This is a genomic window from Microcoleus sp. Pol7_A1 (genome assembly GCF_036701085.1).
Taxonomy (GTDB): domain Bacteria; phylum Cyanobacteriota; class Cyanobacteriia; order Cyanobacteriales; family Microcoleaceae; genus Microcoleus; species Microcoleus asticus.
The window spans coordinates 1-52,883 of sequence record NZ_JAUBQD010000054.1 but is presented as its reverse complement, the minus strand read 5'-3'; the positions used below and the strand labels follow the sequence as shown (position 1 = coordinate 52,883).

The 52,883-nt window shown below is 46.7% G+C and carries 43 protein-coding genes and 1 pseudogene; 26 read left to right on the top strand and 18 right to left on the bottom strand.

Annotation, left to right across the window (positions count from 1 at the left end):
- The first annotated feature begins 773 nt into the window (after nucleotides 1-773).
- Entirely contained in the window at nucleotides 774-1,925 is a 1,152-nt protein-coding gene (gene gcvT / locus QUA20_RS24470) for a glycine cleavage system aminomethyltransferase GcvT (protein WP_333191880.1), read from the top strand.
- Between the two features lie 102 nt (nucleotides 1,926-2,027).
- On the opposite strand, the gene QUA20_RS24465 is transcribed toward gcvT, so the two are convergent.
- Entirely contained in the window at nucleotides 2,028-2,870 is an 843-nt protein-coding gene (locus QUA20_RS24465; RefSeq protein WP_333191878.1) for an alpha/beta hydrolase, read from the bottom strand.
- A gap of 59 nt (nucleotides 2,871-2,929) precedes the next feature.
- Between QUA20_RS24465 and gcvH the strand changes: the two genes are divergently transcribed.
- On the top strand, nucleotides 2,930-3,319 hold the full coding sequence (gcvH, locus tag QUA20_RS24460; RefSeq protein ID WP_333191876.1) for a glycine cleavage system protein GcvH: 390 nt from the start codon (nucleotides 2,930-2,932) through the stop codon (nucleotides 3,317-3,319).
- Nucleotides 3,320-3,630: 311 nt separating this feature from the next.
- Entirely contained in the window at nucleotides 3,631-6,582 is a 2,952-nt protein-coding gene (gcvP, locus tag QUA20_RS24455; protein ID WP_333191874.1) for an aminomethyl-transferring glycine dehydrogenase, read from the top strand.
- Between the two features lie 538 nt (nucleotides 6,583-7,120).
- On the opposite strand, the gene QUA20_RS24450 is transcribed toward gcvP, so the two are convergent.
- Together QUA20_RS24450 and QUA20_RS24445 are read right to left on the bottom strand one after the other, a co-directional pair.
- The gene (locus QUA20_RS24450; protein WP_333191872.1) at nucleotides 7,121-10,195 is read right to left on the bottom strand and encodes an EAL domain-containing protein; all 3,075 of its coding nucleotides are present in this window, start codon (nucleotides 10,193-10,195) and stop codon (nucleotides 7,121-7,123) included.
- A 205-nt stretch (nucleotides 10,196-10,400) separates the two neighbouring features.
- Nucleotides 10,401-11,234 carry a prohibitin family protein gene (locus QUA20_RS24445; protein ID WP_333191870.1) on the bottom strand — a complete coding sequence of 278 codons (834 nt, stop codon included), beginning with the start codon at nucleotides 11,232-11,234 and terminating at the stop codon, nucleotides 10,401-10,403.
- Nucleotides 11,235-11,859: 625 nt separating this feature from the next.
- On the opposite strand from QUA20_RS24445, the gene nfi reads away from it, so the two are divergent.
- From nfi to QUA20_RS24390, 11 genes are all read left to right on the top strand, one after another.
- Complete coding sequence (gene nfi, locus QUA20_RS24440; protein WP_333191868.1) at nucleotides 11,860-12,513, top strand: deoxyribonuclease V; 654 nt, start codon at nucleotides 11,860-11,862, stop codon at nucleotides 12,511-12,513.
- Nucleotides 12,514-12,964: 451 nt separating this feature from the next.
- Nucleotides 12,965-13,192 carry a KGG domain-containing protein gene (locus tag QUA20_RS24435; protein WP_015175252.1) on the top strand — a complete coding sequence of 76 codons (228 nt, stop codon included), beginning with the start codon at nucleotides 12,965-12,967 and terminating at the stop codon, nucleotides 13,190-13,192.
- 476 nt (nucleotides 13,193-13,668) lie between these two features.
- The gene (locus tag QUA20_RS24430) at nucleotides 13,669-14,199 is read left to right on the top strand and encodes an FHA domain-containing protein (protein ID WP_333191865.1); all 531 of its coding nucleotides are present in this window, start codon (nucleotides 13,669-13,671) and stop codon (nucleotides 14,197-14,199) included.
- Nucleotides 14,200-14,303: 104 nt separating this feature from the next.
- Nucleotides 14,304-16,304: an FHA domain-containing protein gene (locus QUA20_RS24425; RefSeq protein WP_333191863.1), complete on the top strand. Its 2,001-nt coding sequence runs from the start codon at nucleotides 14,304-14,306 to the stop codon at nucleotides 16,302-16,304.
- A gap of 149 nt (nucleotides 16,305-16,453) precedes the next feature.
- Nucleotides 16,454-16,882: a hypothetical protein gene (locus QUA20_RS24420; protein ID WP_333191862.1), complete on the top strand. Its 429-nt coding sequence runs from the start codon at nucleotides 16,454-16,456 to the stop codon at nucleotides 16,880-16,882.
- A 187-nt stretch (nucleotides 16,883-17,069) separates the two neighbouring features.
- Nucleotides 17,070-18,209: a DNA cytosine methyltransferase gene (locus QUA20_RS24415; RefSeq protein ID WP_333191860.1), complete on the top strand. Its 1,140-nt coding sequence runs from the start codon at nucleotides 17,070-17,072 to the stop codon at nucleotides 18,207-18,209.
- A 196-nt stretch (nucleotides 18,210-18,405) separates the two neighbouring features.
- A complete protein-coding gene (miaB, locus tag QUA20_RS24410; RefSeq protein ID WP_333191858.1) occupies nucleotides 18,406-19,749 on the top strand; it encodes a tRNA (N6-isopentenyl adenosine(37)-C2)-methylthiotransferase MiaB in 1,344 nt (447 codons plus the stop codon).
- A 693-nt stretch (nucleotides 19,750-20,442) separates the two neighbouring features.
- Nucleotides 20,443-21,516, top strand: a complete 1,074-nt coding sequence (locus QUA20_RS24405) for a D-alanine--D-alanine ligase family protein (RefSeq protein ID WP_333191856.1) — start codon at nucleotides 20,443-20,445, stop codon at nucleotides 21,514-21,516.
- A 263-nt stretch (nucleotides 21,517-21,779) separates the two neighbouring features.
- Nucleotides 21,780-22,862 (top strand): AI-2E family transporter, encoded by a 1,083-nt coding sequence (locus QUA20_RS24400; protein WP_333191855.1) that lies wholly within the window; start codon nucleotides 21,780-21,782, stop codon nucleotides 22,860-22,862.
- Between the two features lie 577 nt (nucleotides 22,863-23,439).
- The gene (locus QUA20_RS24395) at nucleotides 23,440-24,675 is read left to right on the top strand and encodes an HhoA/HhoB/HtrA family serine endopeptidase (RefSeq protein ID WP_333191854.1); all 1,236 of its coding nucleotides are present in this window, start codon (nucleotides 23,440-23,442) and stop codon (nucleotides 24,673-24,675) included.
- Between the two features lie 250 nt (nucleotides 24,676-24,925).
- Nucleotides 24,926-25,798: an MBL fold metallo-hydrolase gene (locus QUA20_RS24390; RefSeq protein ID WP_333191853.1), complete on the top strand. Its 873-nt coding sequence runs from the start codon at nucleotides 24,926-24,928 to the stop codon at nucleotides 25,796-25,798.
- A gap of 107 nt (nucleotides 25,799-25,905) precedes the next feature.
- On the opposite strand, the gene QUA20_RS24385 is transcribed toward QUA20_RS24390, so the two are convergent.
- The 3 genes from QUA20_RS24385 to QUA20_RS24375 all read right to left on the bottom strand — a co-directional run bounded on the left by QUA20_RS24385 (nucleotide 25,906) and on the right by QUA20_RS24375 (nucleotide 30,159).
- Nucleotides 25,906-26,070, bottom strand: coding sequence for a hypothetical protein (locus QUA20_RS24385; RefSeq protein ID WP_333191852.1), 165 nt, complete (start codon nucleotides 26,068-26,070; stop codon nucleotides 25,906-25,908).
- Between the two features lie 337 nt (nucleotides 26,071-26,407).
- Complete coding sequence (locus QUA20_RS24380) at nucleotides 26,408-29,680, bottom strand: SNF2-related protein (protein ID WP_333191850.1); 3,273 nt, start codon at nucleotides 29,678-29,680, stop codon at nucleotides 26,408-26,410.
- A gap of 29 nt (nucleotides 29,681-29,709) precedes the next feature.
- Nucleotides 29,710-30,159 carry a hypothetical protein gene (locus QUA20_RS24375; RefSeq protein WP_333191848.1) on the bottom strand — a complete coding sequence of 150 codons (450 nt, stop codon included), beginning with the start codon at nucleotides 30,157-30,159 and terminating at the stop codon, nucleotides 29,710-29,712.
- Nucleotides 30,160-30,613: 454 nt separating this feature from the next.
- On the opposite strand from QUA20_RS24375, the gene QUA20_RS24370 reads away from it, so the two are divergent.
- A complete protein-coding gene (locus QUA20_RS24370) occupies nucleotides 30,614-31,111 on the top strand; it encodes a rhodanese-like domain-containing protein (protein WP_333191847.1) in 498 nt (165 codons plus the stop codon).
- Nucleotides 31,112-31,371: 260 nt separating this feature from the next.
- Here the strand turns inward: QUA20_RS24370 and QUA20_RS24365 are convergent, their stop codons facing one another.
- The 5 genes from QUA20_RS24365 to QUA20_RS24345 all read right to left on the bottom strand — a co-directional run bounded on the left by QUA20_RS24365 (nucleotide 31,372) and on the right by QUA20_RS24345 (nucleotide 35,740).
- Nucleotides 31,372-31,839, bottom strand: a complete 468-nt coding sequence (locus QUA20_RS24365; RefSeq protein WP_333161514.1) for an NUDIX domain-containing protein — start codon at nucleotides 31,837-31,839, stop codon at nucleotides 31,372-31,374.
- A 37-nt stretch (nucleotides 31,840-31,876) separates the two neighbouring features.
- The gene (locus QUA20_RS24360) at nucleotides 31,877-32,602 is read right to left on the bottom strand and encodes a peptidase (RefSeq protein WP_333191846.1); all 726 of its coding nucleotides are present in this window, start codon (nucleotides 32,600-32,602) and stop codon (nucleotides 31,877-31,879) included.
- 91 nt (nucleotides 32,603-32,693) lie between these two features.
- The gene (gene secG / locus QUA20_RS24355) at nucleotides 32,694-32,933 is read right to left on the bottom strand and encodes a preprotein translocase subunit SecG (protein WP_172187376.1); all 240 of its coding nucleotides are present in this window, start codon (nucleotides 32,931-32,933) and stop codon (nucleotides 32,694-32,696) included.
- 134 nt (nucleotides 32,934-33,067) lie between these two features.
- Complete coding sequence (gene gpmI, locus QUA20_RS24350) at nucleotides 33,068-34,666, bottom strand: 2,3-bisphosphoglycerate-independent phosphoglycerate mutase (RefSeq protein ID WP_333191844.1); 1,599 nt, start codon at nucleotides 34,664-34,666, stop codon at nucleotides 33,068-33,070.
- A 426-nt stretch (nucleotides 34,667-35,092) separates the two neighbouring features.
- The gene (locus QUA20_RS24345; RefSeq protein ID WP_333191843.1) at nucleotides 35,093-35,740 is read right to left on the bottom strand and encodes a retropepsin-like aspartic protease; all 648 of its coding nucleotides are present in this window, start codon (nucleotides 35,738-35,740) and stop codon (nucleotides 35,093-35,095) included.
- Nucleotides 35,741-35,971: 231 nt separating this feature from the next.
- On the opposite strand from QUA20_RS24345, the gene QUA20_RS24340 reads away from it, so the two are divergent.
- The 5 genes from QUA20_RS24340 (at nucleotide 35,972) to cax (ending at nucleotide 40,783) form a co-directional block, all read left to right on the top strand.
- Nucleotides 35,972-37,435, top strand: a complete 1,464-nt coding sequence (locus QUA20_RS24340; protein WP_333191842.1) for a hypothetical protein — start codon at nucleotides 35,972-35,974, stop codon at nucleotides 37,433-37,435.
- Between the two features lie 44 nt (nucleotides 37,436-37,479).
- The gene (locus QUA20_RS24335) at nucleotides 37,480-38,223 is read left to right on the top strand and encodes an MORN motif-containing protein (RefSeq protein WP_333191840.1); all 744 of its coding nucleotides are present in this window, start codon (nucleotides 37,480-37,482) and stop codon (nucleotides 38,221-38,223) included.
- Between the two features lie 48 nt (nucleotides 38,224-38,271).
- On the top strand, nucleotides 38,272-38,895 hold the full coding sequence (locus QUA20_RS24330; RefSeq protein ID WP_333191838.1) for a DUF6391 domain-containing protein: 624 nt from the start codon (nucleotides 38,272-38,274) through the stop codon (nucleotides 38,893-38,895).
- Between the two features lie 139 nt (nucleotides 38,896-39,034).
- The gene (locus tag QUA20_RS24325) at nucleotides 39,035-39,493 is read left to right on the top strand and encodes a hypothetical protein (RefSeq protein WP_333191835.1); all 459 of its coding nucleotides are present in this window, start codon (nucleotides 39,035-39,037) and stop codon (nucleotides 39,491-39,493) included.
- A 189-nt stretch (nucleotides 39,494-39,682) separates the two neighbouring features.
- Nucleotides 39,683-40,783 carry a calcium/proton exchanger gene (gene cax / locus QUA20_RS24320; RefSeq protein ID WP_172187366.1) on the top strand — a complete coding sequence of 367 codons (1,101 nt, stop codon included), beginning with the start codon at nucleotides 39,683-39,685 and terminating at the stop codon, nucleotides 40,781-40,783.
- A 136-nt stretch (nucleotides 40,784-40,919) separates the two neighbouring features.
- On the opposite strand, the gene QUA20_RS24315 is transcribed toward cax, so the two are convergent.
- Complete coding sequence (locus QUA20_RS24315; RefSeq protein WP_333191832.1) at nucleotides 40,920-41,564, bottom strand: hypothetical protein; 645 nt, start codon at nucleotides 41,562-41,564, stop codon at nucleotides 40,920-40,922.
- 205 nt (nucleotides 41,565-41,769) lie between these two features.
- Nucleotides 41,770-43,431: a phospholipase D-like domain-containing protein gene (locus tag QUA20_RS24310; RefSeq protein ID WP_333191831.1), complete on the bottom strand. Its 1,662-nt coding sequence runs from the start codon at nucleotides 43,429-43,431 to the stop codon at nucleotides 41,770-41,772.
- Nucleotides 43,432-43,622: 191 nt separating this feature from the next.
- Here QUA20_RS24310 and QUA20_RS24305 point away from each other — a divergent pair, with 191 nt between their 5' ends.
- The 3 genes from QUA20_RS24305 (at nucleotide 43,623) to QUA20_RS24295 (ending at nucleotide 46,248) form a co-directional block, all read left to right on the top strand.
- Nucleotides 43,623-44,024 (top strand): DUF7682 family zinc-binding protein, encoded by a 402-nt coding sequence (locus QUA20_RS24305; protein WP_172187360.1) that lies wholly within the window; start codon nucleotides 43,623-43,625, stop codon nucleotides 44,022-44,024.
- 81 nt (nucleotides 44,025-44,105) lie between these two features.
- Nucleotides 44,106-45,296: a cysteine desulfurase family protein gene (locus QUA20_RS24300; protein WP_333191829.1), complete on the top strand. Its 1,191-nt coding sequence runs from the start codon at nucleotides 44,106-44,108 to the stop codon at nucleotides 45,294-45,296.
- A 295-nt stretch (nucleotides 45,297-45,591) separates the two neighbouring features.
- Complete coding sequence (locus tag QUA20_RS24295; protein WP_333191828.1) at nucleotides 45,592-46,248, top strand: hypothetical protein; 657 nt, start codon at nucleotides 45,592-45,594, stop codon at nucleotides 46,246-46,248.
- Nucleotides 46,249-46,501: 253 nt separating this feature from the next.
- On the opposite strand, the gene thiL is transcribed toward QUA20_RS24295, so the two are convergent.
- From thiL to QUA20_RS24280, 3 genes are all read right to left on the bottom strand, one after another.
- A complete protein-coding gene (gene thiL, locus QUA20_RS24290; RefSeq protein ID WP_333191826.1) occupies nucleotides 46,502-47,596 on the bottom strand; it encodes a thiamine-phosphate kinase in 1,095 nt (364 codons plus the stop codon).
- A 32-nt stretch (nucleotides 47,597-47,628) separates the two neighbouring features.
- Nucleotides 47,629-47,943 carry a hypothetical protein gene (locus QUA20_RS24285; RefSeq protein WP_333191825.1) on the bottom strand — a complete coding sequence of 105 codons (315 nt, stop codon included), beginning with the start codon at nucleotides 47,941-47,943 and terminating at the stop codon, nucleotides 47,629-47,631.
- Nucleotides 47,944-48,184: 241 nt separating this feature from the next.
- Nucleotides 48,185-49,309: a peptidylprolyl isomerase gene (locus QUA20_RS24280; RefSeq protein WP_333191823.1), complete on the bottom strand. Its 1,125-nt coding sequence runs from the start codon at nucleotides 49,307-49,309 to the stop codon at nucleotides 48,185-48,187.
- A gap of 381 nt (nucleotides 49,310-49,690) precedes the next feature.
- Between QUA20_RS24280 and efp the strand changes: the two genes are divergently transcribed.
- The 3 genes from efp to QUA20_RS24265 all read left to right on the top strand — a co-directional run bounded on the left by efp (nucleotide 49,691) and on the right by QUA20_RS24265 (nucleotide 51,425).
- Nucleotides 49,691-50,248: an elongation factor P gene (gene efp / locus QUA20_RS24275; RefSeq protein WP_333191822.1), complete on the top strand. Its 558-nt coding sequence runs from the start codon at nucleotides 49,691-49,693 to the stop codon at nucleotides 50,246-50,248.
- A 200-nt stretch (nucleotides 50,249-50,448) separates the two neighbouring features.
- On the top strand, nucleotides 50,449-51,006 hold the full coding sequence (gene accB, locus QUA20_RS24270; RefSeq protein ID WP_333191820.1) for an acetyl-CoA carboxylase biotin carboxyl carrier protein: 558 nt from the start codon (nucleotides 50,449-50,451) through the stop codon (nucleotides 51,004-51,006).
- Nucleotides 51,007-51,032: 26 nt separating this feature from the next.
- On the top strand, nucleotides 51,033-51,425 hold the full coding sequence (locus QUA20_RS24265) for an ArsR/SmtB family transcription factor (RefSeq protein ID WP_246277063.1): 393 nt from the start codon (nucleotides 51,033-51,035) through the stop codon (nucleotides 51,423-51,425).
- Between the two features lie 115 nt (nucleotides 51,426-51,540).
- Here QUA20_RS24265 and QUA20_RS24260 read toward each other — a convergent pair whose 3' ends face one another.
- Nucleotides 51,541-52,326 carry a GerMN domain-containing protein gene (locus QUA20_RS24260; protein ID WP_333191818.1) on the bottom strand — a complete coding sequence of 262 codons (786 nt, stop codon included), beginning with the start codon at nucleotides 52,324-52,326 and terminating at the stop codon, nucleotides 51,541-51,543.
- 432 nt (nucleotides 52,327-52,758) lie between these two features.
- A pseudogene (locus tag QUA20_RS24255) lies at nucleotides 52,759-52,883 on the bottom strand (photosystem II q(b) protein); the annotation flags it as partial.

The window sequence follows — 52,883 nt, the reverse complement described above, 5'->3', positions numbered from 1 at the left end:
TAGCTAATTTAGGATAATTACATTTACGTCAAGGAGCTTAACTACACAGAGGCTTTGACTGTTTTCGGAGATGTCTAATATTCACAGATTGGAAAATGGTGGGAAATCGTTTGTAGTGCTTACCTGATGATCGGCCTTTATACTAGGTCTAATACAGCAGTTAACTCCCAGGCTTCATCACCCAGCACTTCATCCGCAAAAAACTTCTCACTTCTTCACCGCTTTGAGCAACATCAAGACGCTTGATGAAAAAAACAGTTGTCAGAACCATATAAACAACTTGAGATTAATGCTGCAACCTTTAATTAGCTTTAACTTGATACAACAGTGGCTAAAAGTTTTTCCGATTCCACAATTATCTACAGGCTTGGCTCGATTAAAGGCGTTAATGAATTTTTACCCAAATCCCTTCTCTCACTTGATGAATGAGAGTGAATTTTTATTTTCTTCTTCCGCTTAGTGACAGAAGAGGGATATCAGTTATTGAGAATGCTAAAAAGCTATACAAAATAAGTATTACAGGCAAAATATATGAATAATGGCATTGTAGGGGTCAGCGGTTCGAACCCGCTATTCTCCATAAAAAAGATTAAATAAACGGCACTGCCCTATCCTAATTTGTACGCAAACAGTACCACCGTGTGCTTAAATGCGATCGCGCTTTGTACCGAAACAGTAGCACCCCGTGTTTAAATTCGATCGCGCCGCACACCCTGAAAACCAATTTTCCCGTAAAATCAAAACAGTCTACCCGCAAAAACAAAGCGCTACCTGTGGCAAAGTCAACTGAACCCAACAATCCAGAGAGTCCGATCCAACTTGCCCGATCGCCTCTGTACGACCTATCATTACAACTCAAAGGCCGGATGGTGCCCTTTTCCGGGTGGGAGATGGCAGTACAGTACGCAGGCATCAGCAGCGAACATCAAGCAGTACGCCAGCAAGCAGGAATGTTCGACATTTCCCACATGGGAAAATTTGGTTTGACAGGAAAAAAAGTAATAGAAAAATTTCAACCCTTAGTACCCTCAGACTTGAGCCGGTTGCAACCCGGTCAAGCTCAATATACAGTCTTGCTAAATGCCAAAGGCTGCATCTTAGACGACATTATTTTCTACTGCCAAGAACCAGACGCTATTACTAAGGAAGAACGTGCAGTAATTATTGTCAACGCCGCCACTCGCATCCCAGACAAAGCATGGATAACCACGCACTTAGAATTGAGCGAACTCTGTTTTACAGACATATCCGAAGATAAAGTTTTAATTGCCATTCAAGGGCCGGAAGCTGTTAACTATCTCCAGCCTTTTGTGGAAGACAACCTCGCACCAATTAAGGCTTTCGGTCACTTAGAAACAAATCTGTTGGGACAGCCGAGTTTTATTGCCAGAACTGGTTACACCGGCGAAGATGGGTTTGAAATCATGGTGGATGCCGAAGTAGGAAAAGAACTGTGGCAAAAACTGTTAGCTGCTGGGGTTGTGCCCTGCGGTTTGGGTGCGAGAGATACTTTGCGTTTAGAAGCAGCAATGGCTCTTTACGGTCAAGATATAGACGACAATATCACGCCTTTAGAGGCTGGATTGAGTTGGGTAGTTCACCTCGACACCAAAGGCGATTTTATTGGTCGCGAGGTTTTGGAACAGCAGAAAGCGAGTGGAGTATCGAAGCGGTTGGTAGGGTTAGAAATGCAGGGGCGGCACATTGCACGCCACGGCTATCCGGTAATATTTGAAGGCGAAACAGTAGGAGAAGTTACTAGCGGTACATTATCGCCTACATTAAACCGGCCAGTAGCCCTCGCATTTGTTCCGGCAAAATTAGCTAAAATCGGTCAGCAATTAGAGGTCGAAATTCGCGGTAAAAACTATCCGGCTAGTGTGGTGAAAAAACCATTTTATCGCTCGCAAAACCGCCCCAGTTAACTTAAGTAGGTGAGCATTAATTCAGGGGCGTTGCTTAGAGGAAGGATTCACAAGAAAGTGTAAGTGTATGTGTTGTTGTGGCACGGGCTTCTAGCCCGTTGCTCATATTGGTCGAGAAGATTCATCTACTAGCTTAGCAAATTTTCGCAAAGTTGCAGCATAGCGATCGCCCGCCACGTCCATCAAATCATTATGACCCGCCCCATCAACCCAAAAATTTAATTTCGGCTGCTTCGCCGCTGCAAACAACTGCTCTCCATGCCAAAAATGAACCACCTCATCAGCCTTACCATGAATCACCAAAACAGGCGATCGAACTTTGTCAATCTTATCAATATTCACAAACTTATCAAAGGGTAAAATCGGAATCCGCGTCAACACCCGAAAAACCGAAACAAAGGAATTTTCAACCACCAAACCGCCGACTTTTTGCCGCGACGCCAAATCAATTGCCGGCCCACCGCCCACAGAACGCCCGTAAAGAATAATTTGGTTTGCAGGTACTCTCAACTGTTGGATTAAATAATTATAAGCAGCATCAATATCACGATAAGTATTATACTCAGAAGGATTTCCCTGACTCGTGCCGTAACCTTGATAATCATAGGCAAACACAGCAAACCCGCTATCTCGAATCTCTCTGAGTACCCATAAAATCCCGCCCAAGTCTTCCGCATTCCCGTGACTGTAAAGTATGGTATATTTAGCTTGCGGGTTAGGAAAATGAACAGCAGAAATTTTCACGCCATTAGCTGAGCTAACTTTGATAACTTCCATGCTATCACTCTGACTAGATGGGGGATGTTGGAAAATTAGCCGTTCTGAAAAAAAGAAAGCGTAAAAACACAGAAATGCGTAAATAAAAATTAGAGATTTCATAAGTCGTTTGAGAGAAAATTCTCCGAAAAGCAAGCGTTTAATATTTTTTCTGTTCCACTTAGTCATTACTAAAGGCTCATAGTTGAATAAGATTTAACTAATACTTTTTTATTGCGAGAAAAGACATGGCACTAACATACCCCGATGACTTGAAATACCTAGACACCCACGAATACATCCGACTCGAAGGCGAAATTGCCACCATCGGCATTAGTGCCTTTGCAGTTGACCAACTCGGCGATATCGTGTTTCTAGATTTGCCAGAAGTCGGTGCAGAGTTGGAAAAAGGCGAAGCTTTCGGTACAGTCGAGTCAGTGAAAGCCGTTGAAGACTTGAAAGCACCAGTTACCGGTACAGTCGTAGAACGCAATGATGAAATTATAGAGTCTCCCGAAAATTTGGCGGAAGACCCCTATGGCGCTGGCTGGCTGCTGAAAGTGCGCGTTGACAACACCAGCGACGCAGACGAGGCTTTCTCGGCCCCGGAGTATCGCAAAATGGTGGAAGGCGAGTAGTTATGAGTTTTGGGTTTTGAGTGGGAATTTGGGGCTAGGGCTCGTTGATTCCTCCACAATCCGCCAGGGGTTGAAACCCACGGGGCTTATAGCACAAGTCGTCTAAATACGACTGAAATACTAAGCAGTTGCGCGGCGATTTGCGATAAGTGCGGCTTAATCTAAGGTCGGCGACCGACCACTTTAGCTGTGAGACAGGGGTTGAAACCCCTGTCGGACTGTCGGACTTTGATAGACGCAGAAAATCTTCCTGGTTTTCTTAGCAAAATGTTACAAACAAAGAAGCAAAAGTCTATTCAGGAGAATCCGCCTTGGTACTTTACAGCCCTCAACTTGAACCCAGTCAGCAGCAAAACCTTTCCCCCATCGGTGGTTTTGCGGGCCGACACATTGGCCCGACACCCAGCGAAATCCAGCAAATGCTCAATGTTTTGGGCATTTCCAGCCTCGATGAGTTGATTGACAAAACGGTTCCTGCGGCGATTCGCATTTCTCAACCGCTACAACTTCCCGCAGCGCAAAGCGAGTACAGCGCTTTGGCAGAATTGAAAGAAATTGCTGCCAAAAATCAGGTATTTCGATCGTACATCGGCACAGGATATCACGACTGCATAACTCCCCCCGTCATTCAGCGGAATATCCTAGAAAATCCCGGCTGGTATACAGCTTACACTCCCTATCAAGCCGAAATTGCTCAAGGGCGATTGGAAGCTTTACTGAACTTCCAAACCATGATAATTGACCTCACAGGTTTGGAAATTGCCAACGCTTCTTTGCTGGATGAAGGGACTGCTGCGGCCGAAGCGATGGCAGTTAGTTACGGCGCGAGTAAAAATAAGGCAAAAGCGTTTTTTGTTTCCCAAGATTGCCACCCTCAAACTGTGGAAGTCGTGCAAACTCGCGCTAAGCCGCTGGGAATTGAGGTAATTGTCGGCGACCATCAAAGCTTTGAGTTCGATCGTACAATTTTCGGCGCTCTCCTGCAATACCCCGCCACAGACGGCGCAATTTATGACTATACGGATTTTATTCGATCGGCACACGAAGTCGGCGCATTAGTCACAGTGGCCGCCGACATTTTGAGCCTTTGCTTGCTCACACCCCCCGGCGAATTCGGCGCGGATATAGCCGTAGGAAGCACTCAGCGCTTCGGAGTGCCGATGGGATTCGGAGGGCCCCACGCAGCCTATTTCGCCACGCGAGAAGAGTTTAAACGGCAAGTTCCGGGGAGAATTGTCGGCGTTTCTAAAGATGCCAACGGCAAATCTGCTTTACGTTTGGCCTTGCAAACTCGCGAACAACACATCCGCCGCGAAAAAGCAACCAGCAATATTTGTACTGCTCAAGTTTTGCTGGCAGTGATGGCGAGTATGTATGCTGTTTATCACGGGCCGTCTGGACTGAAAGACATTGCTGAGAAAGTATGGACTTTAACTGCACTTTTGGCATCCGGTTTGAAAAGTTTCGGATACAAAATTGGTTCTCAACCTTTCTTCGATACTTTGCGAGTAGAATTGGGAGACAAACCGCTGTCAGAACTTCTAGAAGCTGTTAAAGTTCGCAAAATTAATCTCCGAGTTTTCGATGATTCGACAGTAGGAATCACGTTAGATGAAACTGTCACCGTTGAAGATGTGCAAGAGTTGTGGAAAATTTTTGCACAGGATAAGGATTATATCAGGGCAGACGGGCAGAATGCTCTTAACATTCCGCTGGATGCCGACGCATTGAATTCATATTTGACGTTACCAGATTTTTGCGATCGCACCAGCAGCTATCTCGCCCATCCAGTTTTCAACAGCTACCATTCAGAAACTGAACTTTTGCGCTATTTGCACCGTTTAGAAGCCAAAGATTTATCGCTAAATACATCGATGATTCCGTTGGGTTCTTGCACAATGAAATTGAATGCAACAGCAGAGATGATGCCGGTGACTTGGGCGGAATTTGGCAAGATACATCCTTTTGCACCCCGCGATCAAACTCGCGGCTATCAAATGATGTTCGTGCAGCTAGAACAGTGGCTGGCAGAAATCACCGGTTTTGCGGGAATTTCTTTGCAGCCAAACGCCGGTTCCCAAGGCGAATACGCGGGCTTGTTAGTTATTCGCCAATACCACGAACACCGAGGCGAATCTCACCGAAATATCTGTTTGATTCCCCAGTCAGCCCACGGTACGAACCCGGCTAGCGCGGTGATGGCGGGGATGAAAGTAGTTGCTGTCGAGTGCGATTCTCAGGGCAATATTGATGTTGCGGATTTACATAAAAAAGCCGAGAAACACAAAAATGAACTGGCGGCTTTGATGGTGACATATCCATCTACGCACGGCGTTTTTGAGGAAGAAATTAAAGAGATTTGCGATATTGTCCACAACTGCGGCGGACAAGTTTATATGGACGGCGCCAATATGAATGCTCAAGTTGGTTTGTGCCGCCCCGGTGATTTTGGTGCTGATGTTTGTCACTTGAATCTGCACAAAACTTTCTGTATTCCCCACGGCGGCGGCGGCCCTGGTATGGGCCCGATTGGGGTAATGTCTCATTTGGTAGAATTTTTGCCCAGTCATTCTATTCTTAACAGTCAACAGTCAACAGTTAACAGTCAACAGTCAACAGTTGGTGCTGTTTCCGCAGCGCCTTGGGGAAGTGCTAGCATTTTGACTATTTCTTGGATGTACATTCGGATGATGGGAGGAGGGGGTTTAACTGAGGCAACAAAAGTAGCAATTCTTAATGCTAATTACATGGCAAAACGCTTAGAATCTTATTATCCGGTTTTGTACAAAGGGAAAGCTGGTTTGGTGGCGCACGAGTGTATTCTAGATTTGCGATCGCTCAAAAAATCTGCGACTATTGAAGTCGAAGATATCGCTAAACGGTTGATGGATTACGGCTATCACGCGCCGACGGTTTCTTGGCCGGTTGCTGGTACGGTAATGGTGGAACCGACGGAAAGCGAATCTAAACAGGAATTAGATCGTTTTTGCGATGCGATGATTGCGATTCGAGGCGAAATTGCGGAAATTGAAAAAGGTAATGTTGACGCGCAAAATAATGTCTTGAAAAATGCGCCGCACACCGCAGAATCTCTGATGGTTGATGAGTGGAATCGTCCTTATACTCGCGCGCAAGCGGCTTATCCGGCATCTTGGACTCGCGAATATAAGTTTTGGCCGCCGGTGGGCCGCATAGATAATGCGTTTGGCGATCGCAATTTTGTTTGTTCTTGTTTGCCAATGGAGGCTTACAGTCAAGGTTAAATCGCTTTCTCCGGGTGCGCAAGGCGCACTTGACCCTAGATAAAGTGTAGGTGCGCAATGCGCACCTTACCCTACATAAACGCGCTGAAAAAGATTTAATAAAAAACTACAAAAGCCCCCAGTAAAATAAAAGATGAATGCAACAGGCGTTGCTGATTTACGGTATGAAAGGCTAAAGATGCAAGTCACAGAAACCAGTATCCACAAAGCTTCGGGATTTTCAACTGAATTTTTTTCATACCCAGATTAAGCAACACCTAATTTTTAAAGTGTAACTTTAACACTCCAGGCATCGATTAGCAAAAGATCGATCGCCCTTATTGACAATCAAGCAATTTAGTCACAAGCCCCCGGATTCATTCGTGGAGGGAGAAAAAAGCTCCGAATTCCGATCGCAAGCCGCCGGATTTATCAGTGGGGTCGCTTTCTTAAATCTAAAATCTAAAATCTAAAATCTAAAATCGTGTGATTCTCTAATAAGCGCACCGCGCAATAGTTTTAATATTTTTCAATATACAAATTAAATATTTGGTTCAGTTCACCATTTCGGCGATCGGCTCAACAAGGCTGTAGCTGCCTCGCTGTCGAGAGGTTTAGAGAAAAAGAACCCCTGACCGTACTCGCAGCCGATCGCCCGCATTTGAGCCAACTGGACGGCGGTTTCGACACCTTCTGCCACTACTTTCATCCCCAAACTGCTGGCCAGCATGACGATCGCCCGCACGATTTCCAAATTTTCGCCCTTTTCCCCGATGCGGCTGACAAAAGAGCGATCGACCTTCAAAATATTAATCGGGAACCTGTGCAAATAACTCAGAGACGAATAACCAGTCCCGAAATCATCAATGCACAGCTCAATCCCCAACTCTCTCAACTGCGAAAGCATCCCCGCCGCCACTTCCCCATCTTCCATCAGCACACTCTCAGTAATCTCCAACTTCAAACAGCGAGCATCCACACCCGTTTCCAGCAAAACTTGCTTAATTTGCTCGATCGAGTCCGGTTCCGAAAACTGCCTCCCGGAAAGATTTACTGCTACTGTCAATCCCGAATTTCCCACAGGTAAATTCAAACTCTGCCACTTGATAATTTGGCGGCAGCTTTCGTTCAAAACCCACAAACCCAAAGGCGTAATTAGCCCTGTTTCCTCCGCCATCGCAATAAATTCCATCGGGGAAACTAAACCTCGTTCCGGGTGCAGCCAGCGCACCAACGCCTCAAATCCGATAACTGAGCCACTTTTCAAAGAAACGATCGGCTGGTAATAAACAGTAAAAGGACATTCCAATTTAAAAGGAACAAATTGCGATTTCGGACGCTCCAACTTCCGCTCGATTTCGCTCGTAGGCGAGTTTTCCTGCGCCGCTCCACATCCTAAATTCACTATTGAATGTTTCAAATTCAGCTCTTCAACCGATTCCCGCAAATCGTGTTCCAAGTTCATCAAAGCCACAGCCCGAGTGTGCATCGAACTGGTAAACACTTCGTAGCGAGCTTTACCGAGAGCTTTGGCGCGGTACATCGCAATATCAGCATCGCGCAAAATATCTCCTGCCCACTGATATTTGTCGGTATTCAAAGCAATGCCGATGCTAGCAGTAATTAAAACTTTATTCCCTTCCAAATAAAGCGGTCGTTCGATCGCTTGGAGAATTTCCTTTGCTTGGGCGATCGCCTCATCAACACCCTGAATTTCCTCCAGCAAAATCACAAACTCATCTCCCCCCACACGCGCCGCCGTATCGCCAGGCCGCAAACAAGTCAAGAGACGGCGAGCCACAGCCACCAACAGCCGATCGCCCGTGCGGTGTCCCTGGCTGTCATTAATCACCTTAAACCTGTCCAAATCCAGAAACAGCACCGCAAACCGATCGCTTGGATGCCGTTGCGCACGCGCAAAAGCTTGCCCCAACCTGTCAGTCAACAAACCCCGGTTCGGCAACCCCGTCAGCGCATCGTGCAAAGCATCGTGCAACAATTGCTCTTCAGCCAGCTTGCGCTCAGTCACGTCGTGACAGTTGACCACAATTCCCCGCACCGAAGGTTCGTCGAGCAAATTCGTCGCCACCGCTTCCAACACGCACCAGGAACCGTCCTTGTGCTGCACTCGGTATTCGGCCATGCCCAGGCTAACTTTCGGCTTTTGCATGACACCTTTGAACACTTGATCCACTATCAGCAATTCGTCAGGGTGAATCAAGTCAAATACAGATCTGCCGAGCACTTCCGCCGTCGGGTAGCCCAAAATCCGCTCTAGGGAAGGAGAGACATAGCGACAAAAGCCTTTCTCGTCGAGAATCACAATAATGTCTCTAGCATTTTCAATCAACGATCGAAAGCGCTTCTCGCTTTGCCGCAGCTCTTGTTCCGTGCGCTTGCGATCGGTAATATCGGTATTCATGTAAATCCGACCGACTATTTTCCCTGTGCGGTCTTTAATAGCATCGGCCCGCAGCAGCACTTGCAACATTTCGCCGCTTCTGGTGCGGTTGGTAATTTCACCAGACCAAGAATAACCGTGGGCGATCGTGTCTAGTACCTCGCTGGCGACTGCGGGGTCAGCAAAAACTGCCGGTATACCTCCGGCTAGCTTAAATTCCTCTGCGGTGTCCCATTCAAATAGCTGAGAAAATGCTTGATTTTGATAGATGTGAGTGCCGTTCGCATCGCTGATCCCGATCGCGTCGCTCGAACTTTCCACCGCCTTGCGAGTCAGCACCAGAGCTTCTTCTATCCGCTTGCGCTCGGTAATGTCTATCCCTACCAGACAAGCTGCTTTGCCGCGATCGTACTTTTGAGCAACAATCAAATAGTATCCCGCCGACTCTCCGCCATCAGTTTTCACCTTAACGCTGAGTTCTTTAACCGCTTCCGTAGCGTCGCCAGCAAAAAACTCCACCACAAAAGAGTTAAAATCCGAGCTAGCGCCCAGAAAACCGATATCTTGACCGACAAATGCCGACGGCGGCAAACCGTGCAGTTTGGCTAAGTGCTGGTTAACCCCCAAATAGTGCAAATCCGAGCTAATCCAAGATACTGTTCCCGGAACTGCTTCCAAAATCGTTTGCAGTTGGTCGTTAGCTTGCTGCAATGCTTCGTGCACTTCACAGATGCGTTCCGACAAGTCCGACTGAATCCCTACGAAGTGAGTCAAATTAGCGCTGTCGTCTCGCACGGGAGATAGCGACAATTTGCTCCAAAAAGGACTGCCGTCTTTGCGGTAATTTTTGATTGTTGTCTTGATTTCTAGACCTTGGCGCAAGGCGTCGCGGATCTTAGCTACAGTAGTTCGATCGGTATCCGGACCTTGTAAAAATCGGCAATTGCGCCCCAAGATTTCACTGGCGCAGTAACCTGTCATCCGTTCAAAGGCCGGATTGCAATAAATTATGGGGCAATCGGGTGCATTGGCGTCAGCAATGACAATGCCGCTGCTAGTAGCTGCCAATGCTCGATCGCGCAGCCACAGTGCTTTTGATGCAGTATGGCGATCGCCGGCACTCCCCACTTCACCTAAATTAGAAATTGACTGGTTCTCGCGATCTCCCATCAGCCGAAGTTTCAAGCAAACCTTTACAATTTCCGAGTTGTTTCTTACTTTAGCGTTTTTCATGGTTCGCGCCACGTAAATTCTATCTTGGTACTTAAGTAAGCGGGATTTAACCTTAGTTGTTAGTTGTATTTTATACGCTTGCTGTTGGGCATTTAAAAAAGCACATCTTCACTTCTGCAGTGAAAACCCTCTATTCCTCTCTACCTCGGACTCTCTCCCCCTGTCCCCTTCTCCCCGCGCTCCGTTAATCGAGATGCGCAGCAGCTTATTTAGCAGGAATTGCAGCTTGAGAGCTCGGCGGCGCAATATTAATTAAGGGCAAAGTTCCACCTCCTCCCATTACTGTCGGAAACTGACCGTTCCATTTTTCAATCGCTTGCTGCTGCAAAATTTCAGGAGTTAAAGTTTGCCGCTGCAAGCGCTGAGATTCGGCTTGACCTTTAGCGCGATTAATTTGGGCTTGAGCGTCTTGGGTTGCTTTTTTAACTGTAAATTCTGCCTGTTTAGCTTCTTGTTCTGCGATCTGCTTGGCTTCAATGGCTTTGCTAAATTCTGGAGAAAAGCCAAAATTTATTAACGAAACATCTCTGACAATGACGCCGTAAGGTTCTAAACGCTTTTTGAGGCTGTTGTCGATTTCTGTTTTGAGTTCCGTGCGCTTAGTAATAATTTCTTCTGCGGTTTTCTTAGAAGTTGCTGCTTTGAGAACTTCCGAAATTGCCGGACTCAGAATGCTGGTAACAATTTGTTCTTCGTCTCCTATTTGTTGGAAAATTTGATTGACTTTGGTCGGATCGACATTCCAGTTGACTGCCAAATGTGTAGTAATACTTTGCAAATCTTTGGAGGCTGCATCTGCTTTCAAGTCTGTTTTTTGTACCCGCACACTGAGAGTTTTTACAGAGGTGACGATCGGTAAAATCGGGTGGATGCCTTCATCTAAAATAGCGTCTTGAACTTTGCCAAAGCGCATCATGACGCCCCGTTCCCCTGCGCCGACGATGGTAAAAGGTCTTAAAATTAAGGCGGCGATGATGAAGACGATGCCACCGACGATGTAGAGAGCTAGGTTGTACCGAACACTTTGCATGGTTTTCATATGTTAATTTACCTATGTTGTGTTACTTGATGTTAGTTTTATATTCGCTATTATCTAAAATTATAACTTCATATTAAAGGTGCAACAACTCATAAATTCATTTATTTTTTGTCATAAAAGTCATATATTTGTGAGGGTCTGGGAATTTCTTAGCTAGATGAGCGGGGATGAACATTGGCACTTGTAGCTGGGTGAGATTATTGATGAATAAATGTTTCAATCATCTTGACAAAGAGGAATTTTTTAGATAAAGCAGAAGTAAATAGATAGCTCGATCGCTCTCCGACAAGCGATAAAATGGCGATCGCAAAGATAAAGCTTTCTAGAAAGCTAAAAAATCAGCATCAAATAGGTATTTTTTGTGAAGTTTGAGTAGAAAATTTTAGGTGAGCGGCAGTGAAACCTTTGCGGGTTGGTCAAGCCGCGGAAGATAGAATTTCATTCTCCGACGTACAGACTCTATTTGTAGAATAAGCCTCGGCCCGCCTTACTCAAACCTCCAGAGTATAAAGAAAGACTCCTTACGCAAGCTGTGAATTTATAGCGTAAAAGGATAAAAATCTGAGTTTAAAAATGCCAGAAAATAAGTTAAACTTAGATGAGAACGGTTAAATAAAGATGCCTAATGTTGCAGCGACACCCTTGGCCGCAGACAATTGAAGAGGCGATCGCCATTCAAGAACAGCTTCGGTCAGAGGTAATTACCGAAAATAAATTGGAGACAGTTCGGTACGTCGCAGGCGTAGATGTCGGCTACGACATTGCAGAGGACGTATCGCGGGCCGCTGTAACAGTTCTGAGCTTTCCCGACTTGCAGTTGCAGCAGCAAGCTGTGGTTCGCAGTCCTACAACTTTTCCTTATATTCCGGGTTTCCTGTCTTTTCGAGAAGTGCCGGCAGTCCTTGAGGCTTTGGAAAATATCAGTTTGAGGCCAGACTTAATATTGTGCGACGGTCAAGGACTAGCCCATCCCCGCAGGTTCGGTCTTGCCTGCCATTTGGGGGTGTTGACAGGGATTGCGACCATCGGAGTTGCCAAAAATCGATTTATTGGAGAACATTCAGAAGTCGGGCTCGACCGGGGCAGTTGGGAACCCTTGCTGCTGGAGGGAGCAACGGTAGGCGCAGCGCTGAGGACGCAAACAGGGGTAAAACCGATTTATGTTTCCATAGGCCATAAGGTAAACTTGAAAAGCGCGATCGAGTACGTCCTGCGCTGCGCCCCAAAATATCGCTTACCAGAAACAACTCGATCGGCAGACCAACTAACATCGGGATAACTGGCAAGCGCGGAAGGCATCAAAAAAAAAGTAAAAAGGCAAAAAAGCATCCCTCTTGGGACTTTTAATTTTTGAGGTGTCGCCGTTAAGTCAAAAAATCCTCTGAGTCTACCCCCAATCAGCTTTGGCTTCCATCCTTCCAGCGAACTAAAGAATGACTATACCTGAGAAAGAGGTATAAAAGTTGGGGGGTTTCTACAATGATTGAAAGACAGTAACCTGCTTAAACATTGGCGGCTCTAACTATAGTGCCCGGGCGTGAACTATTTTTAGTTCACATTTGTAAATTATGAAATATTCATTCTGCGAGTTAAACCAAAAGCAGAGATTCGTCTGATGAGGTTTCATAATTTACCGTCGGATATCTCACCACTGACTGGGAGCAACCACGACAGTGGGAGGCGAAGGCGCGATCGAGCTAAAAAATCAGAAAAAAAACAAGGAGACAGTCATGGCTGAGAAAAGCAAACGCGGATTCGCTTCTATGGATGCAGAAAAACAGCGCGCAATTGCTAGCAAAGGCGGAAAAGCTGCACACGAGAAAGGAACTGCACACGAATTCACCCCTGAAGAAGCCAGAGAAGCTGGTCAAAAAGGCGGCGAAGCTGTCAGCAGAAATCGCGAACACATGGCTCAAATTGGTCGCGAAGGCGGTCGGAAAAGCCGCAAGAGCGAATAAGTCTCTCCAGGCTGGCGCTGCAACGAAAGATTGCACAGTTGCAGCTTGAGAGATAGCACTAGGACACTGAGCGTTTGAGGAGGTGGGGCGAGCGAATTTCCCGAGATAGTTCGATCGCCATACCTCCAAAATTCGTTATTACCGCACCAAAGCTTCGCAAATCTGTAAACCCCACAGCAATTAGTTTTTAGCAATCGCTGGCAAATCTTTAACAGCAAAATTTTAACAAAGCTGCACTGGGGTGAATAATTTTGTGGGAAAGAAAAGCTGGCAAGCGCTAGTCAGTCTCTCAAAAAAAGCCAATACGAGCACAAAAAGCCCTGACTTCGGGGCTTTTTTGTTTAGCTGCACATAATATTTTCAGAAGTTCGATCGAGTCGGCGTCAATAATTCTAATTAAGTTTTTTGGTGAGGAAGTCAGTGCTCAAAATAAATCAGCTAATATTTTTTTATATTTTTGAGCAAACTATACAATCATGACAAGCCAGCTCACTTTAGCATGGACAGAAGCTGGGGTGCGTCAAACTCTGACAATTCAAAACGGACAGCCGAGCAAAAATCCGGGAACCGTGAGGCTCGGGCGCGATCCGGCGAAGTGCGATATAGTATTTTCCCATCCCAGCGTATCGGGTCTGCAGGTTGAAATATTTTTTAATCAGGAATTGCAGGAGTATGCAGTGCGGAATTTGCGCGAAAGCAATCCGCCCCTGGTTGACGGAAAAATTCTCGCCCGAGGCGAAGCAAAATTGAGTCCCGGAAGCCGCATCCATTTAGGCCAAGTGCAAATCGAGGTGGTGAAGGTGACGGAGGTGGAGGTAGCCGCGCCGCAGACAGTTTTGCTGTCCGGGCCTCCCGCACCGGTTAACTCTGGGCCGACGGGGCCTTCAAAATATGGTTTGCAGTGTCCGAAGTGCACTCGAATTTCGCCTTACGCGCAGTTGAATGCGGGGTGTCCGTGGTGCGGTACTTCTTTGGCGGCTGCGGCGAGTGTGATGATCTCTCCGTGAATGTTTGAAAAAGGGAAAATCGGCCTATCCGCTAAACACTCTCAATTTCAAAAATCTTTGTTGCAGAAAGCTCAAAGCTGAAGGCTGATGTTTAAAAAATAATCATGAATTCTCAACCCTTGCGCCTGCGACTGACTTGGACAGATACAGCTACGGGGGATTGTCGATCCCCGATACTCGACTTACCCATCGCTTTGGGACGAATTTTTGAAGCTATGCCCGCCACACTCAACGGGGAACGAGTTTCTCGAATTGCGCTCAGCAGCAGCCAAGTTTCTCGCTTTCACGCAGTGATTGGCACCGAAGGTAACAGTATCGTACTCACTGACACGGGCAGCCGCAACGGTACTTTTGTTAACGGCGTTCGCCAAACCCGGTGCGTGCTGGCAAACGGGGATATGCTGCAAGTTGGCCCCTACGCGATCGGCATTTCTTTTGCTATTAATTCCCCAGAAACGCCCTCAGTCAATTCTCACATTTTCTTTAACCCGCAGACCAATGGGCCAGACCCACGGGGGCAGCAAATGGTGTTGCAGCTTCCTCAAACACGTAGTACGGGAGAATTTCCGCCGATCGCATTTTTGCACGCTTCTCAAGTGAATATGCGATCGCTCCAATCTATGGGAGTCCCTGTGGCAGAAGTTGATTGGGCTGCCGTTGGCGGCGGTTTGGGCAGCTTTATTTGGGTGGATTTGCTGAGAATTTGCGGGGTGAAAACCGATCGAATAGCGGTTTTGGGCATGGAAGAGCAACCTTACGCCCGCTATCGGCGTCTGTGCCTAAATTCTCAAATTCCGCTGCGGGAACGCCTAAGATCGAATTCTGACTCCTGTCCAGACAACATTTGGGGCTGGCCTCCCTATGCTTTGCGGGAAGCTTGGCAGGAATTACTCAAAGGGCGTTTGGGGATGTCGTTGAAGTTGATGTGGCAGGTGTTTGCCGAACCGACTTTTGCCGAAACTTATACGCCTCGCGCGGGGAATGTGTTTGATTCTATTGACAGGGAAGTCGATCGAATAGGGTGGAATCAGATGTTTCGCTACGGTAGAGTGCGGGGAATTCGCAAAATAGATGACGGCAGGTACGCGATCGCTTATTCTCGATCGAATGCGGATCACCGCGACCACGCTTTTTTAATCGCCAAATACGTACACTTAGCCACCGGCTATCCCGCCATTCAATTTTTGCCGGATTTGCAAGCTTACCGCGAAAAAACCCAGGATTTTGAGTCGGTTGTCAACGCTTACGAAAACCACGACGGCGTTTACGAAAAATTGGAGGCCAGCGGCGGCAGCGTGTTAATTAGAGGCCGGGGAATTGTAGCTTCGCGGGTGGTGCAGCGGATTTACGAAGCGCGACAGCGCAATCGCAACATTCAAGTATTGCATTTGATGCGATCGCCCAAACCCCAGGGCAACAAATTTAACCTCGCTCAGCGCAGCGTCGAAAATCACTACGAATTTCAACCTTTCAACTGGCCGAAAGCTTGCTGGGGCGGGGAACTCCGCGTACTTTTGGAACAAGCCGCGCCTGAATTGCGGCCGCAGTTGCTCACAGACTGGGGCGGCACTACCACAGCCCAGCGCAGCGACTGGCGGCGGATTGTCAAAGAAGGTTTAAGTCAAGGATGGTATCAAATTACCTTCGGGGAAGTCGAGCGAGTCGAGCGCGACAGTCAAAACCGCACGGTGACGTACATTCAGGAGAAGGAACTCAAGGGGCAAATTAAGTTAGAAGCTGATTTTATTATTGATGCTACGGGTTTGGACGCTAAGGTAAAAACCAGTCCCCTGTTAAACGATTTGGTAGCTCAATACAATCTTCCCCTCAACGGTTTGGGGCGGCTGAGTGTTAACAATGATTTTGAAGTGCCCGAATTGCGCAACACTTCTGCTAGCAACACAGAAGGCAGGGTATACGCAGCAGGCGCGATTACTTTGGGGGGGCCTTACGCGCCGGTAGACAGTTTTTTGGGCTTGCAATACGCCGCCTTGCGTTCGGTTGAAAGTCTGGCCGCCAACCGAGTTCCGGGTGTGCGGAAATTGAGCGTTTGGCGATCGTTCGTGCAGTGGTGGAAGTGGATTTTAAATAAATCTCCCGACTAACTTGAATGACGAAGTTCGGCAACAAGCAATTTATAAGATTTAATTGATTTAACAGAGCTTCGCGTTCTATCTAAAATCTAAAATCTAAATCCAAAATCGCACAACCTTTCCATTCAATCTAAAATCTAAAATCCAAAATCTAAAATCGCATGACTCCCACCTTATTCGGCCGCTGGCAAACTCGGTTATTGCTATTTGCAACCGTAGGCGTTTTAGTAACCCTGCCCTTTTTTATGGGTTTAATTACCTCCCAATCAGGCTCAATATTTTTCTGGATTTTAGGGTATGTAGCGATTTTTGGCATCGGCTGGGATGCTTTATATATTTCGATCCAGCAGTTTCGCTGGGATCGAGATTGGCCCGGTGTATTTCAATTGCTCGCTGGGATTTGGGAGGCACTTTTTGTGTTATTTTTAATCAAAATTATAGGTTTGCCCGGGATACCTGCACAAGATTTTGACTTGGGAGCTTTTGCATTGCATTATAGTTTAGTGTGGCTGGCTATTTATCTGGCGTCGCAAACACTGATGCGGATTTTCTTTCCTTACTGGCGTTTCCGAGGCGGTCAATGGTTGTAATAATACCTGTAGCGGCGGGTTTTACTCGCAATAATCGCCTCAAACCCATAATCTAATAAACCCGCTCCGGCTATTCTACCAATTCCCAATTCTCAATTCCCTACAGAATTTACAGTCAGGTGTAGCGATCCCTGGGCACCCAACATAATTTATAGTAAGCTCAACTCAAAATTGCTGGCATCCTTCAATGCACCGTCCTCCTTGTATTTTCTCATTTTTTTCAGGTTCAGGGTTGCTCGATCTGGGTTTTGAGTCGATCGGCTTTAATGTAGCGTATGTCAATGAAATTTTCCCACCTTTCATGCAAGCATACCGCTATTCTCGGCAGTGCCTGAATTTGCCGCTACCAGAATACGGATATTGCGAAGGAGAGGAAGCAGATGTAACTCGACTTGTAGGGGAAGAACCAGCTTTTCGCCTGCGGGAATTGATGCAGGATGCCCGCAAGTTTCACAACATTGTGGGATTTATCGCGGGACCGCCTTGTCCTGACTTTTCTATTGGTGGCAAAAACCGAGGTCAAGAAGGAGATAAAGGTCAACTTTCAGCTTCATACATTGAATTGATTTGTCAGCAGCAGCCAGATTTCTTTTTATTTGAAAATGTCAAAGGTTTGTGGATAACAAAAAAACATAAAGCTTTTTACGACGCACTCAAAAATCAGTTGTCTGAGTCGGGATACGTTTTTGCAGAACGTTTAATTAATGCGATAGAATACGGTGTCCCGCAAGATAGAGATAGAATTATTTTGATTGGCTTTAGAAAAAACCTGATCAAAAATCTGGGCATTTCTATAAATGAAAAAAGCCAAATGTTATCCGAAAGTTTATTTCCTTGGCAAAGTCAGATTTTCTATCCAAAATCCGAAGTTTTTTCTCATCCTTGGCCTGATATAACTGCCTTTGCAGGTGATGGTTTTTTGCCGTGTCCTGATGGCATTCCCCAAGAGTTAACTGTTGAATTTTGGTTCCAAAGAAATGACGTTCTCAACCATCCCAATGCCAAACACTATTTTCAACCCAAAGCTGGTATTAAGCGGTTTGCTTCCGTTGATGAAGGAGATGATTCAAAAAAATCTTTCAAGCGATTGCATCGGTGGCGTTATTCGCCGACAGCTTGTTACGGCAATAACGAAGTTCACTTGCACCCTTACAAACTTCGCAGGCTTTCTGTTGCAGAAACACTGGCTGTTCAGTCACTGCCAAAAGAGTTTGCACTTCCGGCTAAGATGACTTTGACTAATATGTTTAAAACTGTTGGCAATGGGGTTCCTTATTTGGCTGCACAAGGTATTGCCAAAACAATTTTACAGTTTTTATCTAACTAAAAAAACCGAATAGCCAGATACGCTAATTCGCAAAATTTGTCGCGTCTCTAAAACTCTTTGTAGCGGTTAGGAGGGGATTGCACACCCTACAATTACTAAAATTCCCAATTACCAGACGTATCTTGTTTAACATAGAAGTGTTATAATAAATTGTTAAGGTTGAAAACCTATATTTTTTATTTGCCTGCAATTCGCCATGACCGTTAAACCCCGCCGCTATCACATCACTACTTTCGGATGCCAGATGAATAAAGCCGACTCGGAACGGATGGCCGGCATTCTGGAAAATATGGGCTTTGAGTTCTCGGAAGACCCGAACGAAGCTAGCTTGATTCTCTACAATACTTGCACAATTCGCGACAATGCCGAACAAAGAGTTTATTCTAACCTCGGAAGGCAAGCTCATCGCAAGCGCCAAGAACCGGGTTTAACTTTAATTGTAGCTGGATGTGTGGCGCAGCAGGAAGGTGAAGCGCTGCTGCGGAGAGTGCCGGAATTAGACTTAGTAATGGGGCCGCAACACGCTAACCGACTTGAAGATTTGCTGGAACAAGTTTTTGAGGGCAATCAAGTGGTGGCGACTGAAGCTGTTGAGATTATGGAGGATATTACTAAGCCGCGCCGCGACAGCAAGGTGACGGCTTGGGTGAATGTAATTTACGGCTGCAATGAACGCTGCACTTATTGTGTTGTGCCGAATGTTCGCGGGGTTGAACAGTCGCGAATGCCGGAGGCTATTCGCGCGGAAATGGAGGATTTGGGCCGCCAAGGTTACAAGGAAGTAACTTTATTGGGGCAGAATATTGATGCTTACGGGCGCGATTTGCCGGGAACAAAACCGGACGGCAGCAACCAGCATACTTTGACGGATTTGCTTTATTTTGTGCAGGATGTGCCGGGTGTCGATCGCCTCAGATTTGCTACTAGCCACCCGCGCTATTTTACGGAAAGATTGATTAAGGCTTGTGCGGAATTACCGCAGGTTTGCGAACATTTTCACATTCCTTTTCAGTCGGGAGATAATGATATTTTGAAGGCGATGTCGCGGGGTTATACTCAGGAAAAATACCGTCGGATTATTGATACAATTCGCCGTTATATGCCGGATGCGTCGATTACTGCGGATGCGATTGTCGGTTTTCCTGGGGAGACGGAAGCGCAGTTTGAAAAGACTTTGAAGTTGATCGAAGACGTTGGTTTCGATTTGGTGAATACTGCGGCTTATTCTCCTCGCCCGGGAACGCCGGCGGCTTTGTGGGAAAATCAGTTGAGTGAGGAGGTGAAAGCCGATCGCCTGCAACGGATCAATCATGTGGTGACAACAACGGCGATGGAACGATCGCAGCGCTATTTCGGACGCACTGAAGAGGTTTTGGTGGAAGTCCAAAATCTCAAAGATTCAACTCAAGTGATGGGACGCACTCGCGGCAATCGTCTGACATTTTTTAAGGGCGATATTGCTGAATTGGCGGGTAAAATTGTGCGGGTTAAAATTACAGATATTCGCGCTTTTAGTTTGACAGGAGAAATGCTGAAATAGTTTTGATGTTTGAGTTTTGAGTTTAATTCCCACAAATAATGTTGGCGAACTCAATACTCTAAACTGAAATTGTAGCGTGGTTAAATCGCAACTAGATTTGTGGAAATAAGTAATATCAAATCCGGTAGCATCGGCATTAATATTACCCACAGCTAGGACACGGCAGTGCCGTGTCCCTACAATTAATCCCGGTAGGGACACGGCACTGCCGTGTCCTCTATATAATTCCGGTGCAACCGGAAACAATATAATTGAATATCGGCAGCAAATTATGAATAAACTAATTCGCATTTTGCTGTAAACAACTATTCCGACAACTGAGGATGGCTGGAGTATTAAGCGTTTCTGTTGATTCCCGGAATATCGGGCTGCGCTGAAGGACGATGAAGGAAATAAACTGTTTCAAGTGAAAGCCAGAAACCGGGAATCGAATGCTGAGGGAAATGATTCGATTTTAAGCTGTTTAGGGGAGGCAATTTTTGACTAACGGTGGCTGTTTGCTGTGGATTGTGGCAACGATTTAACTGAAAATGACCGGGCGGGAATTTAGGCTTTTCACAGGCGGGAAGGGGATTTTAACCGCAGAGATCGCACAGGAGACAGAGGAGATAAATAGTCTTAAAGCAGTTCGTCTCTGGGTTAGTTGCGCTAACTGCGTGTATATTTGTCGAAAAGTCCTAGGAGTATTGAAAAATGACAACGATGCGGATCGGGCTATTGTTCGGGGGGCGATCGGGCGAACACGAAGTCTCAATTAGTTCGGCGCGGGCGATCGCCCGCGCCCTCGCTGCTGACGAAAATGCCTCTAAATACGAAGTTTTGCCCTTTTACATCCAAAAAAACGGCCGCTGGCTGTCGGGAACATTACCTCAACAAGTCTTAGCCACCGGAAAACCTGTGGAAATAGAGGAACAACCCGGACAAGACGACTCTGCCGCGTCTGCACAGTTTCCTAATTTTAATGCCGTAGATGTTTGGTTCCCTGTTTTGCACGGGCCAAATGGCGAAGACGGTACGGTGCAAGGGTTGCTGAAATTAATGCAAATTCCTTTTGTCGGTTCCGGGGTTTTAGGTTCGGCCCTGGGAATGGATAAAATTGCCATGAAAATGGCTTTTGCTCACGCTGGTTTGCCGCAGGTAAAATACATCGCTGTCAACCGTTCCGAAATCTGGTCTAATCCTTGCGTTTTCCCCAAGCTGTGCGACAAAATTGAATCAGCTTTGGGCTATCCTTGCTTTGTTAAACCCGCTAATTTGGGTTCGTCTGTGGGAATTGCTAAAGCTCGATCGCGGGCTGAGTTAGAAGCAGCTCTCGATAGCGCCGCCAGCTACGACAGGCGGATAATTGTCGAAGCGGGTGTGGTTGCTAGAGAATTAGAATGTGCAGTTTTGGGTAACGATAATCCCCAAGCTTCAACCGTGGGAGAAATTACTTTTCAAAGCGATTTCTACGACTACGAAACTAAATATACCCTGGGACAAGCCGACTGCTCAATCCCGGCAAAAGTCAGCGGTGCGATCGTCTCGCAAATCCAAGAAATGGCAGTACAAGCATTTTTGGCTGTAGACGCGGCAGGTTTAGCGCGAGTAGACTTTTTCTACATTGAATCAACCGGAGAAGTTTTGATTAATGAAATTAACACTTTTCCCGGCTTTACAGCTACCAGTATGTATCCGCAAATGTGGGCAGCGGACGGCATTTCTTTCCCGGAATTAGTAGACCGTTTAATTCAATTAGCTCTCGAACGGCACGGTGAAAAAGGTTGAATCGCGAGCGGCAAACTGCTTTTGTGTCAAGAGCAAAAAATAAATTATTTTGCAGGTAATATATCCATGCCAGCAGAAACGATATAACATGGTTGTGGCAGGCAGTGCCTGCCCGCAGCCCTATTTCTGGTGCTGGTCGAGCAACTGGCAATTTTTAGCAGGCTAGTATAAATTAAATGCAACATAAAATGTTTAACTGAGAACAGCGAATAGCAGCGTCAATCTCACATCTTGCATCTCAAATTTTAACTCGGTTAACTTAGATGAGACGTTTAACTCAAATTCCGCATTGGTGGACTTACGGACTGTTTTTTCCCCTGGCGGTACTCAACTGCTGGTTAGCCCTCCTAGTCTTTGAATATTTTCGCGCCCTGATTACAGTTTTGATTGTCGCTACAGTCTTCTCTTTTTTGCTAGATTATCCAGTACGCTTTCTGCACAGATACGGCTTGAAGCGCGATCGAGCAGTTTTGTCGGTATTCTTTTTTACTTTACTGCTATTGGTGGTTTTAGGTCTGACTCTAGCTCCCATTTTGCTAAACCAAATCACTGAACTCGCCACCAGACTGCCGACTTGGATAGTTTCTGGCACAGAACAGATGGAAGCGTTTCACAAGTGGGCGGAAAATCGCAATCTCCGCATTGATGTTAGCGGTTTGACTACCCAATTGAGCGATCGACTTTCATCTCAATTGCAGTCTCTCACTGGCGAAATTCTCAAATTTGGCTTGGGTGCGGCAGACAGTCTGCTGAATTCCCTCCTCACAATAGTCCTGACATTTTACTTGCTCTTGCACGGCGATCGCCTTTGGGAAGGTTTGTTTAAATGGTTTCCCTCCAAGCTGAACCTTCAATTGCGAGAGTTGCTGGCGCGAAGCTTCCACAACTACTTCGTCGGGCAAGCAACTTTGGCGGGTTTGATGGGACTGTCGATGACTGTTGCTTTTTTAATTTTGCGAGTTCCTTTCGGACTGCTGTTCGGTTTGGGTGTGGGTGTAATGACCATGATTCCCTTCGGGGCACCTTTCAGTATTTGTATTGTCAGTTTGTTGATCACATTAAACAACTTTTGGCTCGGCGTCACAGTCTTAGCTGTCGCTACAATAATTGAGCAAGTAATTGAAAGCGGAGTTGCTCCTCGGTTATTAGGCAGTTTTATCGGTCTCAATCCCGTGTGGATTTTAGTGTCGCTGCTGGTGGGGGTTAAGGTGGCTGGAGTAGCAGGTTTGTTAGTTGCTGTGCCGATGGCTGGTTTTATTAAGAATACTGTTGATACTTTGGAAATTTCGAGGAACAAGTCAAGGGAAATAGATTCGGTTAGTTCCATTAAATCTATAGAGCAATAAAATTGCCAACTCGGTTCATATTTAAGATTTTAAGGAAGTTTTTGCCGGCTATTTTGGCTGAGGTTGAGTTGCTACTTTAGCTTGAGGCTTTACAGGTTTTTTACTTCCTGCTTTAGGTTTAGGCTTTGCGGGTGCTTTAGCTGCTGTCCTCGATGCAGGCGGGGTCAAAAACCCCGTTTCTACGTGAACGTCGATCGCTCACAACCAAGAGTTTGATTCTTAACCAGGTTTTTGTGATTCCAGGACTGTTGTAGAGTTCGGATATCAATTCAGTCAACATTTCATGCTATTGCGGAATATCCTGGCCTGCAGCCGTAGTCTTGATTATTGAAATCTGAGGCAATTCTCCAATGCTGGCTCAGTTCGATCGCACTCAAAAGCTGGAATCCACACACAATTTGCCTGCACTTGTCGGGTTTCTACCCCAGCTTGTAGGGTAAACCCTACCAGTCAAGCAGATCTCACTAATGCTTGAATTAAAATTAAAGAGCATTTAGTTCTAAGTTAATTACAGTAGGTGCTAAAAATGGAAAACCATAATTATAACTCTCGCTCAAACTCCCACCAAATCAATACTATGTCAACCAAAGATATGCCTGCTTCTCAGCGTTCTCGCCGTTTTTATTTGCCGAAAAAACTTGCTTTTTTATCCCTACTTTTGCTCGGCTCGACCGCAACTGTTGGGTGCAACGCCCTAACTTCTCAAGTTCCTGGAAGTTCTAACGCCATCAAAGCTGAACCGGCAAGTGCAGCGCCAATCTCAGCATTACCTGCAAATATATTGCCCTCTCAAGACTCTAATTTTGTCACTAAAGTTGTGCAGGAAGTCGGCCCGGCAGTGGTGCGGATTAATTCGTCTCGCACGGTGAGGAACCAAGTTCCAGATGAGATCCCCGAACAATTCCGTCGCTTCTTCGGTTCGGAATTACCGATTCAGCCGGGAAATCGGGTAGAAAGGGGTTCTGGTTCTGGTTTTGTCATCGGTTCCGACGGTCGCATTTTGACTAACGCTCACGTTGTTGATGGCGCGGATACGGTAACGGTAAAACTGAAGGATGGCCGCGATTTTGTCGGCAAAGTTTTAGGCGTAGATACAGTTACTGATGTGGCTGTTGTTAAAATAGAAGCTACCAATTTGCCTGTGGTGAGTTTGGGCAAATCTGAAGAATTAGAGCCGGGAGAATGGGCGATCGCGATCGGCAATCCCCTCGGTTTGGACAATACTGTGACTGTGGGCATTATTAGCGCTACAGGCCGTTCTAGCGCCGATGTCGGTGTTCCCGACAAGCGCGTCAGCTTTATTCAAACCGACGCTGCGATCAATCCCGGTAATTCTGGCGGCCCGCTGCTGAACCAGCGCGGTCAAGTTATCGGCATGAATACGGCGATTATTCAAGGCGCTCAAGGATTGGGTTTTGCGATTCCGATCGATCGAGCACAACAAATTGCTGACCAATTAGTAACAACCGGAAAAGCCGAACATCCTTATCTCGGCGTTCGGATGTTGAGCATTACTCCCGAAGTCAAGGCAGAATTCAATAAAAATCCCAACCCCAAATTGAGGCTGACTGAAGATAAAGGCGTGTTAGTTTTGGGAATTGCCAAAGGTTCTCCGGCAGAACAAGCTGGAGTTCGCGTTGCCGATGTGATCAAGAAAATCAACGGTGCAGAAGTCAGCGATGCTGGCAGCGTACAGCAAATTGTCGAGAAAAGTACAGTGGGCAGCGATCTGCAGCTTGAAGTGAGCCGCAGCGGACAACCTGTTACTGTTGCCGTGAAAGCGGGTGCTTTTCCAGCGGCCCAGGAGCGGTAGCATTGTTGATTGAAACTTATATCTTGCACGCACAAGCAAGAGTCCGGCAGGGGTTTAAACCCCTGCCTCAAAGTATCAGTCCTCTTGGATAGGACTGATATTAAGCTACTGTCAATAAATAGGGAGTAATTATTAGTGGGTTTTAACCGGATTGTGCTGTGAGACGGGGGTTTAAACCTCCGGCGGGATGTCGGGGGTACTCGTTATAGTAAGTTACCATAGTTTATATGGGTTATTAAGAGGTAAAACAATGGCTAACATTAATCGGAGGCGTACTGAAAATATTAACGGTAACTTTTATGTAGACAGTACCTGCATTGACTGCGATACTTGTCGGTGGATGGCACCTGAAGTATTTACTCAAGATGGAGAACAGTCTGCTGTATACCACCAGCCAACTAACGAGATGGAAGAAGTGCGATCGCTCGCGGCTCTTTTGTCTTGTCCCACAAGTTCCATCGGCACTGTTGAAAAACCCAAAAACATCAAACAAGTTCAGCAACAGTTGCCCGCACTCGTAGCTGAAAATGTCTATCACTGCGGCTACCACTCAGAGCAATCCTACGGTGCTGCTAGCTATTTAATTGTCCGTCCAGAGGGCAATGTTTTAGTTGATTCTCCCCGTTTTGTGCCGCCGCTAGTCAAAAACATAGAAGCAATGGGGGGCATTCGCTATCTGTACTTGACTCACCGCGACGACGTAGCAGACCATCAAAAATACCGCGATCATTTTGGGTGCGATCGCATTCTCCATACTGACGAAATTAACGCGGGTACTCGCAGTGTAGAAATTCAATTGGGGGGCAGCGAACCGCATCAAATAGCCGATGATTTGTTGATTATACCTGTTCCAGGCCACACGAAAGGTCACACAGTTTTACTTTACAATAACAAGTTTTTGTTCAGCGGCGATCATCTTGCTTGGTCGGAAAGTTTGCAGCAGCTAGTTGGCTTTCACGAAGTCTGTTGGTATTCTTGGCCGGAACAAATCAAATCTATGCAGAATTTGGCTAATTACTCGTTTGAATGGGTGTTGCCGGGACACGGCCGCAGGTATAATGCCGATCGAGAAACAATGAGCAAGCAAATGCGGAAATGTATTGCTTGGATGGTCGATTCTTAATAGTTTAAAACCCCTTCTATCTTCGGCACTAGCCAATCTACTATACACACAAATTCCGAGCCGAGGGCGACTAAGAATAAGAGGGGATATTTAAGCCGGATTGGGTATTAAGCCTTTGGAATGGCAACCAAAGTGATAGAATTAGCGGGATAAGTTGCCTGAAAACTGGCGCTGACACCGAAATCGCTGTGACGGGCGATCGCTCGCAACTTCGTTTGGCTGTAAGTGTAAACTTGAGCTTTGGAGGCTGGGTTAAGTCCTTTCAAGCTCAAGTTTCAGGTCAAATTTTTGTTGGTTTTATTAATGGTTACTAGCGTCAAAACACTGTCGCTAGTGCGATCGCCTGCGTAGATTGACAAAAGTCCTTGCTCTGACGGGTTGACAACAAGAGCCAAAATATCTGATCTTTGAATACTGCTAAAATTGGGAGAATGAGAGATTTTTGCTCTTCATGATAATGGGATAGCTCGCTTCGTTCCCGAAGGGTAGGGAATCGCCCTTGACGTATCTCAATCCTCTAGCGACAAGTCGCGCAAGAAATAAAAGCGATCGCGCCCTAAATGCTCGCCTTTAATTCGCCCTACATAAGTTGTCAAAAGTAAAACAATTTCAATACACGCCAATAATTGCAGCAACAATCCGCTCCTCAAGGGGTTTGACTGTATTAATTTTAAGCGCATCTTTGAGTTTTTCTGTATGAATCGGCTCCTCAATTAAATTTTGATAAAGGTCTTGGAGTCGCAGAGGTTCAGAACGGCGTTCTTGCAGGCGATCTAACCATCTAGGCTGAATTAAATCGAGCCACCACTCGGCTAAAAGACTTAAATCGACGTGCCACTTGCTTAATTCTACTTCCCTGTTTGGGCTATTTTCCTTAGATTGTTCTTCATTGAACATAGAAAGCAACTTCTCAACCAATTCTGCACGCTCCCTGTCTTCGTCTTGAACAGATTTATGCTTGTATTCTTTTAAAACTTCCTCCATCAACTTAAGAGCGCGCTGCTTCTTCTTGGGTAACATCTCTTTTTCTGCTTTATTAAGTTGATATAAGAAATCATCTTGCCATACAGAAGCTGTTTTTCCTAGCGGAAAATCGTTAACTGCTGCATCCAGATTTTCTTTCAGTTTATTACTAATATAATCTAAGTCTGTTCTCGGCTTGACTTCCGAAGGATCTAAATAAACCCAACGGGGCGATCCCCATTCTGTGCCAGCAATGGCAAAGAAAGCCCAAGGCTGGTCTTTAGTTTGAACAATACTCAAAGAAGTCCGTATTTTACTTGCTCGTCGTACTCGATCGTATACTTCGCATGGAACCAGGCTAATATCGTCCTCTACGAGCGATCGCACCGGGTCAAAAACATCGTTTAATGTCCAGATTTCACTTGCTTTTTGCCCTTGATTATTAGCAAGTTCTGCCATCGATGTAATCACTTCATCTGATGATTCTGTGTCTTCCTCCGGTGATAAGTGATCTGGTAGTGATATATTTGACCCCAGCAAATCAGACACCAGATTGTGGCGAGCTACAAATTTGCTCTCCGAAGACCGCAGGGCAAACTCGTTGCTATCTTTTGGCCACCATATTTCAATTGCAGGGTGAGGACTGTCCATGCGAGCGATCCGACCTATCCGCTGTTCTGCCAAGCGAATTACACTGGGCATCGTCAATTGAACAACGGCGGAAGCTTGCTGGAGGTTGACCCCCTCAGACATTGCATCTGAACATAACCCAATGACTCTAGATTCCTCGGAACCAAGTTTAAATGACTCATTAACCCGATCGTAGTCTGTTGTTGTATCTCCAGTTGCGATCAGCGTCTTAACCCCTTCTCTTTCAAGGAAATGTTTAATCTGATGAAGAGTAATCAAACGACTATCGAAAACTATCATCAGTTTGTGATGCTTTAATAGCTTGACCAGATGCGCTGCTTTAGTGTTTTCTCGCGAGTCCGAAATCTTTTCACATAGATTAGCAATATCTGTGTAAACCTCTATTTCTTCCTCACAAGCTTCTTTATGTCTGGCAGGATCGCTCAGCCATTCAGGCAGTTTAATGCCCAGCTTGTTTTTTGCTGTTTCACCTGATATATTCTCCAATGTTTTGATTAAATTACCCGTGTCTTTCTTGATTCTGGTATTAGGATTAATGTCGAAGTGGTTCTGTGCACGATCTGTTCCATAAATATGTTCTATCAGTGCCGCACGAGAAGATCGCAAGCAAGCCATAACCTGATAAGCAGGCAGTACCTTAGCACTTTTCAGGCGTGCTTCAAGATACTTTTCTTCGCTCCAGCCTTGCTTGCGAAGAAATGTTGGGAGTTCTGAAATTTCCTTGAGATATACTAAACCACGCAGTCTGTCAGTGGCTTGACGAATCTGTTGGGCTAAGTTGCGATCGCCATCAGTTTCACCGCAATCATACTCTTTTGATATCTCTTTCGGATAGCGACATAGAGCACCCAACGTATTCTTATAACGTTCGGGTTCGAGATCTATCATACTATTAAACAGACGTTTTGTTCGCCGAACAGTAAATTGCTGAATCGCTCTCCGCAGGTTATTGCTAAGCTCTTTTGGCATCCTTTCATTCTGTTTTTCGTGCTGGCTCCATAGCGATTTAAGAGATTCCACCAATTCATCATCAAAGTTATCAGCTCCTAACAATTCCACGAGGGAAAGCAAATCCTTAACTCCTTTGTTGATCGGAGTAGCTGTAAACAGCAATACATAGTCAGCCATGTTGCTAAAGAGTGCCTGCGTCCGATTAGAACTGTCGTTGAAAAAGTTATGCGCTTCATCGACAGCAAGGACTTGACCGCGACGGATAACATCAATAAGATGGTGGTGCTTCTTAGATTTGGCACTACTCAATGAGCCGTGAGAGTAAGCAAGGAGATGGGCGCCCTCGCAAGTCGTAATCTCTTCCTGCCAAGAGTTTAGGACTTTAGGCGGACAAATTAACACTGAATCACCTTTCCGCACCCGCCCAGTTCCCCAAATGTGATTGATTACATTTTTGATGAGGTGGACGCCCATTCGAGTTTTACCCGAACCCGTTGCATCGGCTACGAGCACGCTGCCAACATTTTCAATGACCCAAATTGCCTGAGCTATTCCCTGTTCTTGAGACGGCCAAAGCAGAGGTTCATCATTCCAATAATTGGTTGGTTTGTATTTTTTTGCCCACTCACCTTCTAGCAATTCTGCACAAGCTCTTGCTAAAGTCACGTCCCATGTTTCCTTGCTGAGAAGCCTTGTTAATAAATCGATTAATTGGTCATTGTAGCATCTTCCTAAATTCCAAATCTTTTCTGCCAACTGACAAGCTTCATCGAATCGTGGTTTCTCTTTTTTTGAATTTTGAAACCTAACATTTGCTTCAATTTGGTAGCTTAAACCTGAAGTGCTGTAATTACTAGAACCAAGGGTAATAGCACTATCTCCGTGAAAAATTTTGGCGTGGATGGGTTTTTCCTTAGCAATCCTGGTTTCTACTATTTCTGTTTTGAGTAACTGGATCGCAGCAATAACTTTCCCACATTTACGGATAGAGATACCTTGCTCCATCCAGTAATCTTCTATTTCCTGAGAAAACTTGTGGGAGGAGGGAAACTCCTGAGCTTTTGTTGGATATGGTTCATTACCGAGCAAGATGCGGATTTGCTCAAAAGCATCTGGATTACTTTGCCAACTACTATAACAATCCGCCAGAAAATCGATAATTTTTTCCAGTGAAGCGTAGCCCGTAATAATTAGTGGGTTTTTTGAGCGGCGCAGATCGTTCTCGATAATCGAGCCTACGCTAGATTTTGCGTAGTTATACGGAAAGCTCTCGCGATCTGGCCAGCCGCTATCGGTTTCGCAATTGGAATGATTCATGTTCCTTGTTAATTAATTGAGATGATCTGTCAATCTGCGATCGCCCCTACATCCCCCTTCCCCTTGTCAACACCAACACTCGCCGCACCATCCTGATGCCGAATCCACTTCAACAAAGAATTTCCCAGCCGAGTACCAATTTGAGAACCATCAAACTCAAACAGAGAATCCTTACTTTTCAAGCCTTCCGCTAAAACTTCTTTCCCCTTCGCGCTCAATTCCACCAGCGTCACCCGATTTACCAGCGAATACTCGATCGCCCCAGTCGCCTGCAACTCGCCGAGCACTTCCACATATCTCTGACTCGTCTCATTAGTCCGCACAATCCGCTTAGTCAAATCCCCCTTTTTCACCTTCATCTTCCCGCCGCTCAAATCCCACAAATTCAGCAGCACCCGAACTTTCGCCTTCGCATCCCAAACCGCTTGCTCTTCTGGTGTCAGAGTTTTAGACACTGGAATTTCATCATTCTCAGACATATCCATACCTTTAAATACTTGTTTTTACTATCAAATTCTACCAGAAACCTTGCTGGGAAACATTTAAACTTTTCTGCAAGCACGCCGGCGAACCTGCGAATAACTTATGCAGATTTCATTCTTAAATAATTTTGTCACTCATCAGGACAGTAAAATTCGATTACAAAGAATATGAATATTGACTAAAAACTTGTGAATTGATAAAATAGAATGTTGGATAACTTATCGCACTTCAAATTATCCGCAGTCAATACGAGCGATCGCTCTTTTCAATCAAAACAATCTCGATCGAGGCCAGGGACAACTTAGCAAACTCAACAAATGTAGCGATCCCAACCTTAGTCAACCACCCGCAACCCAGCTTAACTGCGACTTTAGTTCAATGCCAGATTCAGCCTTTAGAAAGACGAATTCAACCTACACATCTTGTTAAATTGCAAAGGCAATCAAAACATTGAACAATAGTTTACCCATGAAAAAGATTCCCGACCAAATTTCTGACATCAAAGAAAAACTTCCCGATTTAACTCCTACCCCTCCCGGTTTAAAAGCTCAAGCATCTAGCCACGACCTCAAAGCTCGGTTAGATTGGGGCGAACCCGGATTAACAATCATCGACGCTCGTGATTTTGAAAGCTTCGCCAAAAGCCACATTACCGGCGCCGTAATGATGCCAATGGACGAATTAGTCGCTCGCGCACAATCGAGTTTAGAACCCATCCGCGACATATACGTCTACGGCGAAAACGACGAACAAACCGCCGAAGCTGCCAATCTTCTCCGCGCAGCAGGCTTTAGAAAAGTAGCCGAACTAAAAGGCGGAATTCCTGCTTGGAAAGCCATTGACGGCCCCATCGATGGCGCTGCCGAACACGATACTCCCGGCCCCGACGCATACAACGTATTCTCTCGCTTGCAACACCACGCCGAAGCCCAGAAAATCAAAAAATAATCACACAGAATACCTAGATACCAGACTTATTGAAGAAGTTGGGTATCTAACAAAATAATTTGTTTGTAGTAAGGACTGGATCTTTATATTAAAGCTTGCAGTAACTAAGCACTAAAGTCCTTACTACAAACTAAATTGCGATCGGATAACCGGACTAGATATTAACAGTCGCGGACGCAAAAAGTCGTTTGACAGGCTACTTATCGCGTAAAGTGAACAATGCACACCCTACATAAACAAGTGTGTGCGTCCAAGACTGATTAACATTCCTTCCTCGCGTCCAAAAATGCTTTGACTTCCCTTAAAACTTGCCGATTCCCATCAAAAGTAATCAGCTTAACTGCATCTTCAAAGGAACTCCAGGCCGAATTTTGAACTTCCTCTACTTGCAACTGAACTTCCATTGAATTTACAAAAGCCAAAAAGTAAGTAACAGTCTTTTCAATTGATTCCCCTTCCTTCGCAAAGGAATAATGTTCCACAGAACTAGGCTTCCCTTCCTTAACAAAGGAATAACGTTCCACAAAACTAGGCTCCTCAAGCACTTCACAATCGCGGATGCCAGTTTCCTCCTCAAACTCCCGCTTCGCGGTTTCTAGCGCAGATTCTCCCTGATTGGCGTGACCTTTAGGAAACGCCCAATGTCCCGCTTGATGTTGGATCAACAAAAACAAACTATCAGTTTCAGTCGCAAAAACTGGCACAATCCCAAAAGCTTCATCTTTCATCTTTTTACCGACACGATTTTACAGATCCAAACTAAAATTACCACCCCAACCGAGTCGGCTGTTCGTAAACGCGCTTCAAAGTATTGACATCCCTCGCCGAAATAGGCGGAGGGTTTCTCACTTGAGAAAAATAAAGCACATCAGTTTCTATCAAACTGTGGCCCCAAATTCCCAAAGCGTGACCCAACTCGTGGCGCGCCGTCGCCGGAATATACTTACCGACTTGATTGGGATTCAAATAAACCGAAAACCGATGAGATAAAACTGTTTTATCCCCATCGCGACGGGCGTACAATTCATAGGTAGCCTCTCCAGAGCGCGATCGCAACACCCCTTGACGCAAAGGCGGAGCCCGACGTAAAATCCTAATATCAGCCACCTCCGAACTATCCACCACTTCCAAAGGCAAATAAACCCCCCATTCCCGGACAACATCCAACACAGCCCCCACCCATTCTTCAGACTTATTAGCATCAACTGGACGCTCAACATAAACCTGAATCGGAAACTTCGACCACAGCAAATGACCGAAATTCGGTGGCTTAACCTGGTCAAAATAATCACCGCTATCCGTGGAATCTTGCCAATTTGCCAGCGTTGGCGGCAAAGGGTGAACCTGTGGATTTGGCAAAGTCTTCGGGAGAGGAGAAACACTCGCTGCCGGAGTATTAACCTGAGTAAAAATTATCAAGCTAAAACAACATAAAGCCAATCCCAAACCAGCAAGCAATCGGGGTTTTACCGTAACTTTCCACAACCGCATTTTTGCAACCGCAGATAGACGAAAATAAACGCAGATGAACTTGATATTATCTGCGTCTATCTGCGTTCATCTGCGGTTAAAAATCCGAATCTTATAACTTAGGCGTCAACCAACCAGCACTCAAAATCACCGTCAAACCCATAAAAACAATAGACAGACCCCAAGTAATCCGGTTCAGACTCGTTTCTGCACTCTTGGCGCTGGTAAACAATTGAGCTTGTCCGCCAATCCCTCCAATGCCATCGCCTTTAGGACTGTGCAGCAATACAAAAACCACAAGTCCTAAAGCAGACAAAGACCAGATAGCTTGTAAAACAGAAACAATATTCATAATTAGCCGTAATTGGTAATTAGTAATCGGTAATCAATCATCATATCAAATTCGGTCGATCGCGCACATCCAGTCGATCGACCGCAATTTATGTAGGGACACGGCAGTGCCGTGTCCCTACTGCTGCGTCCCTACTACAATCGGACTCGCACCGGAGTGCGATTGGCGCGAACTTCAAAATTAGCGGGTTCAATCATAGAGCGTCCCGTCATCTCCGGGGGCTGAGGCAACCTCAAAAGCTCCAGAATCGTCGGCGCAATATCTGCCAAACAGCCGTCCGTCCTCAGAGGAACATCCGTTCCGTGACCCGGAATCTTCAGACCTTCGCCTTCTACCAGAATAAACGGAACCGGGTTAGTCGTGTGAGCCGTCCAGGGATTCCCGTTCTCGTCAAACATCTGCTCAGCATTTCCGTGGTCAGCAATAATAATTGCCGTTCCCCCAGCTTTACTAATGCTGCTCAACAGCCGCCCCAAACATTTATCCACAGTTTCGATCGCAATTATCGTCGCATCCATCATCCCCGTATGACCAACCATATCCGGGTTAGCGTAATTAATCACCACCAACGAATAAATCCGCTTTTCCAAACCCGCCACAGCCACATCCGTCACCACGGCCGCCGACATCTCCGGCGCCTCATCGTAAGTCGCCACCATCGGGCTCTGCACCAACTCGCGGTGTTCCCCTATAAAAGGCTCTTCCAGACCCCCATTAAAAAAATAAGTCACATGAGCGTACTTTTCAGTTTCCGCCGTCCGCAACTGCTGCAAACCGTGCTTAGAAATCACCTCGCCCAGAATATTGTTCAAATTCTGCGGTTCAAAAGCCACCATTACCGACAGTTTCGGGTCGTACTGAGTAAAAGTCGCAAACGCCAGCGGCTCAATTAACTGCCGTTCAAAGCCATTAAAAATGGGAGACACAAAAGCCTGAGTCAATTCTCTAGCCCTGTCCGGGCGAAAATTAAAGAAAATTACCCCATCCCCGGATGCCACCGCCCCCGGACCAATCCGAGTCGGAATTGCAAACTCGTCCGTCACTCCTTCAGCATAAGAGGCCCGCAACACATCAACAGCCGATCGACCGTCAGGCGCACCCTCAGTCGTCATCACCTCGTAAGCGCGCTGCACCCGATCCCAGCGCTTGTCCCTGTCCATCGCGTAGTAGCGGCCGCTGATGGTCGCAATCCGACCGACCCCTACCTTTTCTATATAACTTTCAATCTTTGCTAGAGCTTCTACACCCTCTTTCGGAGTAGTATCGCGGCCGTCTGTAATCGCGTGAATGCAAACATCAGAAATTCCCTGTGCCTTTGCTAGCAGCAGCAAACCCAAAATGTGACTCAGATGCGAGTGAACCCCGCCCTCGGAACAAAGACCAGTCAGGTGCAACTTGCCGCCCTGAAGGCGCACTTTCTCACAAAGCTGAACCAGCGCCCGGTTGTTGAGCAAAGAACCATCTTCCACTGCATCCGAGATCCGCACCAACTCTTGAGGAACCACGCGGCCCGCGCCCAGATTCAAGTGGCCGACCTCCGAGTTGCCCATTTGTCCGTCAGGAAGCCCTACCGCCCGGCCCGATGTGTGAATCAGAGTTCTGGGATAAGCGGCCCAGAGACTGTCCATCACGGGTGTTTTCGCAGCTGCGATCGCATTTCCGTATTTTTCTTCACGATAACCCCAGCCATCCAGAATAATCAGCACTACAGGAGATACAGACGCTTGTGCCATGCGAATACCTTATTTAGAATAATTAATTTCTCGATTTGCATGATTTCCGATTTTGCGGAACATCTTCCGCTAATCAGTTTACATATTTTCTACGCTCCGGCTGAACAAAGCCAACCAAAATTCCCTCAGCCACAGCATTTTGGGAACTAATTTCGACCTGCTTTGCGAATTGTTTAATGGATTGCCTTGCCTTGTACTGTGAATCCACAGTCGGAGACTGTTACCGATCTCACCAACAGCGACCGTGCTTTTCTTGCCGCATTTTCATGAATTGTTCAACGGTCGGTTGCTATTGAAACAATAAGAAGAATACCACAGATGGCGAACTTTTGCTACAGCCTCAAGAAATAAATTAAAAAGCTTTGACTGCGCTGCGAAAAACTTTAAACGAGTTGAGCAAAAATTCGTTTCCGAATCGGCTCACTTTCAGCGGACATAAAATTCTACAACATCTTTTTTAATTTTGACATCGTAATTGCCAAAGAAATCGTGACCGAGCAGACCTATTGGCATTTGTTTGGCGATCGCCACTTCGACATTTTGGATCGCAGCACCCCCAACCCGAATCGATCGCACTACGCCGATCGGGAACTCGACAACGCTACCATCAGCGATCCCCGCTCTCACGGTACGCACCGGCCTCACTCCCAGTGCAGTAGCCATCCGCTGAGAAATCAAAGTGCCGCTTGCCCCGGTATCGAGAATCATCTCAAAAGTCTTGTTGCCGTTAAATACCACATCAATCACCGGCGTCCCGCCTGCGCGGCGCTTAATTTTAGCTTGAAATACCCGTGGATTCCCCGCTGGCTTCGCCGGTTGATTTGCTGGGGGTTTGGCACCAGGATTGGATGGGTTCCAAAACTGAGAGTACAATTTGCCAGTTGTGAATCCCGATCCCGTTATAGTGCGATCGAGCTGCTGGGAACTCACATCGGGAACCAATGTCATCACCTGAGTTTCTGGCTGATGTGAATCAGAATGCACCTCGCCGCCCCCTACCGATCCCACACCCACCAAAACGGTGGCAAAAACAAAGCCCGATCGCCAAATCCCCTTGAGAATCACTTTTGCCATTATCTAAATACCTTAATTAATACAATATGTCGAACAACGACCGCCACTGATATCCTAACCCGCTCCAGAAAACCCAGCGCCCGAAGATCCCGATCAGATCATCAGGAAAACTTGGCAATTTTCAAGCGATCGCATACCATCAAACACAGGTAAACTTAAAAGCGGCAAATGGCATCAACTGCACTTGCCATTTGGATCACTTAAAAGTCAGGCGTTTGGGAATGATCGGCAATGCGTAAACTTTTATATTTTGCAACTATAGGAATGCTGGCTTTCTCGCTCGGGGGATGTGGCGGCGACGGGGGCGGCAACACGGCCAGTCCCACTCCTAGTCCTACTCTCACTCCCGGTGCAGCATCTCCGTCACCGGCCGCCAACGCTCCAGGAACTCCCGGTGCCGCGGCAAGTCCCACCCCAGCAGCCCAGACATTTCCCTCCCCCGTAGTAGCGGCCCAGCCCCCCGGCTTGCTCCGACCCACAAACCCCGACGAACGAGCAAGACAAGCTCAAGCAGACATCCAGGCCAAAAAGACAGCACCGGACTTAAACGGAACGGCAATTAGACAGACCCCCATCCCCGGCAAAGCAAACGATCCATTCTCAGTCCTTCCGCCTCAACCGATCAGAACAGACGGCGGGACGCAGGGCAACGAACTCCCCAACCTGCCTGTCCGAGCAGTGCCAAATCTGCCCAAGCTGCCAGATGATAGAAACCCCCCTCAGTGGACGCCAGCACAGCGCCCAAGCGCAGCGGGCGGCGGCGCAATTGCCCAACTTCCCCAAACCCAAAGCCCCGTACAGGTGTCCAGTCTTCCCAACCTGCCGTTAACCCGCATACCCCAATGGAGGTCGCCAATTTCAACGCGTCCCCAAACAGCCCCCGGACGCCCCGGTACTAGACCAGCAGGCTCCGGTGCTAGACCAGCAGGCTCCCCAGACATAGCAGGAGATCCTGCATCTATACCTGGACTGCCCTCCCTACCGGGCTTCCCAAGAGGCACCACCGGACGGCAGCCAGCCAGCCCCGGACGCCCGGGAGCTAGACCGGCAGGCTCCCCAGATATAGCAGCAGCTCCCGCATCATCTATACCCGGACTACCATCTATACCGCCATTCCCAAGAGGCACGACCGCACGCCCCCAAACGGCGCCGGGACGCCCGGGAACACCGGGACGACCGGGAACACCGGGACGACCGGGAACACCGGGACGACCGGGAACACCAGGAGCACCGGGACGACCGGGAGCACCGGGAGCACCGGGACGATCCCCAACGATCGCTGCTCGCCCCCCCAGCCCCCCCAGCATTCCCAACATCGCCACCAGAGAACTGCCCGGTCTACCCAAGCTGCCAGAATTAACGCCGCCGCCCTCCTGGCAAGACCCCAACCCGCCACCCCCCCCAGTGGCTCCGCCAGCCCCACCGCCTCCGCCTTCGACAGACAATGCCAAAGGAGTTGAAGTTAGTGGCGTAGTCAGAGTTGGTAATGACATACTGGTAATTGTCAAAGCACCTAACGAGCCAACAAGTCGATATATCAAAGTAGGACAGCGGATTGCCAGCGGGCAGGTGCTGATCAAACGGGTTGATTTCCTATCAGGAGCCGATCCGGTTGTGGTTTTAGAAGAAAACGGTGTAGAGGTGTCTAAAATTGTGGGAGAAAAATCTCCCCGAGTTGCCCAAAACCCAGTTTAATGAAAAATTTACCTCAATCCTTGGAACGAAAATTGAGAACAGTCATGCTTCGCTCAATTCAAAAATTCGGAATAGTGATGTTGGTTAGTTCGGGGGTAGGATGCCTCTCACTGCTAGTCAACATTCAGCAGTCATTGGCCCAGAATGCGCCAGACTCCGCCCAAAACCGCCCTCCCGTTTGCGAAGGCTCTCCCCCCAACGGTCGAGTCAAGTGCAACTACGAGAATGGCGACAATTATGAAGGAAATTTCGTCAACGGCAGACCTCAGGGACAAGGAATATACGTATACTCGAAGGGCGATCGCTATGAAGGACAGTTTCGCAACGGCGTGCCCAACGGTCAAGGTGTCTTCCTGTTCGCCAACGATGACCGCATGGTGGGAGAGTTCCGCAACGGTCTGATCGTTAGGGGAGAAGCTATTTTTGCTAGTGGCGATCGCTACCGGGGAACATTTGAAATTGTTCAACAAGTTGGCGGCGGGGCTGCTAGCAGTCAGCCGCACGGTCAAGGGCAATTTATCTTTGCTAGCGGCGATCGCTACGCCGGACAGTTTTTCGCAGGAAACCCGTTTGGTCGGGGAGTGTTCACCCGCGCTGACGGCACGCGCTGCGACGGTCAGTTTTTCAACGAACAGCTAGACGCCAAAGGTAGTTGCAGCTTCCCAAACGGCATTCGCTACCAAGGCGAATTGCGCAAGGGACTGCCTCACGGTAGAGGAGTAATTACAGATGCTAAAGGCAGACGGTTTGCCGGAGAGTTTCGCGCAGGCAAGCGCGTTCAACCGTGAATCTAGCCTCTAAAATTTAACATCTGACATCAGTGGAGGCGTTTTGACATGACGACAAATGCTGCTTCTAGTTCTTGGCGCGCCAGCCAATTTCCTTTTGACTTTGCCCCGCAGCGGACTCAAGATGCTGATTTGTTGCGACAACTCAATTTTGTGCCCGGTTTGAAGGAAGTCTTGACTTTGCGCCAAGTTCATGCTTTGGAACACGCTACGGTTTGGGTACTCAGCCAATCTGGCGGTACGGCGACAGCAAGAGCCGATAATGATTTATTGGGCGGGATGTCCACAGACCAAGGATTTTATCTTTACGGTCGCGTTAACATTGCACAGTTGCGTCAGGCAGTGCGCGAGGCTTTGCAGCGGATTGCAAGCGGAGAGTGGGATTTAGCTGTACATCCCCGCTGCGGCACGAATTTGTCGGTGGGAATGCTACTGACTGCTGGACTTGCTGTCGGCATCAATTTAGCCCTGCCCCGGGGGCCCATTCTGCAAGTTTTAGGTTTGGGAGCAGCAGCAGCGGCGGCGGCTCAGTTAGCTCCTGATGTGGGAGCTCTGGCTCAGCGTTACGTCACAACTGCTATTCCGTTTAATTTAGGTGTTGTTGATATTACTTTAAGTCACGACTTCTGGGGACGCGAAGCTCATTTTGTGCGGGTGCGTTGGGTTGAATAGCTGTTGCGGGAGGGGGGGATTTGAGAAAATCTTGCTTCTTCCTTCTTGCTTCTTCCTTCGTTTAATTAGTGTTTTGAAGCCAGGGCGATTCCCTTCGGGATAGCTTCGCACGCGCGTACTTCATCTAAAAAAAAAATAAATGTGCAAATTAGCGATCGACAAAACCTGGGTGGCAAGTCTACTGGCTGTCAGCTTAGCCGTACCAGGCAACAGTTTTTTGCCTTTCACGCACAATGCGAGTTTTGCTGGCGAAATATCCCAAACTAACCAACCAGAAATAGCTCCTGACGGCAAGATAGTTCCCGTCAATGGCAAAGTCAATGTTAGATTAACAAATAAAACCAACGATAGACTATTTTATCAGGTAGCTGGACAGACTAACCGCCGCAGTTTAGCAGAAAATTCAACAGTCGCGCTGCCAGCATTGACACTACCGGTCTCAATTGTATTTAGGCGACCAGATGGCGCATTATTAAAACCCAGTTTGAAACCTGTTGGCGAAGGAACAGTAGAAGTAAGATTAGACGAGACGAATGATTTAGGTTTGGATAAAACATCTTTAAGGATTCGGAATGACGGCGGACTTTTTCTGAGATAGAAAACTGGCAAGTTTAAAAAATTAACTTTCATTAAATATCTGTCTGCGTTAATCTGTGTGCATCAGGGGTTAAAACGTCCGATCGCCCTTGCCCCAGGAATTGTCAGGCAACAGTTGAATCATGTAAACTCAACTTGGCGATCGCCCCGACAACTCGACCTCACACTGCCGTACACTATCTGAGTTCCTATGTCAATCAAAAAAATTCTTTCCATAGCGCTGTTAATTTTCATCCCCATTTCCATCGCCGCTGAGTATTTGCACTGGGGATCCCTCGCAGTTTTCATCACATCCGCTTTAGGCATTATACCTCTGGCTATTTGGTTGAGCACAGCAACAGAAGAAGTGGCGATCGTTACAGGCCCCTCCATAGGTGGCTTATTAAATGCAGTCTTCGGCAATGCTACAGAATTAATTATTGCCATAGTTGCCCTGAAAGCCGGCTTAATTGACATTGTGAAAGCCAGCATAACCGGCACAATTATCAGCAACTTACTCTTAGTCATGGGATTTTCCATGCTACTAGGAGGCATACGCTACAAAGAACAAGAATTTAAGCCAATTATCGCGCGGGTGAACGGTTCCACAATGACTCTAGCAGTGATTGCAATTCTGCTGCCGACAATGGTAATTTACACCTCCAATGGAGTCGAACCTGCAGCTATAGAGAATCTTTCCTTAATAACTGCGATCGTCCTAATTGCAGTTTACGCTTTAACTCTGCTATTTTCATTAAAAACTCACAGCTATCTTTACGAAGTCGGCTTACTAGAACTAGAGTCAGAAAATCCTCAAAATACCAAAGAGGAATCTACTACGCACAAACCTAATTTGTGGCTGTGGATAGGAGTGCTAGTTGCCTCAACTGTTGCCGTTGCTTTTGAATCAGAAATTTTCGTTGGCGTTGTCGAAGAAACTACCAAAGGATTGGGATTGACGCCGCTGTTTACAGGGGTAATTCTGTTGCCGATTGTTGGCGGCGCGGCCGAATATGTAACTGCGGTGGGAGTTGCGATGAAAAACAATATGGATTTGTCAGTTTCTGTCGCGATGGGTTCGAGTTTGCTAGTTGCTTTGCTGGTAGCGCCGGTGTTGGTGATTATCGGATTAGTGATTCATCAGCCGATGGATTTAAACTTCAATCCGTTTGAAGTAGTTGCAGTTGCCATTGCAGTGACAATTGCCAATCTAATCAGTATAGACGGTCGCTCTAATTGGCTCGAAGGAGTGCTGCTTTTAGCCACATATATCGTGTTAGGAGCAGCATTTTACTTTCACCCCATTACTTGAAGCAACAATTTTCTTGGAGGGGCAATCGTGCGTGGTTGCCCCTCTTCCTTGAAAATAACTTATCTTTTTTCTGATTTTTTATTTCTCTTTGTATTCTGCCGTTAATTAAAGAAAATAATTTTAGGGATCAAAGTAATTACGGACAGCTACACTTTTGAACAGGAAAACACTGTCGTCTGCAACTTCTTTTTCTGCCTTTACGGTCGCGACAATCAGAAGTATCCCGACATTCTACCTTATCTTCACAAATTTGCTGACGGGGAAAAACACCCAAATTTTGTATAGACACTTCAGCGGTAAGCGCACCCTGGTCTATAATTTGATTATTTTCTTTAATTTCATAGAGAAACTTATTTTCTCCCTCTAAAACCGAAAAAGTTCTTGTTTTGTGACTGTTACCCAACTTAAATCCAAAATCCTCGGAAAACTCACCTTTGTTGTAACCTCTATCTGTGTAAGGATAGGGGTTAGTTTCCATGCCCTCAGTCACATTTTTAATCACCACTCTTCTGTTAGGGCCGGGAGGAGTTTTGCTGGAAACAAATCGAGCGCTTTGCGAATCAGGGGAGATCGCAGTACCGGCACACGCACCTACATATTCAGTGCGCTTAAATTGAATCAAATTAATATTAAAACTATTTTCGTTTTTGACCCTAAATTGTGCTTCGTTAGTCTGCTGGGCGCTGACTGTGAAAGCTGCTAACGTCAAAAAAATTGCCCCCAGCAAAATAGCTAGAAATTTAATTTGTGGCCTCCCCGTAAAAAATATGGGCTGTTTCATTTCTCTCTACCTCTAATGTTAATAGATAGCCTTTTGTTGACAATTTATTATTTTAACTTGAGAGCAGATATGTTGTCAAAGTCGCTCGGATAGTTTTACAGTCAGGACTTTAGTCCTTGATGTTGAGTGGCTGGCGAAAGGAAAAACTGAAGTCCTGACTGCGAACTTGATAGAGTCATGAATGAAGTCCTGAGTACGAACTTAACTACCAAGTTACTCGATCGCGCCATTTTTCTAAAAGTTTTTCCCCGACTCCCTGCACTCGTTCTGCATCCTCCAAAGAGGTAAAAGGTTGCTGTTGCCGCGCTGCAATAATTCTCTCGGCTAACTTCGGGCCAACTCCCGGCAAAGTTTCTAATTCTTCCTGACTCGCTGCATTCAAATTAACTAACTTTTTACCAGGAATTTGAGGTTTAGCAGTCGCAGATTTTGATGCTGCTTGTACTGAATCGCACTCTTTTTTCTTAGCGTCAATTTTCTGTTTGATTCGGGCGGGAATTCCCAAGATTGCACCTTTGTAAAGCCGATCGAACTCCCGCTCAAAATGGGCAGCAACTGTGGGACTCTCGATCGCCAGCAGCGTCTCGTCATTCCCGTGATTTGCCGCCTCACTCCAGTTGTGAGAACCTGTAAGCACCGTTTTGCCGTCCACAACGCCGAATTTGTGGTGCAGGCGATCGCCCATTGGTAACAGCGGCACTCCCACCGTAGTCAGCGGCTTTCTCCAAGGGCGATTGTCAGCTTCTAACTTGCAATCTTGGATGAAAGTCGCACCCATCATATCCAAACCTTCACTGTAAGAGCGATAAATAAAATTAGAGTCAATTAAAGCTCGCACCGCCACTCCTCGCCTAGCTTCAATTTCCAGAGTATTTGACAACCGCTGAGCCGAAAATACAAACAGTGCCAAATCAACCGACTTTTTCGCACTACCCAAAGTTCGATTTATCAAACCGTTGACGCTTTTTTCCCAAGGCAAAGTCGCAGTTGTCGGCGAAAATTGCACCGCAACTGTCGCATTCCCTACTCTCACTTTTTGTACTTGACGAAACGGCTTTTTGATGCCAAATTTGCTGTCCGGTTTGCCTCCGGGCCCGTCGCCCCACATCATGTTAAATTCTTGAGTAAATAGTTGCGCTACTCGATCATTTTCAATTTTCAGCAAATTGTTCGCATTGCCGCGACTTGCTGCTGTCTTGAAATCGCCGTGTATATCGCTTGTGGTAAAATTAGCAGAAGTGACGATTACGGTTTGGCCGTCAATTACCACAAATTTGTGGTGCATCAAATTGCTGCCTTTACTGCCGTCAGCAGTATCATCAATTACAGGAATTCCCGCATCTTTGACAATTACCAAAGCATCGTTTTGCTTGATTTCCTCGACCGTCAATTTACCGTCTTTATTGGTATCGGCAAGTTGGACAAATTCGCTATAACGATCGCGCTCTCTTTCCGGTAATTTCGCCAACTCCTGGGCTGTAAAATCGCTCCAAGGGCGACTATACATCTGTTCCACAATTAATCTCACTTTAATTCCCGATCGCTGCCGCTCTGCCAAAACCCTGGCAATACCGGGCAATCGAAACTCCTGGACTGCTACATCTAACGTCGATCCAGCACTGGCGATCGCAACAGCGACCAACTTTTCCAAATCATCTCCAAATCTAGTTTGCTGGCGGTAAGGCTCTGTATAACTCGAAGCGATCGACTGATTGAAGTATACTTGCAACAAGGGGTCTTGAGGCAATGGAGCCAGACTCAGAGGTAAATTCTGCACGTCTTGCTTTGTTTGTCCACAGCCCGCCAGATTGATCGCCAGCAGCCCAGCACAACAGAAACCGAGTAAATGATAATACAATACAGCCACAAAATTTTAAAAAATATAGAGGTTATTAGCCTTCCGACAGTTCAAAGCTATGGGAGCAAGTAAAGTTACAACTTATTAAATTTATGCAAGGGAAGAGATTTTGCGTCTTGTAGAACTGCCTCGATGCCGGAAGCATCACTGGTAGGGTAGCAGCAATCAGGGGCGTGGGTCAAACCCGATACCCCTGCTTTATGGCTAAAAGAAAAAGAATTTTTCCGTGCGGTCACAAAGGATATGGTAAAGCGTGCCATCGCTGCACGCAAGAGTTGGTAGCCCAGCAGCATTACGTTGAAGAGCTAGCAGAAAAACAAACTAAAAAACAACGGAGGGAAGCATCATTTGCTAGAGATATCATCGATCTCAGAGGTCTGCCAGACCACGTAGTCACTAAAGCTCGCGCCATTATAGCAGCTTTGGGAGAAAATAAGAATTACAGAGATTTTGGCGGCAAACGCCTGCGTCACAACCGTTTGATCGTCAGTATTCCTGTAACGCGCAACTACAGAATGCTTTGTGAAGATTGCGGCACTTTTTTAATTCCCCAAAAAGTTTTGTCGCACGAAGACTACAACGTCTGCAAACCAGGAAGTTAGTTATTGGTTATTGGTTATTGGTAGCCACTCACAACAGTCAACAGTCAACAGTCAACATTCATTAATTAGTTATTTAAAATCATGCAAATTTACCTCGACTATAGCGCCACAACGCCACCGCGCCCAGAAGCGATTCAAGCCATGCAAATAGCCCTGACTCAGCAGTGGGGCAATCCTTCCAGCTTGCACGAGTGGGGACAAAGGGCGGCGACAGCTTTAGAATTAGCGAGAATGCAGGTTGCTAGCTTGATTAACGCGCTACCGGAATCGATAATTTTTACCAGTGGCGGCACTGAAGCGGACAATTTGGCAATTATGGGAATTGCCCGTCTTTATACAAAGCCGCAGCATATTATTATCTCCAGCGTAGAGCATTCCGCAGTAGCAGAACCGGCGCGACAACTCGAACAGTTGGGATGGGAAGTGACGCGCCTACCGGTGGATAAATTTGGGCGAATTCACCCTTTGGATTTGCAAGAGTCGCTGCGATCGAATACAGTGTTAATTTCAATTATTTACGGACAAAGCGAAGTTGGGACGCTGCAACCAATAGAGGCCTTGGGACAAATTGCGCGCGATCGCAATATCATGTTTCATACCGATGCAGTTCAAGTTGCCGGCAAGCTGCCGATTGACGTGCAGAAATTGCCCGTAGACTTGCTTTCGGTTTCCAGTCACAAACTTTACGGGCCGCAAGGTGCGGGGGCGCTTTACGTGCGTCAAGGAATAGAATTAGTGCCTATGTTGGGCGGTGGTGGCCAAGAATTGAAACTGCGTTCCGGGACGCAAGCGCTGCCGGCAATCGTCGGTTTTGGGGTGGCGGCGGAGTTAGCATTGCAGGAAATAGATGTGGAAACGCCGAGGTTAATTGGATTGCGCGATAGACTTTTTGACCTATTAGCTCATGTACCCAGTTTAGTACCAACAGGCGATCGATATTACCGACTGCCGCACCACGTCAGTTTTTGCATCGTCTCCCCCTCCTGCCGCCCTTACCAAAAGAGAGATACAGGGCGAATCACAGGCAAAACTCTGGTGCGGCAGCTAAACTTAGCAGGAATTGGCATTAGTTCCGGTTCTGCTTGTAGCAGCGGCAAACTAACTCCCAGTCCGATATTATTAGCAATGGGATATGACGAAATCGGCGCAGTTGGTGGAATTCGCTTGACTCTAGGACGAGACACCACAGAAGCTGATATTGATTGGACAGTAATTGCGATCGAGCAAATTTTGGATAGACTAATGCCAAAGGTAGCATTATGTAAGCGTTAACATTAACTGCAAGCCCAGATAACCGTATTTATCCGCGTCAATCCGCGTACATCCGCCAACATCTGCGGTCATTCGATTTTAGATTTTAGATTTTGGATTTTGGATTGACCCCACGGATAAATTCGGGGGCTTGAGGATTTTAGATTTGAGATTTTGGATTGATTCCACGGATAAATCACGTGGCGGGTACCATCAAGAAATTCTTGGTCAAAATCGTCAAAAATCAGAAACAAACCCAAAAACCCACCCCCAATCATGATAAAATAAATCCCGGTGTTATTCACAACTCCCCACAATGGAAGAAAACCGCGCTCAAGCCTATCTGCAATTAATTCACACCCTGCTGAATTGCCCCAACGGACAAGAACCGCAGATATTACAAGATAACTCAGAATTGCTCGATCGCGGATTTCTGGAAACTTGCGAGTTAGTAGCATCAACCTTGGCAGAACAAGGAGGCGAGAATGGCGCTAATTTCCTCCGAAATCTGGCCAGTCAGCTATGGCAATTCATCGATATGAACGATGACGGAGATAGCACTAACTCTGAAAGTGAAAATTTCCAAGAGTATGCAAACTTTTTCCTAGAATTATTGCGAGCCGAACAAGATAGTAATAGCGATATTGCAGTAGTTTACCCCATGCTCGAACAACGGCAACATCTCCTCAATGCCCGTTTTGCCGAGATTTTACAGCAAGTATCCCACAAGTTAATTGACGGCGAAAACTCAGAAACAATTAACTCAATTATCAGCCTGATTGAAAATTTGAGTGTTCATATTAGTGACTTTCCCAGCGGTAATAGAGCTAACAATATTGAAATTGCCATTACAGGTTATCAAATAGTTTTAAATAATCGCGAACCAGGAAGCGAAAAATGGACGCAAACTCAAAATAATTTGGCTATTGCCTACAATAACAGAATCAACGATTCGCTGGCGGAAAATCTGTAATATTAATTCCGGTTGCATCGGAATTAATATCACCCAAAATCAGGACACGGCAGTGCCGTCTCCCTACAATAAATCTGGCGTAGGGACACGGCACTGCCGTGTCTCTATATCATTCCGGCCTAGCCGGAATTGATATAACCGGCGATCACATTTTACACGGCGGCATTAGAAGTCCGCACCCGCGATGCTTTTCCGAACAATGGCAAACGACACAAAATAATCTGGCAGTTGTCTATGCGGACTCAAAGATAATTCAGAAGTGTTGAAATCCTCGATCGAGCTTTAATATAGCATCAGGGTAAATACCCCTGCTATCAGTTAACCAGATATCGGTGCTCTCGGTAGCTGTTCCCACAATCGCAGCACCACCACCAATTTTTTCTACTAATAACTGAGCATTTGCGCTCGGCAAAAACAGCACTAACTCGAAATCTTCGCCGCCGTATAATGCCCAATCTAAAGCTTTTTCGGTTGATACAACTTCGCTGAAAATATCGGGGATTGGTATTTTTGTGCGATCGACTTTTGCGCCAACACCGCTAGCCCGACAAATTTGAATAATCGCATCAGCTAAACCGTCGCTGCTGTCCATTCCGGCGATTGCAATTGGGGATTTAACCCCCCCCGGCCCCCCCTTGCTAAGGGGGGGAGAATTGGACTCTTGCTTCCCCCCCTTGGTAAGGGGGGGACTGAGGGGGGGTTCCATCGCGCCTTCGGAACCTAAAATTTCCCAAACCATCGGCAAAACATCCAGCCTCGGTTTAGGGCACTGGTGAGCGAGAATTAAAGAAGCTCGATCGACTTCTGTAAGATTTTGCCCGAATTCTGGATTTAACAGTAATTCTAATCCCGCGCGGGAGGCTCCGTGAACCCCAGTAGCCACAATCGCCCAATCAGATCGCGCATTTGACCGACTAATGGTACGATCGCGCTCAACTTGTCCGAAAGCCGTAATCGCCACCGTCACCACGGGCGATCGCACAACATCGCCACCGACGATCGGCGTATGATATTCTTGCAAGCAAGCCGTCATCCCTCGATAAAACTCTTCAACCCACTCCACAGCCGTATCTGCCGCCACAGCAAGGGCTACAGTCACCGCCAGAGGCGTTGCTCCCATTGCCGCGAGATCCGACAAATTTGCCGCTGCGGCGCGCCATCCTGCGTAATAAGGCCCCGTAGTGCGATCGCTAAAATGCACTCCATCCACCAGCATATCTGTAGTGATAGCGAGAGATTGGTTGGGATTTGTAGCCATGACAGCGCAATCATCACCCACTATCTCTGCGGGGCAGAATTTTTGCAATATTCTTAAAAGACCTTGTTCACCGATATCTTTAACTTTCATAATTTGGAATTAGTCGATCGCACTTTCTCACTTCACCATTCCTTACCGGAACTCGGCGGCAAGCGCAACCTAGGAAATCTATAAAAAGTATCCCCTTCATCATCTACCTCTAAAACCGCCGAAAAAATCTTCACTTGCCGAGTTAAATACTGCTGAGCAACTTCTGCCTCAACCCTAGCATTAGCGGCCAGTTGAATCAGCGAAACCTGACTGTTTTGAGTTTCCAACAACTGATAAAAAGCCTCATCTAACCGCTGCTTTTGCTTGCTTTCATTCACATTTTTTACAATCAACAATCCTGCGAATCCGCCCAAACCAATTACCAATAAAAATTCTAAAATTGCCATACTCTCGATTAAATTCCTGATTTCAATAACGAAAATATAAAAATTATCTCTTCTTCCAGCCCGCCTCAGCGGGCTTTGTGTATGCAGAAGCGATTTCAATCGCCTTCACCTTTATTTAGAAAAGATTTCAATGGCTGTCACTATTGATTTTTTTAGCCCGCGCAGGCGGGCTTTGTGTGTGCAGAAGCGATTTCAATCGCCTTCACTTTTGACAAGCAGCGATTTCAATTGCCGTCATTAATTAAACTTGAGGTCGCACCAAATTTTCGATTCCTTTAACTACCTTAGCAGATACAATCTTGTCTCCTTGCTTCAGTTGTTCCAAAACTTCTTTTCCTTCAATCATGTAACCAAAAACAGCATATCGGCCGTCCAACAGATTCAGGCCAGCCGGCGTGAGTTCAGGTTCAAACAAGAAAAAGAAAAACTGAGAAGAACCGCTGTCGGGTTCAGCTTCCTTGCGCGCCATTGCCACAGTACCGAAAGCAGAAAAAGGCAAAACAGGCTCGTCGCGATAGCGCCCCGCATCTTCTAGAGTAATCCCGTAAACAGGCTCCTTTTCGTCTCTGACGAGCACTTCCAGCGGAACATTCCGGTATTTGCCAGTAGCCGGGTCAATAAAACCCTCTTCCTTGCCTTCGGGGTCTCCGGTTTGCAAAACGTAGGATTCTTCCGATCGAATAAACGGCAAACCGTTATAAAAACCTCGATCGACTAAATCCACAAAATTACCAGCCGTAACCGGCGCGCTGTAGCCGTCAACCACTACAGTAATTTCCCCTTTTTCAGTTTGTACGGCTACAGTAGCGCGCCCTTTGAGTTGAGGCAGACTAGCATATTTTGCCGGCACTTCAAACGGAAACTTTGTCACCATCAACTCTTCGATTTCGCCTACCGAACCCAGGATTGTGGGTTTCAAGTCAATCACTTTTTCCTTGTCTTTAGCCTCAACAGCCTTTTCCAGTTGAGCAATTCCCTCCTTGACTTGTGCAAGTAGCACCTCAGCTTCCGGCTTTTTGGCGTCGGGAATACTCGCTAAAATTTCAGATTCCCGAAGGTTGAGAATCCTGGAAGCCTTGCTGACATCGCTGCTAATGGGCCCCCAACGTTTAGACCGTATGTGGTTGCCAATGTCTTCGAGACTGATTTGCAAATCTCGCACAGTCTGATTGTCAATAGGTAAAGCGAAGCGCAGCAGCGCCCGGCCGTCGGTAATCGCATTCCCAGCAGGCATACTGCTGCTGGGGCGTTTGGCATGGGAAACTGCACTGAAACTCAGTCCGAGAGTGAACAGCAGGAGTGCTAAAGCGAGGGTTTTGACCCAGCGCTTGCACGTATCGATCGAGAAATTAGGCCAATGCAACATAACTTTAACTTTTATTGCCTCTATTATCTTCCCACAGCGCTGTCGGCCTTCTATCCGTTTGCCGTACAGTGTTCGTTGCCGAACTTCCTTCCCTAGAGAGCTTTTTAGCTTTCTGTACAGCACTTGCTCCCTTTGAACGGTAAAATAAAATGCCAATTGCTTTTGGATGCCGTTAGCTAGACTGCGGCTTTAACTTGAGCCGCTCAAAAACGGATACAATCCCCAGACTCCTGTCGTGGAGAGATCAAAATTTTAGACCAAGGTTCAATCTCCCAAATTCATCTGTGGAGTAAATCTCAAATCTAAAATCTAAAATCTAAAATCGACTGACTTTAGTTCCCCCGTGCCGGCAAGGCGACGGGATTGCCTGCAAAAATTTATATGATCTCCAGTAACGACTTTCGACCAGGTGTTTCAATTGAATGGAATAACGGCGTGTGGCGGGTTATCGAATTCCTCCACGTCAAGCCAGGAAAAGGCTCGGCTTTCGTGCGGACAAAATTAAAAAACGTCCAAACCGGAAACGTAGTAGAACAAACCTTCCGGGCGGGCGAGACTATGCCTCAAGCCAACTTGGAAAAGAGCGCGATGCAGCATACCTATAAAGAGGGCGACCAGTTCGTCTTTATGGATATGGAAACTTACGAGGAAAGTCGCCTCAGTGCCAAGCAAATAGGCGATCGTGTCAAGTACCTCAGTGAAGGGATGGAAGTCAACATCCTTCGGTGGAACGACCAAATCCTGGAAGTGGAACTGCCCAACTCTGTTGTCTTGGAAGTGCTGCAAACCGATCCGGGAGTCAAAGGAGATACTGCCACCGGTGGCAGCAAACCGGCCATCGTCTCCACCGGAGCTCAGGTTATGGTGCCTCTATTTATTTCCATTGGAGAACGGATTCGGATTGATACTCGTGAAGACAAGTACCTCGGCCGAGAGTAGAAACGACGGAGGAAAAGGGAGTTTTTAGTTTTTAGTTCTGAGTTATGAGTTAAAGAATTCAAAATTCAACACTCATCGCTCACAGCTTAAAAACTATCCCTTTGGCCTCCAAACTCGGTGAATTATCCTAGCTTCGCCGGATTCCTAATTTTCAATTTTCAATTTTCAATTTTCAATTCTCAATTACCCTTGAATCTGCTGTGCAACTAGACTTAAACCAGCTTTGCGAACTCCTAACTGTATTAGACAAAACAGGCATTTCGGAACTGACCTTAAAAAGTGGGGATCTTGAACTGACAGTGCGCAAAGGCATTCTGGCAAGTTCACCAGGCACCGCTGCTGCGCTCCCTGCTGCCGTGGCGACAGTCGCTCCGAGCGCGTTGGGCGCTGTTGCTAGCCCCACCTTAGCCTCACCTCCTGCTGTTGACCAAAATGTAGGAGCAGCTCTGGCTGAGGCCCCTGCCGCCACACCAGTCGCCGTGCCTGCTGCCGTGACTGCTCCTGTCGATACTAAATGGGTGCCAATTATCTCGCCGATGGTAGGAACTTTTTATCGCGCTGCTGCTCCCGACGAGCCGCCTTTTGTCAATGTGGGCGATCGCATCAAGGTCAGCCAGACAGTTTGTATTATCGAAGCGATGAAGCTGATGAACGAGATCGATGCTGATGAAGTGTCCGGTCAAGTGATGGAAATTTTAGTTCAAAATGGGGAACCTGTGGAATACGGTCAAGTTTTGATGCGAATTAATCCGGATTAAAAGATTACTTTATTGTTATGGAATAAATGCTAATAGTTCCAGATCACTTCTCTCCGGTGAGTTTGATGAAGTCATCCCAGCCTGTCCCGCAAGAGGTTGTGCAACAAGTTGCTGAGTATTTCAGTATTTTGAGCGAGCCAATGCGTTTACGAATTTTGAACTTGCTTCGCGACGGCGAAAAATGCGTGCAAGAGTTGGTGGAAGCTACTCAAACGAGTCAAGCCAATGTTTCTAAGCACCTAAAACTCATGCTGCAAGCTGGTATCCTTACTCGCCGGAGTGAAGGAACTTCAGCCTATTATAAGGTGCAGGACGAGTTAATTTTCGAGCTGTGTAATATGGTGTGCGATCGGCTTGCCAGCCGGATCGAACAGCAAGCCCTACACTTTCGCGCATTTAGCCTGACTACCAAGCACTGAAAATTAGTCGCCAGTCATCAGTCATCAGTCATCAGTTATCAATCCCTACTCTCTGTCTTCAGACCGATGACTAATGACTCCTAACTAATGACTTTTCACTAATGGCTCATAATTACTAAAGGGGAAAATTTTTGTCAAAACTTTGGCGGGTACTCGGCTGAGCCACCTCCAAACCTTCGCCACCCAAAAGTTCTAAAGGCTTGCCTTCCACCGAAATCCAAACCTTGGTATTCGGTTGTAAACTCGTAGCCGTATAGATAACTTGCCCTAACCGGCCAGTCATTGAATTGCTACCTCCCCCCGAAGTAAATTCTGCCGACAAATCGACATAAACTCCGTCATTCTTGACACTCAAACCCCGGAGTTTTGTCCCATTAGGAATTTCGCTAGCAACAGTTGCATCCTTGGGCCCGGCCAACAAACTGTTAAAAGCAGCTTGTAAAGTTGCATCAGGCTTGTCCGCTTGTTTGACAGCTACTTTCGTAGGAACTCCCTCAAATTTGCCACTGGCATCTTTAACCCAGTAGACTTGCACTGTCTGGGCTGCCGGCTGCGGCAAAGGCTTGGGCTGAGGCAACTTTGATACCAGAGCGTTAGGCGTCTGAGCGTTAGGCGTCTGAGCGGTAGGCGTCTGAGCGGTAGGCGTCTGAGCGGTAGGCGTCTGAGCTGTAGGCGCTTGGACAGGATTTGGAGGGGGTACCGGGATAATTACAGCAGGGGATTCCGCAGGACTTGGGGACAACGCCGGAGCGGTAGTCGGAGCGGAAGAGTGCGTGTCTGCAGGGGTTGGCGAACGGTTCGCCGTCCACCAGGCAATGCCCCCTCCTGCCACTAAAGCTAACCCGCAAACACCGGCAATCACTGCTGTGGAGACGCGGCGTACTTCTTGTCCATCTTTCATAATACAAATCCTCCTTAGAGATAGAGCGCTTGGGACGGTGAGGAGCGACTCCGATCAGCTACATTTGTCTATGGTTAGATTCTGGAATTGACACAATTGCATTGCTGCTAGCGAACACTTTATGGCAAGCCCAACATTTTCTGAATCCGACTATTGGAATCCTAGACCATAATATGAGATTTAGTGTGGGAGTATGTCACAGTCTCTCGATCGGCCTAGTGGCCATATTCTATAGTAATCATAAAAAATTAAAGGATGAAGGAAGAAAGAAGAAAGAAAAAGGAAGAAAGAAGGCAACGGATGGATGTAATGTGGGTAACGGGGGTAACGGATAGAAGGAAGAAGGAAAAAGGATGTCGATAAAAATATTTTTCCCCAAACAAAAAGCGCCCCTATTTCTAGGAGCGCTTTTCGTTTATCTAGGACTAAAACTTAGCCGTTGATAGAAGGAGCAACCATTGCTACGGGAGTTGTCTCACCAGCAGCCAAGTCGAGAGGGAAGTTGTGAGCGTTGCGCTCGTGCATGACTTCCATACCCAAGTTAGCGCGGTTGATCA

What these genes read in the sequence shown, in the direction of transcription:
- QUA20_RS24315 (WP_333191832.1), bottom strand. Translation starts at nt 41,564, where the DNA reads ATGAAACAGCCCATATTTTTTACGGGGAGGCCACAAATTAAATTTCTA.
- efp (WP_333191822.1), top strand. Translation starts at nt 49,691, where the DNA reads ATGATCTCCAGTAACGACTTTCGACCAGGTGTTTCAATTGAATGGAAT.
- QUA20_RS24430 (WP_333191865.1), top strand. Translation starts at nt 13,669, where the DNA reads ATGACAAGCCAGCTCACTTTAGCATGGACAGAAGCTGGGGTGCGTCAA.
- gpmI (WP_333191844.1), bottom strand. Translation starts at nt 34,666, where the DNA reads ATGGCACAAGCGTCTGTATCTCCTGTAGTGCTGATTATTCTGGATGGC.
- QUA20_RS24465 (WP_333191878.1), bottom strand. Translation starts at nt 2,870, where the DNA reads ATGACTAAGTGGAACAGAAAAAATATTAAACGCTTGCTTTTCGGAGAA.
- QUA20_RS24345 (WP_333191843.1), bottom strand. Translation starts at nt 35,740, where the DNA reads ATGGCAAAAGTGATTCTCAAGGGGATTTGGCGATCGGGCTTTGTTTTT.
- secG (WP_172187376.1), bottom strand. Translation starts at nt 32,933, where the DNA reads ATGAATATTGTTTCTGTTTTACAAGCTATCTGGTCTTTGTCTGCTTTA.
- QUA20_RS24305 (WP_172187360.1), top strand. Translation starts at nt 43,623, where the DNA reads ATGGCTAAAAGAAAAAGAATTTTTCCGTGCGGTCACAAAGGATATGGT.
- QUA20_RS24450 (WP_333191872.1), bottom strand. Translation starts at nt 10,195, where the DNA reads ATGAAAAACGCTAAAGTAAGAAACAACTCGGAAATTGTAAAGGTTTGC.
- thiL (WP_333191826.1), bottom strand. Translation starts at nt 47,596, where the DNA reads ATGAAAGTTAAAGATATCGGTGAACAAGGTCTTTTAAGAATATTGCAA.
- QUA20_RS24335 (WP_333191840.1), top strand. Translation starts at nt 37,480, where the DNA reads ATGCTTCGCTCAATTCAAAAATTCGGAATAGTGATGTTGGTTAGTTCG.
- QUA20_RS24395 (WP_333191854.1), top strand. Translation starts at nt 23,440, where the DNA reads ATGTCAACCAAAGATATGCCTGCTTCTCAGCGTTCTCGCCGTTTTTAT.
- QUA20_RS24330 (WP_333191838.1), top strand. Translation starts at nt 38,272, where the DNA reads ATGACGACAAATGCTGCTTCTAGTTCTTGGCGCGCCAGCCAATTTCCT.
- QUA20_RS24265 (WP_246277063.1), top strand. Translation starts at nt 51,033, where the DNA reads ATGCTAATAGTTCCAGATCACTTCTCTCCGGTGAGTTTGATGAAGTCA.
- QUA20_RS24415 (WP_333191860.1), top strand. Translation starts at nt 17,070, where the DNA reads ATGCACCGTCCTCCTTGTATTTTCTCATTTTTTTCAGGTTCAGGGTTG.
- QUA20_RS24380 (WP_333191850.1), bottom strand. Translation starts at nt 29,680, where the DNA reads ATGAATCATTCCAATTGCGAAACCGATAGCGGCTGGCCAGATCGCGAG.
- QUA20_RS24260 (WP_333191818.1), bottom strand. Translation starts at nt 52,326, where the DNA reads ATGAAAGATGGACAAGAAGTACGCCGCGTCTCCACAGCAGTGATTGCC.
- QUA20_RS24425 (WP_333191863.1), top strand. Translation starts at nt 14,304, where the DNA reads ATGAATTCTCAACCCTTGCGCCTGCGACTGACTTGGACAGATACAGCT.
- QUA20_RS24420 (WP_333191862.1), top strand. Translation starts at nt 16,454, where the DNA reads ATGACTCCCACCTTATTCGGCCGCTGGCAAACTCGGTTATTGCTATTT.
- gcvH (WP_333191876.1), top strand. Translation starts at nt 2,930, where the DNA reads ATGGCACTAACATACCCCGATGACTTGAAATACCTAGACACCCACGAA.
- miaB (WP_333191858.1), top strand. Translation starts at nt 18,406, where the DNA reads ATGACCGTTAAACCCCGCCGCTATCACATCACTACTTTCGGATGCCAG.
- QUA20_RS24390 (WP_333191853.1), top strand. Translation starts at nt 24,926, where the DNA reads ATGGCTAACATTAATCGGAGGCGTACTGAAAATATTAACGGTAACTTT.
- nfi (WP_333191868.1), top strand. Translation starts at nt 11,860, where the DNA reads ATGTTGCAGCGACACCCTTGGCCGCAGACAATTGAAGAGGCGATCGCC.
- QUA20_RS24405 (WP_333191856.1), top strand. Translation starts at nt 20,443, where the DNA reads ATGACAACGATGCGGATCGGGCTATTGTTCGGGGGGCGATCGGGCGAA.
- QUA20_RS24365 (WP_333161514.1), bottom strand. Translation starts at nt 31,839, where the DNA reads ATGAAAGATGAAGCTTTTGGGATTGTGCCAGTTTTTGCGACTGAAACT.
- cax (WP_172187366.1), top strand. Translation starts at nt 39,683, where the DNA reads ATGTCAATCAAAAAAATTCTTTCCATAGCGCTGTTAATTTTCATCCCC.
- QUA20_RS24300 (WP_333191829.1), top strand. Translation starts at nt 44,106, where the DNA reads ATGCAAATTTACCTCGACTATAGCGCCACAACGCCACCGCGCCCAGAA.
- QUA20_RS24360 (WP_333191846.1), bottom strand. Translation starts at nt 32,602, where the DNA reads ATGCGGTTGTGGAAAGTTACGGTAAAACCCCGATTGCTTGCTGGTTTG.
- QUA20_RS24280 (WP_333191823.1), bottom strand. Translation starts at nt 49,309, where the DNA reads ATGTTGCATTGGCCTAATTTCTCGATCGATACGTGCAAGCGCTGGGTC.
- QUA20_RS24325 (WP_333191835.1), top strand. Translation starts at nt 39,035, where the DNA reads ATGTGCAAATTAGCGATCGACAAAACCTGGGTGGCAAGTCTACTGGCT.
- QUA20_RS24400 (WP_333191855.1), top strand. Translation starts at nt 21,780, where the DNA reads ATGAGACGTTTAACTCAAATTCCGCATTGGTGGACTTACGGACTGTTT.
- QUA20_RS24435 (WP_015175252.1), top strand. Translation starts at nt 12,965, where the DNA reads ATGGCTGAGAAAAGCAAACGCGGATTCGCTTCTATGGATGCAGAAAAA.
- QUA20_RS24285 (WP_333191825.1), bottom strand. Translation starts at nt 47,943, where the DNA reads ATGGCAATTTTAGAATTTTTATTGGTAATTGGTTTGGGCGGATTCGCA.
- QUA20_RS24375 (WP_333191848.1), bottom strand. Translation starts at nt 30,159, where the DNA reads ATGTCTGAGAATGATGAAATTCCAGTGTCTAAAACTCTGACACCAGAA.
- QUA20_RS24445 (WP_333191870.1), bottom strand. Translation starts at nt 11,234, where the DNA reads ATGAAAACCATGCAAAGTGTTCGGTACAACCTAGCTCTCTACATCGTC.
- QUA20_RS24340 (WP_333191842.1), top strand. Translation starts at nt 35,972, where the DNA reads ATGCGTAAACTTTTATATTTTGCAACTATAGGAATGCTGGCTTTCTCG.
- QUA20_RS24295 (WP_333191828.1), top strand. Translation starts at nt 45,592, where the DNA reads ATGGAAGAAAACCGCGCTCAAGCCTATCTGCAATTAATTCACACCCTG.